At 66.3% G+C, this 45773-nt stretch carries 36 protein-coding genes and 2 pseudogenes; 21 read left to right on the forward strand and 17 right to left on the reverse strand.

Features of this window, described 5'->3' with window-relative positions:
* The first annotated feature begins 4 nt into the window (after positions 1-4).
* Positions 5-748, forward strand: a complete 744-nt coding sequence (locus JOZ00_RS09380) for an SDR family oxidoreductase (protein ID WP_293343005.1) — start codon at positions 5-7, stop codon at positions 746-748.
* Between the two features lie 2 nt (positions 749-750).
* On the opposite strand, the gene JOZ00_RS09385 is transcribed toward JOZ00_RS09380, so the two are convergent.
* Both JOZ00_RS09385 and JOZ00_RS09390 read right to left on the reverse strand, forming a co-directional pair.
* Positions 751-1908: a Zn-dependent alcohol dehydrogenase gene (locus tag JOZ00_RS09385; RefSeq protein ID WP_293342907.1), complete on the reverse strand. Its 1158-nt coding sequence runs from the start codon at positions 1906-1908 to the stop codon at positions 751-753.
* Positions 1905-3140, reverse strand: a complete 1236-nt coding sequence (locus JOZ00_RS09390) for a cytochrome P450 (protein ID WP_293342910.1) — start codon at positions 3138-3140, stop codon at positions 1905-1907. Before JOZ00_RS09390 ends, JOZ00_RS09385 begins: the two co-directional genes overlap by 4 nt.
* Before the next feature lie 128 nt (positions 3141-3268).
* On the opposite strand from JOZ00_RS09390, the gene JOZ00_RS09395 reads away from it, so the two are divergent.
* The 6 genes from JOZ00_RS09395 to JOZ00_RS09420 all read left to right on the forward strand — a co-directional run bounded on the left by JOZ00_RS09395 (position 3269) and on the right by JOZ00_RS09420 (position 9541).
* Positions 3269-3628 carry a Rieske (2Fe-2S) protein gene (locus tag JOZ00_RS09395; protein WP_293343008.1) on the forward strand — a complete coding sequence of 120 codons (360 nt, stop codon included), beginning with the start codon at positions 3269-3271 and terminating at the stop codon, positions 3626-3628.
* Entirely contained in the window at positions 3625-4671 is a 1047-nt protein-coding gene (locus JOZ00_RS09400; RefSeq protein WP_293342913.1) for an amidohydrolase family protein, read from the forward strand. Before JOZ00_RS09395 ends, JOZ00_RS09400 begins: the two co-directional genes overlap by 4 nt.
* Positions 4668-5816 carry an amidohydrolase family protein gene (locus JOZ00_RS09405; RefSeq protein WP_293342915.1) on the forward strand — a complete coding sequence of 383 codons (1149 nt, stop codon included), beginning with the start codon at positions 4668-4670 and terminating at the stop codon, positions 5814-5816. The genes JOZ00_RS09400 and JOZ00_RS09405 overlap by 4 nt, the downstream gene beginning before the upstream one ends.
* 190 nt (positions 5817-6006) lie before the next feature.
* Complete coding sequence (locus tag JOZ00_RS09410) at positions 6007-6978, forward strand: alpha/beta hydrolase (protein ID WP_293342917.1); 972 nt, start codon at positions 6007-6009, stop codon at positions 6976-6978.
* A 179-nt stretch (positions 6979-7157) separates the two neighbouring features.
* The gene (locus tag JOZ00_RS09415; RefSeq protein WP_293342920.1) at positions 7158-8300 is read left to right on the forward strand and encodes an acyl-CoA dehydrogenase family protein; all 1143 of its coding nucleotides are present in this window, start codon (positions 7158-7160) and stop codon (positions 8298-8300) included.
* On the forward strand, positions 8297-9541 hold the full coding sequence (locus JOZ00_RS09420; protein ID WP_293342923.1) for an acyl-CoA dehydrogenase family protein: 1245 nt from the start codon (positions 8297-8299) through the stop codon (positions 9539-9541). The genes JOZ00_RS09415 and JOZ00_RS09420 overlap by 4 nt, the downstream gene beginning before the upstream one ends.
* Here the strand turns inward: JOZ00_RS09420 and JOZ00_RS09425 are convergent.
* From JOZ00_RS09425 to JOZ00_RS09440, 4 genes are all read right to left on the reverse strand, one after another.
* Positions 9538-11502: a SpoIIE family protein phosphatase gene (locus JOZ00_RS09425; protein WP_293342926.1), complete on the reverse strand. Its 1965-nt coding sequence runs from the start codon at positions 11500-11502 to the stop codon at positions 9538-9540. The two genes, JOZ00_RS09420 and JOZ00_RS09425, sit on opposite strands and share 4 nt — an antisense overlap.
* A gap of 381 nt (positions 11503-11883) precedes the next feature.
* Positions 11884-13089, reverse strand: coding sequence for an amidohydrolase family protein (locus JOZ00_RS09430; RefSeq protein WP_293342929.1), 1206 nt, complete (start codon positions 13087-13089; stop codon positions 11884-11886).
* A 91-nt stretch (positions 13090-13180) separates the two neighbouring features.
* Positions 13181-14209, reverse strand: a complete 1029-nt coding sequence (locus tag JOZ00_RS09435) for a hotdog fold thioesterase (RefSeq protein ID WP_293342932.1) — start codon at positions 14207-14209, stop codon at positions 13181-13183.
* Between the two features lie 93 nt (positions 14210-14302).
* Positions 14303-14659 carry a hypothetical protein gene (locus tag JOZ00_RS09440; RefSeq protein ID WP_293342936.1) on the reverse strand — a complete coding sequence of 119 codons (357 nt, stop codon included), beginning with the start codon at positions 14657-14659 and terminating at the stop codon, positions 14303-14305.
* A gap of 284 nt (positions 14660-14943) precedes the next feature.
* Here JOZ00_RS09440 and JOZ00_RS09445 point away from each other — a divergent pair, with 284 nt between their 5' ends.
* Entirely contained in the window at positions 14944-15255 is a 312-nt protein-coding gene (locus tag JOZ00_RS09445; RefSeq protein WP_366022282.1) for a DUF732 domain-containing protein, read from the forward strand.
* A gap of 7 nt (positions 15256-15262) precedes the next feature.
* Here the strand turns inward: JOZ00_RS09445 and JOZ00_RS09450 are convergent, their stop codons facing one another.
* From JOZ00_RS09450 to JOZ00_RS09470, 5 genes are read right to left on the reverse strand one after another with little or no spacing between them, the layout of a single operon-like run.
* Entirely contained in the window at positions 15263-16771 is a 1509-nt protein-coding gene (locus tag JOZ00_RS09450) for an AMP-binding protein (RefSeq protein ID WP_293342941.1), read from the reverse strand.
* A complete protein-coding gene (locus tag JOZ00_RS09455; protein ID WP_293342944.1) occupies positions 16768-17703 on the reverse strand; it encodes an acyl-CoA dehydrogenase family protein in 936 nt (311 codons plus the stop codon). The genes JOZ00_RS09450 and JOZ00_RS09455 overlap by 4 nt, the downstream gene beginning before the upstream one ends.
* Positions 17700-18857, reverse strand: coding sequence for an acyl-CoA dehydrogenase family protein (locus JOZ00_RS09460; protein ID WP_293342947.1), 1158 nt, complete (start codon positions 18855-18857; stop codon positions 17700-17702). The genes JOZ00_RS09455 and JOZ00_RS09460 overlap by 4 nt, the downstream gene beginning before the upstream one ends.
* Complete coding sequence (locus tag JOZ00_RS09465) at positions 18854-19948, reverse strand: acyl-CoA dehydrogenase family protein (RefSeq protein WP_293343010.1); 1095 nt, start codon at positions 19946-19948, stop codon at positions 18854-18856. Before JOZ00_RS09465 ends, JOZ00_RS09460 begins: the two co-directional genes overlap by 4 nt.
* Positions 19945-21036, reverse strand: coding sequence for an acyl-CoA dehydrogenase family protein (locus JOZ00_RS09470; protein ID WP_293342950.1), 1092 nt, complete (start codon positions 21034-21036; stop codon positions 19945-19947). Before JOZ00_RS09470 ends, JOZ00_RS09465 begins: the two co-directional genes overlap by 4 nt.
* Positions 21037-21113: 77 nt before the next feature.
* On the opposite strand from JOZ00_RS09470, the gene JOZ00_RS09475 reads away from it, so the two are divergent.
* Positions 21114-21971 (forward strand): LLM class flavin-dependent oxidoreductase, encoded by an 858-nt coding sequence (locus JOZ00_RS09475; protein WP_293342953.1) that lies wholly within the window; start codon positions 21114-21116, stop codon positions 21969-21971.
* On the opposite strand, the gene JOZ00_RS09480 is transcribed toward JOZ00_RS09475, so the two are convergent.
* The gene (locus tag JOZ00_RS09480) at positions 21949-22677 is read right to left on the reverse strand and encodes an SDR family oxidoreductase (protein WP_293342956.1); all 729 of its coding nucleotides are present in this window, start codon (positions 22675-22677) and stop codon (positions 21949-21951) included. The two genes, JOZ00_RS09475 and JOZ00_RS09480, sit on opposite strands and share 23 nt — an antisense overlap.
* 19 nt (positions 22678-22696) lie before the next feature.
* Positions 22697-23518 (reverse strand): FCD domain-containing protein, encoded by an 822-nt coding sequence (locus JOZ00_RS09485; protein ID WP_293342959.1) that lies wholly within the window; start codon positions 23516-23518, stop codon positions 22697-22699.
* A gap of 94 nt (positions 23519-23612) precedes the next feature.
* On the opposite strand from JOZ00_RS09485, the gene JOZ00_RS09490 reads away from it, so the two are divergent.
* Together JOZ00_RS09490 and JOZ00_RS09495 are read left to right on the forward strand one after the other, a co-directional pair.
* Positions 23613-26015 (forward strand): CoA transferase, encoded by a 2403-nt coding sequence (locus JOZ00_RS09490; RefSeq protein WP_293342962.1) that lies wholly within the window; start codon positions 23613-23615, stop codon positions 26013-26015.
* 19 nt (positions 26016-26034) lie between these two features.
* A complete protein-coding gene (locus JOZ00_RS09495) occupies positions 26035-26226 on the forward strand; it encodes a ferredoxin (protein ID WP_293342965.1) in 192 nt (63 codons plus the stop codon).
* A 1-nt stretch (position 26227) separates the two neighbouring features.
* Here the strand turns inward: JOZ00_RS09495 and JOZ00_RS09500 are convergent, their stop codons facing one another.
* Positions 26228-27478 carry a cytochrome P450 gene (locus JOZ00_RS09500; protein ID WP_293342968.1) on the reverse strand — a complete coding sequence of 417 codons (1251 nt, stop codon included), beginning with the start codon at positions 27476-27478 and terminating at the stop codon, positions 26228-26230.
* A 169-nt stretch (positions 27479-27647) separates the two neighbouring features.
* On the opposite strand from JOZ00_RS09500, the gene JOZ00_RS09505 reads away from it, so the two are divergent.
* From JOZ00_RS09505 to JOZ00_RS09530, 6 genes are all read left to right on the forward strand, one after another.
* The gene (locus JOZ00_RS09505) at positions 27648-28775 is read left to right on the forward strand and encodes a Rieske 2Fe-2S domain-containing protein (protein ID WP_293342971.1); all 1128 of its coding nucleotides are present in this window, start codon (positions 27648-27650) and stop codon (positions 28773-28775) included.
* Between the two features lie 11 nt (positions 28776-28786).
* Positions 28787-30373: an AMP-binding protein gene (locus tag JOZ00_RS09510; RefSeq protein ID WP_293342974.1), complete on the forward strand. Its 1587-nt coding sequence runs from the start codon at positions 28787-28789 to the stop codon at positions 30371-30373.
* A 92-nt stretch (positions 30374-30465) separates the two neighbouring features.
* A complete protein-coding gene (locus tag JOZ00_RS09515; RefSeq protein ID WP_293342977.1) occupies positions 30466-30891 on the forward strand; it encodes a nuclear transport factor 2 family protein in 426 nt (141 codons plus the stop codon).
* Between the two features lie 13 nt (positions 30892-30904).
* Complete coding sequence (locus JOZ00_RS09520; RefSeq protein WP_293342980.1) at positions 30905-31435, forward strand: MaoC family dehydratase N-terminal domain-containing protein; 531 nt, start codon at positions 30905-30907, stop codon at positions 31433-31435.
* The gene (locus JOZ00_RS09525; protein WP_293342983.1) at positions 31432-31887 is read left to right on the forward strand and encodes a MaoC family dehydratase; all 456 of its coding nucleotides are present in this window, start codon (positions 31432-31434) and stop codon (positions 31885-31887) included. Before JOZ00_RS09520 ends, JOZ00_RS09525 begins: the two co-directional genes overlap by 4 nt.
* Complete coding sequence (locus JOZ00_RS09530) at positions 31868-32410, forward strand: maleylpyruvate isomerase family mycothiol-dependent enzyme (protein WP_293342985.1); 543 nt, start codon at positions 31868-31870, stop codon at positions 32408-32410. The genes JOZ00_RS09525 and JOZ00_RS09530 overlap by 20 nt, the downstream gene beginning before the upstream one ends.
* Here JOZ00_RS09530 and JOZ00_RS09535 read toward each other — a convergent pair.
* Positions 32405-33871, reverse strand: a complete 1467-nt coding sequence (locus tag JOZ00_RS09535; protein ID WP_293342988.1) for an aldehyde dehydrogenase — start codon at positions 33869-33871, stop codon at positions 32405-32407. The genes JOZ00_RS09530 and JOZ00_RS09535 overlap by 6 nt on opposite strands.
* Before the next feature lie 125 nt (positions 33872-33996).
* On the opposite strand from JOZ00_RS09535, the gene JOZ00_RS09540 reads away from it, so the two are divergent.
* Entirely contained in the window at positions 33997-35358 is a 1362-nt protein-coding gene (locus tag JOZ00_RS09540; protein ID WP_293342991.1) for a lipocalin-like domain-containing protein, read from the forward strand.
* On the opposite strand, the pseudogene JOZ00_RS27665 reads toward JOZ00_RS09540, so the two are convergent.
* A pseudogene (locus JOZ00_RS27665) lies at positions 35341-36078 on the reverse strand (SRPBCC family protein); the annotation flags it as partial. The gene JOZ00_RS09540 and the pseudogene JOZ00_RS27665 overlap by 18 nt on opposite strands.
* Positions 36079-36195: 117 nt before the next feature.
* Positions 36196-36603: pseudogene (locus JOZ00_RS27670) on the reverse strand (Rieske (2Fe-2S) protein); the annotation flags it as partial.
* A gap of 40 nt (positions 36604-36643) precedes the next feature.
* Here JOZ00_RS27670 and JOZ00_RS09550 point away from each other — a divergent pair.
* From JOZ00_RS09550 to JOZ00_RS09560, 3 genes are all read left to right on the forward strand, one after another.
* Positions 36644-37525, forward strand: coding sequence for a MerR family transcriptional regulator (locus JOZ00_RS09550; protein ID WP_293342997.1), 882 nt, complete (start codon positions 36644-36646; stop codon positions 37523-37525).
* 81 nt (positions 37526-37606) lie between these two features.
* Positions 37607-38329: a DUF1906 domain-containing protein gene (locus JOZ00_RS09555; RefSeq protein ID WP_293343000.1), complete on the forward strand. Its 723-nt coding sequence runs from the start codon at positions 37607-37609 to the stop codon at positions 38327-38329.
* A gap of 521 nt (positions 38330-38850) precedes the next feature.
* Positions 38851-45773: fatty acid synthase subunit beta domain-containing protein (locus JOZ00_RS09560; RefSeq protein WP_293343003.1), on the forward strand; the 6923-nt coding region annotated here is incomplete at its 3' end.

Genomic DNA, 45773 nt, shown 5'->3' on the forward strand with positions numbered 1-45773 from the left:
CCCGGTGACCGCCGGTGCGACCGCGCTGGTGACCGGGGGAGCCTCGGGCATCGGGCTCGAGGTCGTCGGACGGCTGCGCGACGCGGGCCACGACGTCGTGGTGTGGGACCTCAAGGGTGGCGATATCGCTTGTGATGTCAGCGATCCCGGCGCGGTGTCGGTCGCGATAGAGCGAACCGTACGCGAGCACGGTGTGCCGACCCGCGTCGTGACCTGTGCCGGGGTGGGCGCCTCGGGCCTGCTGCTCAAGCAGGAGCACGCGGAGTGGGAACGGGTGCTGGCCGTAAACCTCACAGGCACTTTCCTGACGATTCGCGCTGCCGCGCAAGCGATGGTCGAGGCCGGTGAAGGCGGTTCGATCGTTTCCGTCTCCAGCATCAGCGGCACCGTGGCCGACCGGGATATGGGCGCCTACTGTGTGTCGAAGGCGGGGGTGGACATGCTGGTGAAGGTCGCCGCCGTCGAGTGGGGCAGCTACGGGATCCGGGTGAACGCCGTCGGACCCGGCGTCACGAGAACCCCGATGCTGGCGAAGCCCGAGCAACTCCCCGGCTGGGTCGAGGGCTTGTCCGAACGGACGGCGCTGGGCGGTGTGGGCGTGGCCGCCGACGTCGCCGGGGCCATCGTGGGGGTCCTCGAATTGCCTTGGGTCACCGGACAAATCGTGCACGCCGACGGCGGCCTGGCGCTACACAGCCCGATCGACGCCTACGGTCAGATGCAACGGCTGATGGGCGGCAATCGGTAACCTCAGGCGATTCCGAAATCGACGATGCCCCGCACGATCTTGCCGTTGAGGAGATCGTCGTAGGCGTCGTTGATCTCGTCCAGGCGGTAGCGTCGGGTGATCATCTCTTCGAGCTGCAGCTGCCCGGTCTGATAGAGGCGGGCCAGCCGGTGGATGTCCGCCCTCGGATTGCACGAGCCGAACACGGTGCCCGCCAACGTCTTGTTCATCAGGATGAAGTCCTGCAGGTCGATCTTGACCGACCGAGTCAGCTGCGACGTCATGCCGGTCAGCACGCAGGTCCCACCCTTACGCGTGAGCTGCAGCGCGTCCCGGACGTCCGCAGCTGTGATCAGGGAGGGGGAGACCACCACGGCGTCGGCCATGACCCCGTACGTCAGGCCCCGCAGCAGATCCAGCGCCTCGGCGACGGTCGCGACGCTGTGCGTCGCGCCGAACCGCAACGCCGACTTCTGTTTGAATTCAACCGGATCGACGGCGATGATCTGCGCGGCGCCCCCGATCCGGGCGCCCTGGATGGCGCCCGTGCCGATCCCGCCGACGCCGATTACGGCGACGGTATCGCCGGCGCGCATGCCGGAGCGGTTGGCCACCGACCCATAGCCGGTGGGAATGGCGCAGGACAGCAACGCGCTCGGCACCAATGGCAGGTCCGGCTCGATCTTCACGAGCGAATCCGTCGAGACCACAGTGTGTTCGGCGAACGCGCCGACCTTGGCCAGATGGCCCAGGTTATGGCCGTCGGCGGTGTGATGGCGGAACGTTCCGTCGGTGGGCATCCCGGGGATCATGGTGCCGATGCCGACGTCGCACAGGTACTCCATCCCCGTCGCGCACCAACGGCATTGCCCGCATACCGCGACGAATGACATCACCACGTGGTCGCCCGGCGCGAAATCGGTTACGTCAGGGCCGACTTCGCGCACGATACCGGCTCCCTCATGACCGCCGATGGTGGGGAACATGGTCGGCAACCCCAGCGATCGCATCACCTCGTTGGGTGCCGACATGTCGCCTTTGAGGATGTGGTCGTCCGAGTGGCACAGGCCCGCCGCGGCCATCTGCACCAGGACTTCGCCGGCCTTGGGCGGGTCCAGTTCGAATTCCTCGACGGACCACGGCCCGCCCACGTCGTGCAGGATCGCCGCCTGGCTTTTCATGCGGCCGGGCTGAACGTGACCGGAAGTTTGTTGGGCGACCGGAAGGTGAGCCCGACGATCTTGGACTCCACAGCGGTGCCGTCGTCGGGCACGAAGGCCAAATCCTTCACGCGGTCGAACAGGCTGTTCAAGATGACCCGCGTTTCCAGCCGTGCCAGGTGCATACCGAGGCACATGTGGATACCGCCGGCGAATGCGATGTGAGCTTGCCGCGGTCGGCGGATGTCGAACGTGTTGGGGTCGGTCCAGCGCGTCTCGTCGCGGTTGGCCGAGCCTATGCACATGTCCACCTGCGCCTCGGCCGGGATGGCCTTGCCGCCGATTTCGATTTCTTCGGTCGTGGTCCGCATGACCATCGTCAGTGGCGTCTCGTAGCGCAGCCCCTCTTCGATGGCTATCGGAATCAACGACCGGTCCTGATAGACCGAAGCCAGCTGCTCGGGATGGGTCAGCAGCAGGTACAGCAGATTGCCCGACGAGCGGTAGGTCGTCTCCAGCCCGGCCGGAAGCAGTAGGCGCAGGAACGCGATGATGGCCTCGTCGGTCAGCTTTTCGCCGTCGATCTCGGCGGCGACCAGGTCACCGATGATGTCGTCGGTGGGTTTGCGCCGGCGCTGCTCGACCTGTTCGAGGAAGTAGCCGTGCAGCTCGGTCGCCGCGTTAAGGCCCGCCATGATGTCGGTCGGGATCGAGATGAGGTCCAGCGACAGCCGCCGGAACATGTCGAGGTCCTCCGGCGGCAGTCCGAGCAACGTGGAGATGATTCGCGTCGGGAACTCGAACGTCAGCGCCTTCACCAGATCGGCGTGACCATCGTTCTTGATTTCGTCGACCAGCTGATCGCACACCGGGCCGATGACCGACGGTTCCCAACGTTCCAGGGCGGTCGCCCGGAAAGCCTTGGCCACCAGGTTTCGGTGATCGTGGTGCTCCTTGCCGCCCATCGCCAGGATGGTGTGGCCCATGACCAATCCGATTGTCTTGTCGTAGGCGGCCGACGTGAAGATCCGGTCGTCGCGGAAGCCCTGAAACACGGCGTCGTAACCGAACAGCACCCACTCGTCGGCCGGCCGCAGTTCCTCGGGCATCTGTTCGGAGTCCATGAAGGCGCCGTGCCAGACCGGATCCCTGTGCCGCATGTACTCGAAGAACGGGTACGGGCTCGTCTCGCCGGTGGTGTCGAGGGTGACGGGTTGGCCCCCATAGTCGGGGTGTTCGGTGCGCAGCGCCATTGCCGCTCCTTCGGATATGGGAATATCGCTATCATAGTATAAATAGCAACGAAGCCCAACGACTTGTAGTGGCTACCGTAACGGGCACAGTATTGATACTGCGCGGCATCACGAAGGCGGTGATTCAAGTGCCCCAACGGCGATTCGTATGCTCGGCCGACGAGCTGCCGCCTGGTGCGATGAAACTGGTCGACGTCGGGAAATTCGGTGTGGGCGTGTACAACGTGCGCGGCGAGTTTTACGCCATCGTCAACTATTGCTCGCACGAAGGCGCGCCGCTGTGCCTCGGATTGATCGGCGGTACCAACGAATCCGCGCCGCACGAACCCGGCGGACTGCGGCGGGTCCGCGATGGCCAAATCGTCCGATGCCCTTGGCACAATTGGGAATTCGATATCACAACCGGTCAAAACGTCGCCGATTCGACGCGACGCATCCGGACGTACGAAGTCGACGTCACCGACGGGGAGGTGTATCTCACCGCATGAGCCCGATCGTCGATGCCAACTTGCAGCCGCATTTTCGCTACAACGCCGAAATCCGGCGCTATCTCGCGGCGGCCCACCAGCTGCGGTCGATCCCCGACGTCGAACAGCAGTGGTATCAGGCTCCCGGGGGTGACTATCGCGCGGATCTCTACGGCGAGCACTACCCGGGGTCGGATCCCGAGACCGTCGCCCGGCACCTGTTCGATGAGGCCGGCGTCGCGTACGCCATCCTGAACCCGCTGACGCGCGGCAACATCGCCGATTATCTACTCAACAGCCGAATTTGCGCGGCAGTCAATGACTGGCTGCTCGACCGGTGGCTGGAGCCCGACACCACGAACCGGTTTCTGGGCACCATTCGCGTCAATCCCGAAGACCCCAAGGGCGCGGTCGCGGAAATCGAGCGTCTCGCCGATCATCCGAAGCTGGTCCAGGTCGGTGTCCCGATGCAGTCGCGCGAGCCATACGGCAAGCCGGTGTTCGAGCCGATCTGGGAGGCCGCCGCAGCCCACGGCCTGCCGGTCGCGGTGCACATCAACGGCGGCAACGGCGTCGACTACGCGCCGACCTTCGCCGGCCACGCCCACACCTACCCGGGGTATGCGGCCTTCATGCCGCTGAACTACTTCGTCCACCTGTCCACGCTGATCGTCGAGGGCGTGTTCGGTAGGCACCCGAACCTGAAATTCGTGTTCGCCGACGGCGGCTACGACATCCTCACCCCGTTGATCTGGCGACTGGACACCTTCTGGTTGTCGATGCGCGACCAGACGCCGTGGGTCGACCGCTATCCCAGCGAGTACTTGCCCGGCCATGTCCGGTTCTGCTCGTCGGCCTTCGACGGACCGGTGGAAACCGAGAACACCAAACGCTGGATCGATTTCACCGGCAAGGCCGACTTGCTGATGTACGGGTCGAGTTATCCGCACTGGTCCGCGCTGACGCCCGACGTGGCGACCGCCGGCCTCGACGATGCGCAACGAGACAAGGTGTTGTGGCAGAACGCCAGTGAGCTCTACGGGCTGAAGGAGAGTGTCCTATGACCACGATCGAGCGGGTCGAATCGGCACGCGGTCACTCCGACGAAATAGCGGTCACCATCGTCGACACCGATGTGCACCCCCTGCCGGTATCGGCCGACGTGCTCAAGTCCTACGCACCGGCCGACTGGGTGGACAAGATCTGGCCGTCCGGAAACGCGGTCGCACCTGTGCCGCACTTCTACGACACCCCGGATTCGTACAAGACCATGTCGCTGCGACTCGACGCCGCGCCGCCGGGCGGCGGGGTCGCCGGCAGCGACCCGGACTTCGCCGCCAAACAGTTGCTCGTGGATGCCGGCGTGAGCATCGCGTCGCTAGAGCCGATGTGCGACGCGCAGCTGCCGCAGGCCGAGCACGTGCTGAAGGCGACGTACAACGACTGGCTCGCCGACGTGTGGCTGGACCGATACAACGCGCACGGCCGCTGGCGCGGCTCCATCAGCGTCAGCGCCCAGACACCCGAGCACGCCGCGCGCGAGATCGAACGGTGGGCCGGCCACCCCTACATGGCTCAGGTGCTGATGACACCGCAGACTCGCGGAATCCCGTTCGGCAACCCGCATTTCGATCCCATCTACGAAGCCGCGTCGCGCAACGGGTTCCCGGTCGCCACGCACCTGATGGGTCAGACGCCGTTCGAGTTGATCCCGATCTACCCCGTCGGCAATCCCGCGCACTGGCACGATTTCTTCGCGGCCTGGCCGCTGCTTTACGTCTCGCACCTGATGAGCCTGGTGTTCGACGGCGCCTTCGACCGGCACCCCGATCTCCGGGTGGTCTTCGTTGAGGGCGGCTTCACGTGGGCGATGCCGGTGATGTCACGGATGGACCGGATCTGGGAAGCGCGCCGTGGCGACCTGCCGCAGGTGCGTCGCCGCCCGTCGGACTATGTGCGCGAGCACGTGCGCTTCACCACCCAGCCGCTGGAGGATGTCGACACCGTTGCGTTCCGCCAGTACCTGGAGATGATGGACCTGGGCGACAACCTCATGTTCTCGACGGACTATCCGCACTGGAGCTATGACGCTCCGGCGTACGCGATCAACCGGTTCCCGGCCGAGCACCGCGAGCGGATCATGCGGGGCAATGCGACGGCCCTGTACGGGCTACCGACGACAGTGAAGGCGCTGCCGGGGGAGCGGTGAGCCGGCGGGGCTACGCCGGGCAGGAGTCCGAGGTCACGCACACCGCGGCCGGCTGGATCACCTGACTGTTGGCGCGTGGCAACGACAAGTACCTCATCGTTCACCGTGCGGAAACGCAGGTCTACCTTGAAGGGAACGTCCAGCAAGGTCCCGGCCGGGGCCGGACAATGAGTCCGAGAGATGAGAGGGTATGACGCAGACGAATCTGACGCGCCCACAAGGCCTTAACCGCATCGACCCCGCGCTGCGGGATGCCGCCATCGAACACGGCGCCTTCGAATTCCGCACCGAGACGTTGCCCGCCGAGCGGGAGCAGGCCGACCGGCTCGCGGCCGAGCGCGCCGCAGCGGTGGACACCAGCGGTGTCGCCGTCGAAACGCGATCCATCGCCGGTCCGGGCGGCCACCAGCTGAACCTGCGTTTCTACCGGGGGCCCGACCTGGATCAGGCGCAGTCGGCTCTACCGCTGGTCCTCTATGCGCACGGCGGGGGGTTTGTGACCGGAAATCTGGACACCGACCACGCGCAATGCGTGGAGCTGGCCCGAGCCGGCGGCTGCCTGCTGGTATCGGTCGACTACCGGCTCGCGCCGGAGCACAAGTGCCCCGCGGCGCTGGACGATGTCGAGGCCGGTTTCTACTACGCCATCCGTAATTCCGCCGAGCTCAACGTGGACGTCGGTCGCATCGCCGTGATGGGTCGGGACGCGGGCGCCGCGCTGGTCGCGGGCCTGACGCAGCGGATGTTCGACGACGAGGGGCCACAGATCCTGGTGCAGATCCTGCACCAGCCGATGCTCGACTCCGATGCCACGCCGTCGCGGCGCGAGTTTCAGCGCACCCCGGGTCTCAACGGTCCCGCGGTGAGCCGGGCCTGGAACCACTACCTGGGCCATGCCAGCGCCAGCGGTCAACACGTGCCCGCACACCGCGCCAACCTCGAGGGTCTGCCGCCCACCTTCATCAGCTGCTCGGAGATCGATCCGTGCCGCGACGAAGCCATCGACTACGCCAACCGGCTGCTGCACGCCTACGTACACACCGAATTGCACGTCATCGCAGCGGCTTTCAATGGATTCGACACGTTGGTTCCCGATTGGGATGTCTCTCAAGAGAACCGGGCCCTGCATGCCCGGTCGCTGCGTCGCGTGTTCGCCATGTAGTGGGTGAACGCCATCACTATCGACTGCACTCCGGTATCTCTTACCGTAGGGAGCATTGCTAACATCGGAGTCGCCAGCGAACTCCGACGAGAAGCGATCAGCCGGATGGTCAAACGGCGAAGTAGTTTCCCTTCCCTGCAGCTCAGCACTCGAATGCCACAAAGGATCCCGTCGGCCGCATGACTACACTCGACTCGCCCGAAAAGACGCTTTTCACCTCCACGACCCAAGCCTTCCTGGACAAGGAGGTGCCACTGCGCCGCGTGCGAGAGTTGCATGCCGCGGGGGTCTCGTTCGATTCGGCGTGGTGGCAGCGCGCCACGGAGCTCGGCTGGACGAGCCTGCTGGTCCCGGACGAGCTGGGCGGCGGCAGCGTATCGGACAGTGGCCTGTCGGATCTGGCTACGGTCGCCGAGCAACTCGGCAGGACGGTGGCGCCCGGACCGCTGTATCCGGTCAGCGTCGTGCTGACGGCCCTCGCCGAGTGCGCGGATCGCCAGGCGCACGCCGCCACCATCGAGGCGCTGATGTCGGGTGAACAGGTGGCGTCCTGGGCGGTGTGCGAGCCGGGTCAAGGCTGGGCGCCGCTGAATCCGTCGGTGACGGCCGAGCCGACCGAATCTGGCTATCGCATCGACGGCATCAAGGACCGGGTCGAAGCCGGCGCCCAGAGCGGCGTGCTGTTGGTCGTGGCGCGATGCGGTGGCGACATTCGCCAGTTCCTGGTCCCGACGGACGCGCCGGGCGTCACGGTTGAGCCCCAGCAGTCGGTGGACCTGGTCAAGCAGTACGCCCGAGTGCGTTTCGACGGTGTCGTCGTGCAGGGCTCCGCCGCGGTCGGCACCGCCGCTGAGACCGCCGCGCTGATCGAGCGGCAGAGCCAGATCGCCCAAGTGCTGCAGTGCGCCGAGGTGGTCGGTGTACTGCAGACGGTGTTCGACCTCACCACCCAATGGGCCTTGGACCGCCACACTTTCGGCCGCCCGCTGGCGTCCTACCAAGCCCTCAAACACCGGTTCGCCGATATGAAGCTGTGGCTGGAGGCCTGTCGCGCGACGACCGCGGCCGCGGTCGCCGACATCGCCGGTGGTTCACCCACGGCGGGCTTGTCCGCCAGCATCGCGAAGTCGTATGTGAGCGAGATGGCCGGCCAGATCGTTCAGGCGTGTGTGCAGATGCATGGCGGGATCGGCGTCACGTGGGAGCACGACCTGCACCTGTATCTGCGCCGGGTCACGTTGTACCGGTCCATGTTCGGGACGCCGGAGGAACACAACCTGCGCGTGTACGAGTACGAGAAAGCGGCCCGGTCAGCCACATGACGAAGACCGAATCCGTTGCCGAGTTCGCCGCCCGGGCCAGGGCGTGGTTGGCGGACAACATGCCCGCCATCGACCCCGAGGCCCCGCCGCCCGCGCCGCGCGACGAAGAGCGATCGTGGCTGCGCGCCCGTGAACTGCAAAAGCGTTTGTACGAAGGGGGATTGGCAGGTATCTGCTTTCCCCGCGAGTACGGTGGCCTGGGGCTCGACTACGAGTATCAGAGGGCTTTCGACGTGGAGAGCCTCTCGTATGAGATGCCGTTGATCCTCAACATCCCGACGTTCACCATCTGCTGCGCCACCCTGCTCGACACCGGCACCGAAGACCAGAAGAAGCGGCACATCGCCGCGGCGCTGCGGGGCGATGAGGTGCTGGTGCAGCTACTGAGCGAACCCAGTGGGGGATCGGATCTGGCCGGTGTCCTGACCCGGGCCGAACGACAAGGCGACCGATGGGTTCTCAACGGCGCCAAGACGTGGAGTACCAGCGCGTTCGCGGCCGACTACGGACTGTGCCTGGCGCGCACCAACTGGGCTGTGCCCAAGCACGAGGGCCTGACGATGTTTCTGGTGCCGATCCATCATCCCGGAATCACGTTGCGCCACATCACGATGCTGAGCGGCTCGAAGGAGTTTTGTGAGGAATTCCTCGACGGGGTGGACGTCGGTGACGACGCCGTCGTGGGTGAGGTCAACGGCGGCTGGGCGGTGGCGTCGCGTCAGCTCTATCACGAACGCCGTGCGGTCGGACAAGGCTCGGAATTCGCCAGCGGAAGCGGCAGCGAGGGTGGCAACGCGAATCCCGTTGACTACGTTGCCCTTGCGGAGCAGACGGGCCAGGCCGACAACGAACGCGTGCAGCAGATGGCCGGCCGGGTCCTGGTACACCGCGCCGTCGCGCAGCAACTGATCGCGCACGTGTACACCAGTGTCCGCGACGGGGAGCTGCCGCCTGCCGCCGGAACGCTCATCCGGCTGTTTCACTCCGAGACGGTGACTCTGGATGTGGACACCGCCCTGGCGATCGCGGGAGCCTCCGGTGTGGTCGGGGAACCCGGCGCGGGCCTGCAGACCGGACTACGGTCGCTGGCGCGCCAGACGGTCGCCATCGGCGGCGGGACAACGGAGATGGCGCGCAATGTCATTGGCGAGCGGGTGCTGGGGTTCCCCCGGGAATATGCAGCCGACCGCGGGGTGCCGTTCAACCAAGTGCGGCATGGCAGGCGATCCGACTCGCCCTAACCTTCGGCGACGACATTCTCGGCAAGGCTGCTGACAACCGGAATCTGGACGAGGGACAGGACGTGGTGCGCCGGGCTCGCCGGCGGGGCCACCAATACGTACTCGCTGCCGTGGCGGCGGGCTCGATCGCGTGCCGCCACCAGCGCGCTGACGCCCGCCGATCCCAGGTGGGTGACGGCGCTCAGGTCGATCGTCAACGGGGCTATGCCGGAACGACTTTCGACCGCGATCTGACGATCCAAGGTGGATGCGGTGTCGGAGTCGACGTCGCCGCTGACCATGATGCGACCGGGTTCGATGATGGTGGAGACGAATTCGGAGTTGACCGCCCGCTGCTGGGCCGCGCGGCTGACCAGCGTGTCGGTGACGAAGTTGGCGGGTCGCCAGAGGCGGTGCGTCAGACTGGCCGTCGTCCCGTCGGCTCCGCGGGTGATGTGCGCCCGGGACACCAGGGCTTCGGCCATGGCCAGCCCGCGTCCGCGGCCCTTCTCGCCTTCGCGGTAGTCCTTCCAGCGGCCGTGATCTATGACCGACGCGTGCAGGTTGCCGTCGCCGGAAAGCGAAGCTTCGAGGATGACGGTGCCGGAAGGCTGTTTCGCATAGCCGTGTTCGACCGCGTTCTCGACGAATTCGGAAACGGCGTGTACGACATCGGAGATGTCGTCGGCGTCGGCGCCGATCTCCGCCAGCCACTCGCGCAACCGGGAGCGCACCGCGCGCGCCGCGTGAATGGTGGCATCCAGCGTCATGTTCAGTGGGGGCGGTGGCGTGCGAACCTGCGTCGCGAGCAGTGTGACGTCGTCGTTGTAGCCGGTAGAGCGCAGCAGCAATTCCAGTGTGTCCGAGCAGATTCGGTCGATAGGGCGCATCGACGACTCGATGACGAAGCCGCTCTGGCCGCTGGCGATGTTCGCGGCCAGCTCGGCGAATTCGGCGGTGCTGGCCACCAGCGGCCGGCCGGGGCGCTCGATCAGGCCGTCGGTATAGAGCAGGATGACGTCGCCCACGCCAACGACTTCGGTGCGGACGGGAAAGCCGGTGCCGCTGCCCAACGGTCCGGCGCCGGTTGGTTCCAGGTAACGGGAGTCCGCGTCGGCGCCGACCAGCAGCGGTGGCGGGTGTCCGGCGGTGCAGTACTGGAATTCGCCTGTGGCGAATTCCAGTGCGCCGATGCAGATCGTGGCCGAACTCGAGCCGGGCACGTGCTCGTGGAAGCTGTCGACTGCCGCGAGGGCCTCGGTGATCGCGTGCCCCGCCAGGATCTGCATTCGTAACGCGGTGCGCAACTGCGACATCACCGCGGCGGCTTCGATGCCGTGGCCGACCACATCCCCGACGATGAGGACCAGCCGATCCCCTCGGGGTATCGCATCGAACCAGTCGCCACCGGCCGCGGTGTCCTCCGCCGCGACAAGGTACTCGGCGGTGACGTCGGCGCCGGGAATCACCGGTACGGATGGTGCCAGCAAGGCCTGCTGCATCACGGTGGCCGAATCGCGTACGTTGCGATAGCGCTCGGACAGTTCCTCCATACGCGCCTCGGCGGCCGCCCGTGCCCGCACCCGTTCCGTGACGTCGTCGAAGATGATCTGAACGCCCTCGATGGTTCCGTCTTCGCCCCGGCGCGCAGTCACCAGAAAGTCGAAGAACCGCTCCTGGACACCCGTGCCGTCGTAGTCGGCTTGCAGCCGCCACTCCGCCCCGATCTGTGAATCACCCGTTTGGTAAACCCGGTCGAGCATCTCGAAGATCTGCTGGCTACCGAGTTCGGGGTAGACCTCGCGCGCGAGCAGCCCGATGGGATCGGGCTTCGGACTCAAGGGGCGATAAGCGGCGTTGACCGCGACAAATCGATGATCGGGCCCCTCCAAGCCGATCAGCGCCGCGGGCACGCTTTCGAAGATGCGACGCACATCGTCGGCCGCGCCCACGGCTTTGTCCCAGTGCTTTTCGGCCACCACCCGGCCGCCCTCCTAAAGGTGCCTCCGACCGACCTGCATGCGGGACCGAGTCGGAAACCAGGTCAAATGGGTTGACCAATTCTGCACACGTCGTGGATCAGATTACAACGGGAACCGGTGCTTTGAGCAACGGTTCCCTAACCGTCCGCTTGGTGTCGCCTCGGGCCCATGGGCGAATAGATTCAAAGTAATGGGCGCACAGGCGGCTTCGTCGATCAGCCGGTTCGCAACGAACGGCGACTTTCCAGCGAACCTCAAGCGTCGCAGGCTTACTCGGCAGGGCCGGCAGCGATCTCGTTGCTCGCGTGTGCCAAAGCATTCAGCGCGCCGAATCCCGGTGAGCCATCGGACATCTCACCGGGAAACGGCACTGCTATTCGATCAGGCTGAGACGGGCTTCTTGGCCGGCTTCGAAACCTTCATGAGCTTCATCAGGTTGCCGCCCATGATCTTGGCGATGTCTTCTTCGGAGAAGTCCGTCAGCTCGTCGACGAAGCTGATCGGGTCCTTGAGGCCCTCGGGGTGCGGCCAGTCGGAGCCGAACATCACCCGGTCGGTTCCCACCATGTTCACGATCTCGTTGAACCGGTCCTCCCAGAACGGGGTGATGTAGACGCAGCGCTTGAACGCCTCGATCGGGTCCTCGCTGAACGATTGCGGCATTTTCTTGTAGACACCCTTGAGGCCCTTGAACAGATCGGGCACCCAGTCGGCGCCGTTTTCGATCGACAGAATCCGCAGCTCGGGGTTGCGGGACAGCGCGCCGTGGCACACCAGCGCGCCCATCGCGTCCAGGATCGGCCGATGGCCCATCGCAAAGCTGCGGAAGGCGGTCGGCTTGAACGGCAGGAACTCGTCGCCCGGCTCCCAGACGTTGGCGAACTCGGAGTAGCCGCTGTCGGAGGCGTGCATCGAGACCGGGATCTCGGCCTTGATGCAGGCCTGCCAGAAGGTGTCGAACTCTTCGAGCCCGAACGACCGGCTGCCCTTATAACCGGGGACCGGGGCCGGGCGGACCAGGATGGTGCGGGCCCCGCGCTCCAGACACCACTGCAGCTCCTCGAGGGCGCGATCGACGATTGGCAGGGTGATCACCGGGGTGGCAAAAATCCGGTCCTGGTAGTTGAACGTCCACTGCTCGTGCATCCACTCGTTGAGCGCGTGGATGACGTCGTGGGTCATCTCAGGGTCGTCCTTCAGACGCTCCTCGACCAGGCTGGCCAGGGTCGGGAACATCAGGGCGTAATCGATGCCGAGCTCGTCCATGACCTCGAGGCGCGCACCCGGCTCGCGGAACGCTGGGATGGCCTTCATCGGCTCGCCGAGGATTTCGCGGTAGGTCTTGCCCTGCGCGCCGTTGCGGAAGTAGTCCTCCTGGGCGCCGGGCTTTGCGACCTTCTCGAAGGTCGGGTTGGGGATGTACTCGCTGATGTGGCCGCGCACCACGATCTTGGTGCGGCCGCGGACCTGCACGTAGTCGATGACGTTCTTGCGCTTGTCCGGGAGGAACTTGGTCAGCGCCTCCTGCGGCTCGTACATGTGGTTGTCGGCGTCGAACACGGGGAAGGAAAGCTCGCGAGAGGGCATGGCGATCTCCTTGGGCGAAGTCTTGGGTTCTCTATCTGTGGTAATGACGTTACCACTTTTGTACAACAAGGTGTACCGGCGCTGCGGCCGCTCAGGCCCGCGGCCAGTCGGGGAGCTTCGGCGTCGCTCCATCAATCACCGCGAAGTTCACCGTCGCAGTGGCCAGGAGTTCCTCGTCGTCGCCGTAAATGTCCACCTGCATGACCATCGCCCGGCGGCCTGACCGCAGCATTCGCGGGACGGCGAAGGCCGACCCTTGCCGGATGGGTCGCAGGTAGCGGATGAACAGGTCGGCGGTCGTCATCGTGGTGCCCGGCTGCAGATAGCCCAGCCCGAACTGGCCCCCCGCCACGTCGACGAGCGTGGCGATCAAACCGCCCTGCAGCGCGCCGGACGTATTGACCACCTGCGGGCTCACGGGCATGGTCATCGCGAATTCGCCGTCGCGGGTGCCCGGGCGCATGCCGATCTGGGCGAACAGCTCGCCCAGTGAGGGCGGGGCCGACTCCTCCTCGACGTCGCGGATCCCGAGCGCACGGTTGCAGAAGTCATACAGCTGGCCGGTGTCGACCGGGGTGCCGTTCAATTCGGCTCCCAGCCAATGCAATCGCTGCGCGCCCATCACCGTTTGCATGACGATCGCCGCCGCCGCACCCACGTCCAATCCGGGGTTGAAGACTCCTTCGGTGATGCCCTGCCCGACGATGTCGCGAATCAGCCGATGCAAGGGGGAGAGGACCCGGGCGTATTCGCGAGGACGGGTTTCGGCCAAATGCTGGTTGTAGAGGGTCAATGCCCGATTGAGGCTGTCTTGGGTACTCGATTCGGGTTGTTGGCTGATGCGGTCGATCACCAATTTCAGCGCCGCGGTGCTGTCCAGCCCCGTCGTCTCGGCGCGCCAGGTCTGCACCGATTGAGCAATGGTCCTGTCGAACAGGGCCAGCAGCAATTCGTCTTTACTGCTGAAGTGCTGATAAAAGGCGCGCAGTGACGTCTTGGAGCGCGCCACGACTTCTTGCACGGTGAAATCGGTGCGTCCCGTTTCACCCAATATCTCGACGGCGGTCTTGATGAATCGGTCGCCGCGGGTCACCGCAACGTCGTCGCCGGGGTCGGCCATCAGCGCTTAGCCCCTTCCATCGCGCGGTCCTTGCATTACGAGAATGAGGTTACCGCGCGCTTTGGCCTATTCGCGAAATTGACCTCTTTGAGTTCACGCCTTGGGGCAGAAAATCCCGAGTATCTGCTGGCAGTTGTCCCTGGTGATGAGCGCCGGCGGGGGCTTCGGGGGCGGGTTATCGCCGTCCCAAATCATATTGGAGACATTGCCCATGCCAGGCCAGAGGTAGTAGTAGGTATGGCACACGTTCGTGTCCCAGCCGCGAAAGGGATCGGTGACGTGGTTACCGGTCGCGGGGAGGGGTTCCCCCGGGCACCAATGGTGTGCCGGGCCCCAATCCGGGTTGTCTGCCTGGGCTATCCCTGCGGTAAGCCCGCCACCGGCGAGCGCCAGACCACCCGACAGCACTGCGCCGGCGATGATCTTCTTCAGTGTGCGGATGGCGTCCACGGCGCGATCCCTTCGTTGCTTGTCGGCCGTGGCATGGGCGACGGCTAGCGAAAGATTTTCGTCTTCTGCTGGCTACCGATCCCAAACCTCTATCGGTTCCACAATGGCGCCGAAGTGGGCACGCACACCGCGAGTTATCGGCCACGCAGCCGGGCGCTTTTCGCCATTCCTCGTATCCGCGCAGCTTCGGACCCGCAGACTGTGGTTCATCGTCGATGTCGAAAAGAGAGGAAGCGCAGCAAATGCCCTCACCCCATTGGCTGGCCGGACTGACCATCCCCGTGATGGCCGGTGCCGCCCTGCTGAGCAGTGCCGCGGTCGCGACCGCCACCCCCGCTGATGACGCGTACTTCGCCCAACTGCACGCCGCCGGCTTCACGTGGCCGCCGAAGACCGAAGAGGCGCTCATCGGGGAGGCGCACCTCGTCTGTTACGACCTGACGTGGGGTTGGACACCACAGCAGATCGCCGACGAAATTCACTCCAACCTGGACGCGAAGGGCGTCACGCTGTTGGACGCGGGAACCTTGACGAACGCCGCACACTCGGCGTATTGCCCCGGCAACGTGTGCGACGCGCCAACCCTTTGCACCTGACGGGCGCTCAGCCGCCCCTGGCCGCGATCATCGCCGACCGGTTGACCTTGGTGGCCGCGGTGCGGGGGATGGCGTCGACGAACTCGACGGTCTTGGGCGCCTTATAGGGGGCCAGGCGGCTCTTGGCGTAGTCGATCACCTGCTGTTCGGTCAGCGGGCCGTCGCCATCGGTATGGGCGAGCTGCACCACCGCGTGCACCCTGCGCCCCCACTGTTGGTCGGCGAGTCCGATGACCACGACGTCGGCGATGCCCGGATGACCCGATAGCGCGGATTCGACTTCCGCCGGAAAGACATTGGCGCCACCGGAGACGATCATGTCGACGCGGCGGTCGACGATGTAGAGGTAGCCGTCCTCGTCCAGGTGACCGATGTCGCCGGCGGAGCGGAAGCCGTCGTCGGTCGACGGGAGCGGCGGCGCCCCACCCAGGTAGCGGTATCCCGCACTCATCGCCGCGCGCAGGTACACGTCGCCGTCCTCGCCGGGACCCAGCGGTTGCTTATCGGCGTCGAGGATCCTGATCTCGGTGTCCCGGAATCCGCGGCCGACGCTGCCCGGGTGGGCAAGCCACTCGTCGCCGCGCAAAGCGGTGAGCCCCAGGTTCTCCGTCATGCCGTAGGCCGTCACGATCTGTTCCGGACTGAGCAACTCGAACCAGGTGTGCAGCAGCGACGGCGGCATCACCGCGGCCCCCTGCAGGATGAAGACGACGCTGGACAAGTCTCGCTGCCGGACGTCCGGGCGGGCCGCGATGCGCGCCAGCATGGTGGGCGTGGCCGTGAAGTTGGTGATCCGATAGCGTTCGATGACATCCAAAACCAGTGCTGCATCGAACTTTTCGAGTATCACCAGGTGGTCACCGGCCAGCAGCATGAGGAACGTGGCGAAGCCGTTGGTGTGATACATCGGCGCCGGCACCATAATGGTCTGCGGCTGAGCAACCGGTGTCCAGTTCGACATGAACGGTTCGCCTTGCTGCGGAATCCACAGCGACGGCGCCAAGTTGAGGATCACCTTGGGCACGCCGGTTGAACCGCTGCTGCAGATGCCGTTAGCCGTCGGGGAAACGGCCACGGGCAGTGCGTCATCGGACTCGCCGGCCGCGCGTGCGTCGAGATCCCAACGGCTCTTTTCGTCGACGACGACGTCAGGGTTGATCACCTCGCGAACCCGGTCCCGCTCCCATTCGGGTAGGTCCCAGTGCATCGGTATGGGTACGGCGCCGATCTTCCAGCACCCGAGCACGGCCAGCACCAGGTGGACGGAGTTCGGGATCGCAAGTGCGACAAGAGAACCCGTCTGAGCGCCGGTGGCGGTGAAGGCACGCCCCCACTGGTTGGCGCGGGCATCGAGTTCACCGAAGGTCAGCGAGGTTGCGGAGCCGTCCAGTGCGACCACCGTGACACCCGCGTCGTCGCGGCGCTCTTCAGCGAGCTCTCGAAGCTTGGTGCAGAAAGGAATTCCGTCCGCGAAGGGGTTGGGGGACGCCCCCTCCGTGACGGGTTGGGTGCTCACGCCGATACCGGCCTGCTGAACAACGTTTCGAGGGAGCCGTCGGGGACGGCGGGTACGAGGCGCAGCGCAAGCTCCTCGGCGCCGAGCGGCAACCGGATCAGCGGTTGGGTGTGCCGGTCGAGCACGCTGACATCGGACTCGTCGCAGAAACCGAGGGCGCCGAGAAGTTGGTGCGAGCTGCGCAGCACCTGCCGCGCGGTGTCGGCCGCCTTGAGCCGAAGCACGAGTGCGTCGGACGAACGCACTTGCCAGGGCACCGATTCGGGACGCGAGATGGTGAATTTGGCGAGTTCGTGCAGCCCGCGCACCGCTACGGCGGCGTCCGCGATGGCGAACCTGACGGCCTGGAAGTCGGCCAGTGGCTTGCCGAATTGAATGCGGGCGCGCACATGGTCGCTGACGATCTGCAGCGATTGCTGCATCGCCCCCAGAATCCGCCATGATCCCAGCACGAGATGAAGGTTAACGTCCGCGGCAGGCACGGTTCCATCGGGTGCGCTCAGGGTGGCGGGGACCAGAAACGGCCCCAGCTTCGCGTTCGTCCGGGACGCGAGCTCCGCGCGGTAGCGGTTGCCGTCCAGGTCCGCCGCGATCCAGTCGCCGGGCAGGTCGCCGTGGTCGATGCGTGGCCCCTCGGGATTGACCAGGGCCAGTCGCGCGCCGTCGATCGCCAGCAGCTCTTCGACGAGGGGGTAGGGCAGCGCCGTCGCGCCGGCGGCCTGACAGAGCACCGCGGCGGCCAACACGTCGTCGCCCCCGGCCCGGACGTCGAGTTCGAACGCACCCACATCGTTCAGGGCCGCCCGGGCGGACTGCCGGATCGTGTCGTCGGCCTCGGCGCGCAGTGCGGCAGGCGGGCCGCCCAGCCGGGTGAGCCGCTTGGTGGCGACGGCTGCGAAGTCGCTGATGTCTTGTGGTAGATCGGTTTTCACCGGTGCTCTCCCAATACGTCTCTGGCCACCAGCATGCGCTGCACCTCGATGGTGCCCGATGCCACGGTGGCTGCCTGTGCGTAACGCCAATGGTCTTCGATCGCGCCGTGCAGCGCCGCGGACGTGCCGCTGTCCAGTGCGGTCGGGCCCAGCACGTCGAACAGCAGCTCGGCGACGAGCTGATCGCACGTCGTGGTGATGATGCGCGCCGCACTGGCGGCCGCGCCCGCTGCCGCGGCGTCCTGCAGGGACACGGCCCGGTAGGCCAGCAGTCGCGCCACCCGCAGGTCGACCAGCGCCCGTACCCAACGGGTGCGAATCGTTTCGGGCAACTCGTCCCACTCGTCCCCGAGTTGGGTGCGCATCCGTTCCAGCAGCGACTCGCACCGGGCGTACCGCGCGATGCCCACCCGTTCGAAAGCCAGCGCCTCGCGCATCACCCGCCACCCGTCGCCGACCTCGCCGAGGACGTCGCCGGGGAACGCCTGCACATCATCTAAGAACATCTCGTTGAGATGATGCGGTCCCAGCATCGACGGGATCGGCCGGACGGTGAAGCCGGCCCGGTCCATCGGAATCAGAAACAGCGTGAGCCGCTTGTTCTTTGGGGCCTCGGGCTCGGTGCACGCGGCCAGCACGCACCACGATGCCATCAGCGCGTACGACGTCCACACCTTCTGGCCGTTGATCCGCCAACCGTCGCTGTCGGGCACCGCGCGGGTGCGTAACGACACGAGATCCGTCCCGGCCTCCGGCTCGGAGAATCCCTGGCACCAGATCACATCCCCGGCCGCGATCGCGGCCAGGTGCTTGGACTTCTGCTCGTCCGTCCCGTAGCGCATGAGCGCCGGACCGACCCAGTTGATCCCCATGTACTGCGGCCCGCGGGGCTCGTGCTGTGCCCACATCTCCTCGCGCAGCACCGTCTGCTGCCAGACCGAACCACCGCCGCCGCCATGCTCTTTCGGCCACGCCAGCGCCAGCAGGCCCTCGGTGGCGAGCAGTTTGCAGAACGTCTCGGTGGTGGCCAGGTCCTGCGGGTTCTCGGTACAGGCACCGAGGAAGTCGGCGGGGATATGGTTGGCAACCAGCTCGCGCAAGTGGTTTCGCAGTTGTCCGGCGTCGTCGCCGAGGTCGTAGTCCATATTCGTCATCCCTTCGGCAACCCGAGCAGCCGCTCGGCGATGATATTGCGCTGCACCTCTGACGTACCGCCGTAGATGGTCGCGGCCAACGCGTCCTGACGTTCGAACAGCAGATCCGGGTCGCCGGCCGAATGTGGGCCCGCGGCGGCGGCGCTCAGCTCCCAAACCCGTTGCAAGGTAACCGATCCGAGCAGCTTCATGATGTCGGCCTCCGGGCTGGGGCGACCGGCAAGCTCGTTGTTCAGGGCGCGGTATCCGGTGGCGCGCAGCGCTTCAGCATCGGCGAGCAGCGAGCCGTATTCCGTGTAGAGGTCCGAATCTTGATTGCCCTGTACCGAGTCCAGCCCGCGCTTGATCTCGACCCAGTTCATAATCCAGATCATCTGGCGTTCGTGGTGCAGCGACGACATCGCGACGTTCCACCCGGCGTTGAGCGGCCCCAGCAAGTTCTCCGCCGGAATTTCGACGTCGTCGAGGAAGACCTCGCAGAAGGTTTCGTCGGAGATCGAGGACATCCGGATGGGTTCGATCCTGACCCCGGGCGATTGCAGGTCCAGGATGAGGCAGGAGATGCCGCGGTGTTTGCGTGCCTCCGGATCGGTGCGGACATAGAGTGTGCACCAACGCGATTCGTGGGCCTGGGTGGTCCAGATCTTGTGGCCGTTGACCCGGAATGCGTCCCCGTCGAGTTCGGCCCTCGTGCGCAGACCGGCGAAGTCCGATCCGGCCTCCGGCTCGGACATGCCCAGCGCCCACCACTCGTCGCCGCGAAGAAGCGGGACGAGCAGACGCTCGATCTGTTCGGGCGTGCCGAACTGGCGGATGCCGGGGGCCGCGACACCCGGGCCCGCGATGTTGGGCAGCTTGGGCGCGGACCGCGTCGCCGCCTCGATCCGGACTTCCATCGCGTCGCGCAAGCCAAGCGAGCGGCCGCCGTGCTCGCGCGGCCAGGTCGGCTGTAACCAGCCGGCCTCGAAGGCAGCGCGTTGGTAGTCGCGCCGCAACGGAATATCCCAGCGGTACTCGCGATACTTCTCGTAGTAATCATCGGGCAGGAATTCGACCAACCACGAGCCGAATTCCTCGACGATGGCGCTCATGGGCACCGCTGACACGATCGGCGGCCCACCTCGTGATAGAGGGCGCGGCTGTCCCCGAGCATCGCGGTGCCCTGCCAGGCGCGCCGCACAAAGAGGTGGGCGTCGTGCTCCCACGTCTGCCCCAGGGCGCCGTGCACCTGGACCGCGGTGCGCGCGCAGTTCGTTGCCGCGTCGCCGGCCGCGGCCTTGGCCAGCGCGGCGGCCGTCCACAGATCGGCGGGTGGCGTGGCCGGATCGGCCAGCCGTGCGGCCGCAGCGTAGGTGAGGCTGCGGGCGCGTTCCAGGCTCACGTAGTTGTCGGCCAGCGCATGCTTGATGCCCTGGAACGCGCCGATCGGCTTGCCGAATTGGTGTCGCGCCTTCGCGTGCTCGACCGAGCGATTCAGCGCGGCACCCGCCACGCCGACCAGGTCGGCCGCCGCCGCCAGCAGCGGCGCGGTCAACGCCGATTCAAGTTCCACTTTCGCGGTCGCCAGCGGCTCGACGTCGACCTCGACGTCCGACACCGGTTGGGCGGGATCGATGGACTCGGCCACGGGCAGCACGGTCACTCCACTGCCACAGCTTGCGACCGCGGCCACGGTGTCGCCGTCGTCGGAACGTGCCAGCGTGACGATCAGCTCCGCGCGCGACAGATTGGGCACCGCGACCGCCCGGCCGCGCAAGCGGCCCGAACTCAGCGCCATCGGTGCCCCGGGCAGTCGCGACCCCGCACCGTGGACGGCCAGGGTGGCGACGACGCCGCTCGCGATGTCGGTGAGAACCGCGTCAAGCCCGGTGCCGCGCAACGCTCCGGCGGCCAAACCGACGCTGCTCAGCAACGGAATTGGCGCGATGGCGGCACCGCATTCCTCGAGGACCAAAGCCAGCTCGACCGGCCCGTACTCATCGGCCCCTTCCTCTGAAGGGGCGGCAAGCTCCGTCCAGCCGAGATCGACGACGGTCTTCCACAGCGTGCGCCAGCGGTCGGGGTCGGCGCCCGCTTCGTCGAGGGCCTGCCGCGCAACATCGGGCGGGCACTCGGTGCGTAAGATGTCGCGCACGGTGGCGCGCAGCGACAGCTGCTCAGAGTTCAGTCCGACATCCATAAGACCCCTAACATAATAAAGATAGTAAACTAGGGCACCTCGTGCAATTGCAGGAGAGCTGACGCATAGGTGGGCGCATGGTCGAGTGGTATCTGTTCCTGCCGCAGGTGCGGTTGTCGGCGGCCGACATCGCGGAGCGCGCATCGCACGCCGAGGCCAGTGGTTTCGACGGAATGGCGTTCATCGATCACCTCGAGGCGCCCGGGCTTCCCGACCAAAGTATTTGGGAGGCAATGGGCATCGCCACCTGGGTGGCGGCCAAGACCGAGCGGTTACGGATCGGGCACCTCGTCCTGTGCGACGCGTTCCGGCATCCCGCAGTGCTCGCCAAGCAAGCCGTCACCCTGTCCGACGCGTCGGGCGGCCGATTCGACCTGGGCGTCGGCGCAGGATCGTGGCCCGCGGAGTTCACCAGATTCGATGTCGGCCAGCAAGATCCGGTGGCCAGGGTGGAACAGCTCGACCGGCACCTGGCGCTGATGAGGCAGTACTGGGGCGACGATGCGCAGGCCGAGTCGGCCGCGCAAGCCCCGCGACGGTCTTATCCGATACCGCTGGTTCTGGGTGGCACCGGCCGCCGGATGATGGAACTCGTTCGCAGATACGCGGATTGGTGGAATCTGCCGGCGAACCACCTCGACAAATTGCCGAAGCTCGGCCCGGCGGCGGGGTCGGCCCGGCTATCGGTTCAACAGATGATCGGCTTCGTCCGCTCGGGCAGCGATCCCGCCGCGGTGCGCGAGGTGAGCACGCGGCGATTCGGCAATCTGGGATCGGGCCTGGTCTGCGGCGACGCCGGCGAACTGGTCAGCCACTTCAAAGGTTTGGCCGAGCAACGGGTCGAGCGGTTCTACGTGTGGTTCGCCGATTTCGCCGTGCCGGATTCACTGCACGAATTCGGTGAAACGGTGATCAAGGCGTTCCCCGCGTCGTAGCCGCGCGCCGCCGGGCTTCCGTGGGGACGATCGGAGGCCGGGCGTAAGGACCCCGTTGCACCGCGGACAGCCGGATCTCCGGCAGGTCGACGGACGGCTGCACGGTGTCCAGCCAGGCCACCGCCTCCGCGACATCGGACACCTGTATCGCGTACATCTCGAAGGGAACGTCTTGCAGCATCTCGGTTTCCACCGGGCCCGGCGTGACGATGTGCACGTTGATGCCGTCGCGGTCGACCTCGAGCGCCAGGGCACGCGCGAACGCGTTCATGCCGGCCTTCGATGCGGAGTAGGCGGTTCTGGCCGGCATCGGCTCGTGCGCCGCCGACGACGAGATGAAGATCAGCCGTGAGCCCGGCCGCATCCGCGGCAGCACGGCCGCGGTCACCACGAAGCACGAATCCAGGTTGGCCGACATGATGGCTTGCCACTGCTCGAAGGTCTGCTTGCGCGCGTACGTTCCGCCCAGCGTGCCGGCGGCGTGCACGACGAGGTCGACCGTCTCCAATGTGCTTATCGCAGCTGAGAATCCGTCGGGATCCGACGCATCGGCCACGATGTAGCGCGCCCCGATCTCTTGCGCAGCCGCCCGCAGCTGGCCTTCGCGGCGAGCCGACAGCACCACGTCGTAACCCAGCTCGGCCAGCTTGCGGCCGCAGCCCTTTCCGATACCGCCACTGCCGCCCGTGACCAATGCGGTTCGCATGACCGTTGCAGACCGCCCGTCAGGAGCGCCGGATGTCGCGCGAACGCGACAACGCCTGCGGCGACAGCGCATAAATCCGTTGGTCATGCTGACCAGAGAGCACGTAGGTTTGCGTGTCCGCCAGATGGCGTCCGGCGATGCGCCGAGCACGGTCGACGTCCCCCTCGGCGATGGTCTCGGTCAGCTTCATGTGTGTGCTGAGCACCGCACGCCGCTGCGTCAACGAGGGATAGGTGCCGCGCGCCGCGCTCTCGTCGGCCCACTGTCGTTCATGGCTGGTCCACAGCGTCTCGAGGCTGCCGACGACCGCGATGATGGTGTGGTTGCCGCAGCCGTGGACGATGAGATCGTGGAATTGGCGGCCGATTTCGGTGAACAGCCGACCGTCTTCGAGGTTCTCGGCCATGGAATCGTTGATCTGCTTGAGTTCGGGAACCAACGTGTCCGCCCGATCCGGTCGCCGCGCGGCCAGCGCCGCACAGGCCGGCTCGAGTTCCTGCAACGCCATGCCGAGGTCGGCGACTTCAACGGATTCGCTCTGCAGTAACAGGCCCAGCATGTAGGCGGCGCTGGTCTTCGCCGGAGCGTGCACGACGGCGCCACCCCGGTTGCCGCGCCGCACCGAAACCAGCCCTTCGGTTTCCAGAATCCGCAGCGCTTCCCGCAGGGAGACCAGGCTGACGTTGAACTGCTCGACGAGCACCTCTTGGCGCGGTAGCAGATCGCCGTCGGCGAGCTCGCCGTCGATGATCTGACGGCGCAACTCGTCGGCTACGATCTCGGCGATCCGCGGCGCCGACAATCGGCGACGGGCGTCGGGGCCAATTCCCAAGGCGGTCATCCGATCCTCGAAGCAACGGCAACTGACTGGCTTAGCTATTTTAGCAGTAATGATATAAATAGCTTCTCTGATCGCGTGTCGATCGGGAGGGCGGGTGCAATTGAGCGAGCGGTCCGAAAGTCGGCCGACGCCGCTGCATGACTTGCGTGTCGTCGAGATCAGTGACCGGATAGCCGGCAGCTACTGCGGGAAGCTGTTGGTCGATGCTGGGGCGCAGGTGCACAAAATCGAACCACCGCAAGGTGATTGGCTGCGCCGATACTCCGCCACCGGTTCGCCGATCGCCGACGGGGCCGATGCACCGTTCTTCAGCTTCCTCAATGCCGGCAAGCGCAGCCTGACGTGCCCCCCGGGTTCGGATCGCTATGAGGCCGAACTCGCCGCCGCCGACGTGGTGATCGTCACGGCGGGGAGGTCGCGGGCCGCGGCCCTGGGCATCGATCCGCAGGGCCTGCTGACAGTCTCCCCGTGCGCGGTCATCGTCTCGATCTCCGACTTCGGCTGGGACGGGCCGTACGCGGACCGCGCCGCCAGCGAATTCACCTTGCAGGCCTGGGCGGGTTCCCCGGGCTTTCGCGGCGATCCGGCCGGGCCCCCGATCGCGATCGGTGGCGACCTGGGGGAGTACATGGGCGGGGTGTACGCCGCGTTCGGTGCACTGGCCGTGCGCCGCCGCGTCGAGCGCCGCGGCTCCGGTGAGCACCTCGATCTGTCCATGCTGGAAGCGATGACCGCGATGCAGAGCAGCGAATGGCTGCACTCGCAACTGCTGCGGGTCCCGCCGATCAGCCGCACCACCGAGGTGCCGTCGATCGAACCCGCCAAGGACGGCTACGTCGGGATCACGATGGTCACCGGGCAGCAGTGGCTCGACTTCGTCGCAATGGTCGAGTGCCCGCAGCTGGAGGAAATCGAACAGCTGCGGTTCCAGATCGGCCGCTGGGCTTATCGCGACCTAATCCGCGAACAGATACACCCCTGGCTGGCCGAACGGACGGTCGGAGAGGTCGTCGAGCTCGGCCAGTTGTTCCGGCTGCCGATCGCTGCGCTGGGCAATGGCTCCACGATCCGGGACATGGAGTACGTGCGGCAGCGTGACGCGTTCGCCCATAACCCCGCCGGTTTTCACCAGCCCCGCCCGCCGTGGCTGATGTCGGCGTGCGCGCCCGCGCCGGTGTCGGATACCGCCGCGGTCGGTGAGGCCGACGCCGAATCACCCTGGCGTAAAGATGAATTCGCGGGTTCACCCGCGTCGCATGAGTTGCCGCTGGCGGGTGTCCGCATCGTCGACCTGACCGCTTTCTGGGCCGGTCCGGCCGCCACCCACCTGTTGGCCGCCTTCGGTGCCGACGTCGTGAAGGTCGAGTCCATTCAGCGACCCGACGGGATCCGATACTCGGGCGGAATGCGCACCGACGTGGACGACTGGTGGGAGTACGGCTGGGTGTTCCAGGCCATGAACACCAACAAGCGTTCGGTCACACTGGATTTGGGTTCCGAGGACGGTCGCCGCCTCTGCACCGAGTTGGTCGCGGGCGCCGACGTCGTAATCGAGAATTTCTCTCCGCGGGTGATGGAGCAGTTCGGGCTCACCGCCGATGTGCTGTTGAAGGTCAACCCGAAACTGGTTTTCGCCCGGATGCCCGCATTCGGTCTGGACGGTCCCTGGCGCGACCGGGTCGGGTTCGCCCCGACCATGGAGCAGATCGCGGGTCTGGCCTGGGTGACCGGGCTGCCCGAGGCCCCGCCGGTGACGCCACGTGGAGCCTGCGACCCGCTGGCCGGCGTGCACGCGGCGTTCGCCGTCCTGGCCGCGCTGATTTTCGCCGAGCACACCGGATCGGGTCAACTGGTCGAACTGCCGATGCTGGAAACGGTGCTCAACGCGACCGCTGTCCAGGCGATCGAATCCGAGGTCTTCGGGATCACGTTGGACCGCCGGGGCAACCGCGGTCACTGCGATTCGATCCAGAACATCTACCGGTGTGCGGATGCCGGTGAGCAGCAAGACAACTGGATCGCGGTCACCGTCCGGGACGACCAGCAATGGGAGGCGCTGGTCGACCTGATGGGCCGGCCGGCGTGGTGCGACGAGGGCCTGTCCACAATTGCGGGACGGCGGGAGCGAGCCGACGACGTCGACGGGCGGCTGCAGGACTGGTTCGGCGGGCAGCCGCGGGACGCGACGGTGGAGCGGCTGGCGGACGCGGGCATTCCTGCCGCGCCCGTGCTGTCCCCGTCGCTGGTGACCGAAAATCCGCAATTGCGCGCCCGTGGCTTTTTCGAAGCGCTGCACCATGCGAGCACGGGGGACGGGCTTTACCCGTGCCCGCCGTTCGCGCTGCTCACCGGACAGAAAGGCTGGCTGCTGCGGCCACCGCCGAGGTTGGGCGAGCACAATGAAGAGATCCTGCGGGATCGGTGCGGGCTCAGCGACGAAGAACTGACGCGCCTCGCGACCAGCGGGGTGATCGGAACCCGACCCAAGGGACTATGAGAGAAGTGGAGGGCAGCGAATGCGTGTGACAGTTGACGAAAACTTGTGCGAGGCCAACGGCTTCTGCGAATCGCTCGCACCCGACGTGTTCGAGTTGGGCGACGAAGACGTGGTGCAGATAGCGGACGGCCCGGTGCCGCCGCGGCTGGAGATCGATGTGCGCGCCGCGGTGGACCAGTGCCCGAAAGCGGCGCTGCGGCTGCAGGATTGATTTACCGGCGCTCGGTCAGCGAAATCGCCATCTCGTCATAGATGGACATGTTGGTGAGCAGGTTCGGGTAGGCCGCCTTGGCCGGACCGAGCGTGATGTCGTTGCAGCGCAACAGCAACTCGTCGAAGACCGCACGAAGCTCGGCGCGCGCGAGCATGGCGCCCAGGCAGTGATGCGGACCGCCCCCGCCGAAGGCCACCTGCGGGTTGGGCTGACGGCCGATATCGAAGGTGAACGGCGACGAGAACACCTCCTCGTCGCGGTTGGCCGAGCGCAGCATCGACACCACCCGCTGGCCCGCCGGGATATGGTGGCCGTCCATCTCGACGTCGATCTTCGCGGTACGCGTCCAGTACGCCACCGGTGACGCCCAGCGCAGCACCTCCTCGACCGCGCCTGCTCGTACCGCTTCCTCGTCGCGATACCGTTCGATCTGCTCGGGATTCGCGACGAACGCCTGCAGTCCGGCCGCGAGTGCGTTCTTGGTGGTGTCGCTGCCGGCGAACCCCAGCACGAAGAAAAAGAACTCGAGTTCGTTGGCGGGCAGACTGAACTCCTCGCCGTCGTCTCCGGTGATCACGGCGGTCGCCAGCGTGCTCCAGATGTCGTCGGTGGGGTCGCGCCGCTTTTGCGCCGTCAGTTCCATCGCGTAGCCGAAGATCGTGGCGTACAGGTCTACTTCTTCTTGCCAGCTCCGCTGCGAATCCGGCGAGTGCGCTTGCAGGATGCGGTCGAAACTCTCGAAGATCCTGGGGCGATCCTCTTCCGGTATGCCGATGATGTCGCCGATGACCGTCATCGGCAGGGTGTCGGCGACGTCCTCGATCCAGTCGCCGCCGCCCGCAAAGAGCAGGCCGTCGATCATTCGCGCGGCGCGAGCCCGGATCCCTTCCTCGAGCTTGGCGATCGCGCGGGGATTGAACGCATTCGAGATGAGTTTGCGCCGCTTGTTGAGCGCCGGTGGATCCATGTTGATTATCGTCGGATACGACGAGAACATGCCCACCGGTTGGATGAGCGGCCCGTCGACGGCGGTGAACGACTCGGCGTCACGATGCAGCCGGACCGCGTGCCGGTGCTTGGTGGCCACCCAGAACTCACGCTGGATGCCGCCGGAAAACAATTGGGCGACCCCGGGCGTCTGATCGTGCTGGAAAAGCGGTGCGGTGCGCCGCAATTCGGCGAACAAGTCGTCGGGAAAGCCGTTGCGCCACAACGACAAGTCGGAGAGATCGACCGTCGCAGCCGGCATAGCAACCTCGCTCTACGAACACCACCGCATCGCGACGGCGGGACGTCGCGTTGACGTTCTATCCTTAAAATAGTAAAAATAGGCTTAGTCGTCGACCTCGGTCGTCCAAACCGCGGTGAGAAAACGGGCGTCCCGGCTCACCTTGGTCCAGGCGGGATACGGAGTACTAGTGACGCATACAATTTCGGACTCGGCCTCTCATTCGGCCGAAGATCCCTCGGAACGTGAGTTCGGGCAGACCGGCATCGCGCTGTCGACCTATCGGTTCCCGACGGGCTGGTTCATCGTCGCCTTCGCATCGGAATTGGAGCCCGGTCAGGTCAAGCGGGCGCACTACTTCGGCGAGGAGATGGTGATCTTCCGGACCGAGTCCGGCGAGGTCCACGTGATGGACGCGTACTGCCAGCACCTGGGCGCCAACATGGGCGTCGGCGGCACCGTGGAGGGCGAGAACATCGTCTGCCCCTGGCATGGCTGGCAGTGGCGCGGCGACGGGTCCAACGCGCTGATCCCGTACAGCAAGATCGGCTGCAAAAACAATGTCCGTGTCCGGACCTACCACAGCACCGAGTGGTACGGCTTCATCTTGGTCTGGCACGAACGCCACGGCCGGGCGCCGTACTGGCAGCCGCCCGTGCTGCCCGAGCTGGAAACCGACGAGTACTACCCGCTGCACCCGCACAGCCGCATGCTCAACAGGGTGAAGGTGCACGCGCAGATGATCATCGAGAACGCCGCCGACCCGTACCACGTGCAATACGTGCACAAGGCGGCGAACCCGGCGAACACCACCTCGTTCGAGGTCTCGGGCTATCACCTGCACGCCACCGTCAGCGCCCACTTCGGCGGCGGCCGCGGGTCGACGTGGCTGACCCCGAACGGTCCGGTCGACGCGAAGATCATCTACGACAACTACTCGCTGGGCCTGGGCATCGTCCGCTTCCCCAGCGAGCTGGTGGCCACCATCGAGGTGACCGGTCAGACGCCGGTCGACGAGGACTACACCGACTACTTCTACACGCAGGCGTCCATCCGCGAGCCCGGCGACAGCGGGGACGCGCCCACCGGCCGCGCGGCCAAGTTCCTTGCGCTGCAGCAAGAGGTCATCAAGCAGGACTTCTTCACGTGGGAGAACATGAAGTATTTGGAGAAGCCGAATCTGGCTCCCGAGGAAGCGCGCGACTACGCGGCGCTACGCCGGTGGGCGCACCGCTTCTATCCCGGAGAGCAACCGTCTACCACCGACTTCGGGTACACCGCCGACGGCGAGCCCGACCCGGCGGCCGCCCCGGCCTGACGGGAAATCTGATGCAGCCCGAGCGGAGCGCACCCTTGGGGCCCTCCGATTTCGGAGTCGACAGTTTCACGGTGCCGGCCGTGCTGGATCGGCGGGCAGAGCAGTACCCGGATCGCGTGATGATGGCGATCGCCGGAGTCGACATCACCTTCGAGCAGATGCGGCTGCGTTCCTGTGCCGCGGCAAAGATGTTGTCCGACTTGGGCGTCGGACGCGGCGATTGTGTGGCGCTGTTCACCGGCACCTGCCCCGAGTGGGTCTACTTCTGGTTGGGTGCGGCGCGCATCGGTGCGGTGAGCGCGGCGGTCAACGCCGCCAACAAGGGCGACTTCCTCACGCACACGCTGCGGTTGTCGCAGGCGAAGGTGATCCTGACCGACACCGAGCGCCGCCCGCGCGTCGACGAGATCGCCGAGGCGTTGGACACCGTGACTGACATTGTGATGCAGGATGATTCGTTGGCCGCCGTCTTGGACAGAGCGACCGACGCTCCCTTCGTCGACAGCCCCGCCGAGGCGACCGAGGTTGGCTGTCTGTTCTACACCTCGGGGACGACCGGACCGTCGAAGGCGGTCGCCACGACATGGCACTACCTGTTCTCGGTTGCCGCGACCGTCACATCGGCGTGGGAATTCGGTGCGGGGGAGGCGCTTTGGACGGCGATGCCGCTGTTTCACCTGAGCGCGGCGCCCAGCGTGCTGGCGCCGATGCTGATCGGTGCGACGACGGTGCTGGCGGGTGCATTTCACCCGGGCCAGGTTTGGGACGACATCCGTGCCTGCGGCGCCGTCGGATTCGCCGGTGCCGGCGCAATGGTTTCGATGCTGGCGAATCTGCCGCCGGATCCACGCGACGCGCAGTTGCCGCTGCGGTTCATCTCCGCCGCGCCCATCGACGCCAAGTCGTACCCCGAGATCGAAAAGCGTTACGGCTGCCGCATTGTCACGATGTACGGAATGACCGAGGCGTTTCCGATCGCCGTCAAGCCCCTGTCCGAGGACGGCGTTCCCGGAACGTCGGGACGGCCGAATCCCAATTTCGACGTGCGCATCCTCGACGATGACGGCCAGCAAGTGCCCAACGGTACCGTCGGGGAAGTCGCGTGCCGACCCAGACACCCGCACGTGATGAGCGAAGGCTATGTGAGCCAGGGCGGGCAGGTTCAGGCGCACCAAGAATGGTTCCGCACGGGCGATCTGGGCCGCCTCGACGCCAACCACAACCTGACTTATCTGGACCGGATAAAGGATTCGCTGCGCAGGCGCGGTGAAAACGTCTCTTCGGTCGAAGTGGAAGCTGTGGTGATGGCCTATCCCGCCGTGGCCGAAGCGGCCGCGGTCGGCGTGCCCAGCGACTTGGGCGAGGACGACATCCTGGTGGTGGTGACGCTGCGGCCCGGTGCCACGTTGGATTGCGCGGGGTTGCTCGATTTCTGCGCCGCCCGGATGCCGTACTTTTGCGTGCCGCGATTCGTCGAGAGAGTCGATGAACTTCCGAAGAATGTCATTGGCCGGGTGCGCAAAGACTTGTTGCGCAATCGAGGATTGAGTTCGGACGCATGGGATCGCGAAAGTCGAGGTTATACCGTTAGCCGCTAAGTTACGCCAATGTTACGTAATCGTCGGAAAGTTACGTTATCGTTACGGCAGTTCCATATTGGCTGTCATGTCCGAGAGGCTGGAGTGCAGAGATGACCATGACCTATCAGGAACAGCAGATGCTCCAGGCCGCCACGGGGCGCGCTGCCATCCTGGATTTGAGCGCGCGACACAACCGGGCGTATTCAGACGGCGATCGCGACCGTTGGATCGCGACCTTCCGCCACGCCGGCGCCAGCTACTCGCGTGACGGCGAGCGGTTCGACGATCTGCGCATGGCGTTCGACGGTGGCGACGGGCAGCGCTTGATCACGGTCGACCACGAGATTCACGTCGACGGAGTCAACGCGAGCCAGCGTTGCGTCGCAGTGCTTTTCGCCGCCATGTACGGTGACACCAACTTGCGGGCCACCGGGGTGTTTCACGACACGCTGACCTACGAGCGCGGCGGTTGGTACTTCACTTCCCGTGCCCTGCGATGGGATTCGGTGCCGAGCCGGCACCCGCTCGTCATGTGAGTTGCACCGCTACGTGGAGCAAGAGCTCAGTTACCAACTGACTTTCGGTACTTACGCGGACGCGCTGCGGATGGTCGGCGCGAAGAATGAGCCGCGCACCGCGGCGACGCCCGTCAATGGTGCGCGCATCCAGTTGTTCGCCTCGATGGTTCACGACGGCAACCGTTCGTATTGGGACACCGAGTTCGCCCGTCAGAGGTGGGGCGGGCTGCTGGCTCCGCCGGCACTGTTGATGGGCTGGCTGGTGCCGCCGCCCTGGCAACCCGGTGGCCGCCCGCCGGCCGCATCGCTTGCCCTGCGAGTCCCGCTGCCGGGCACCACATTCATCAACGCGGCCAACGACGTCGAGTTCTTCGAGCCCGTCGTCGAGGGCGATGTGCTGACCGCCGTCGAGGAACTGGTGTCGGTGTCACCGGAGAAGCAAACGCGGCTGGGCGTCGGCCATTTCGTCGAGACGCTCGATACCTACAGCCGCCAGGACGGGACCGTGGTGGCCACTAGTCGAAACACTCTGTTCCGCTTCACCCCTGGAGCACCGTCTTGACCGGTGAGGATCTGGACTGGAATGAGATCACCGTTCCGGTCGACCTGCCCGAGGTGATCGACCCCATCAGCTATCAGCGGGTCGTGGAGAACTCCGGTGCGACATGGGACTACTTCCCGGGCCATTTCGATCCGGAATACGCTCGGGGCCAAGGTAATCCGACGATCTACGTTAACACGATGCATCTGGCCGGTTTCGCCGACCGGGTCGCGACCGATTGGGCGGGCCCGGGCAGTCGCGTGGTGCGGCGTTCCATGCGACTGGCCGGCTCGATCTACGCCGGCGACACGATGATCGGCCGGGCCCGCGCGGTGGGCAAGCGGTGCGACACCTCGAAGGACCCGCCCCGCTACCTGATCGACATCGAGATCCAGGTCGTCAATCAGCATGGCGCACTGTGCTGCCCGGTCGAGTTGACATTGCAGATGCCGAATGTCGCACCCGACCGATGATGCGGTAATCGCACTGCACCTCGCGGTCTGTCGACGTTTCGGTGAGGCCGTGCGGTCGGCGCACGGCAAGTGGGATCGGCAGTCACCGTGCGACGAGTGGGACGCCCGCGCGGTACTCGAGCACGTGATCGGTTTTCACGACGTACTGGTGCTGCGTCCACTCGGCTTGAAACCAGACCGGCCACGGGAGGATCCGCAGCTGCGTTGGCAACTGACCTACGCTGCGCTGTCCGAGGCCCTGGTACCCGGTTCGCAGTTGGATACGGCCGGGCTGATACCGAAACTGACCCGCGACGTTCTGGTGCACACCTGGGACCTCGCCCGCGCGGTGGGGGCCGACGATCGGCTCGATCCGCAATGGTGCGAGCTGTGCTGCGCCGACTTGCCCGCCGATTCAGCGGGTTTGGTCGCGTCCGGGATGTTCAAGGCTCCGGTTCTAGTGGATGACGCCGAAAGTGACTACCAGACAAGGCTTCTCGCGCGGGTCGGTCGCGATCCCTCCTGGCGGCCGCGAGCTTTATAGCGGCGGTAACGTCCCCTTGGCGATCACCGTCTGGAGCTCGACGTATTCGTCCAACCCCTCGGGCCCGAACTCGCGGCCGATGCCCGAGTGCTTGAAACCACCGAACGGGCTGCCGATGTCGAGCGTGTACATGTTGATCCCGTAAGTGCCGGCACGCACCCTGGCGGCCACTTCGAGGCCGTGGGCGACGTCCGCCGTCCACACCGAACCGGCCAGGCCGTAATCGCTTTCGTTGGCGATGCGCAGCGCGTCTTCTTCGTCGCGGTAGCGCAGCACGGTCAGCACCGGGCCGAAGATCTCCTCGCGGGCGATGCGCATGTCGTTGGTGGCGTCGGTGAAAAGCGTGGGCCGCACGTACCAGCCCGTCTCTTTGTCGGTATCGAGGCCGCCGAGCACGATGCGGGCGCCCTCGCTCTGGCCGGACCGGATGTACTCCTGGACCGTGTGTTGGTGGCGCTTCGCGAACATCGGTCCGATGTCGGTTTCCTCGTCTGCGGGATCGCCGACCTGCAGGCCGGACATCATTTCGGCGAGTGCGTCGACGACTTCGTCATGGCGCTGTTCGCTGACCAGGATTCGGGTCTGCGCGACGCAGGCCTGCCCGTTGTTCATCAGGCTGGCCGATTTCAGCGACGCGACGGTTTTGCCGATATCGGCGTCGTCGAGGATGATCGCCGCGGATTTACCGCCGAGTTCGAGGCTCACCCGCTTGAGCTGCTCGCCGCAGAGCGTGGCGATTCGGCGCCCGACGGCACTGGAACCGGTGAATGAGACCTTGTCCACGCCGGGATGGCGCACCAGAGCTTCGCCGACATCTGTCCCACCGGGCAGCACGGACACCACCCCGTCGGGAAGGCCGATCTGCTCAATCATTTCGGCCAACCACAAAGCGTCCAACGGTGTTTCGGGTGCGGGCTTGATGATTACCGTGCAGCCGGCGATCAGGGCCGGAATCAGCTTGGGCATGATCAGGAACTGCGGCACGTTCCACGGCACGATCGCCGCGACCACCCCGACCGGCGCGCGGCGCAGGTGCACTTCGCCGAGCACACCGTGGCGGCGTTCGGCCCACGGGAAGTCACAGGCGGCGGCCAGCGTGAGGTGAATCATCGCGGCCGCGGCCGCCCCTTGACCCATCCGGCTGAAGCTGCGCGGGGACCCCATTTCGTCGGTGATCAGGTCGGCCATCTCGTCGACATTCCCGGCATAGATCGCCGCGAGCTCTTCGACTTTGGCCATCCGCTCGGCATGGGTCAGTCGTGGCCACGGGCCGTGGTCGAATGCCTGTCGTGCGGCGGCGACGGCGGCATCGACATCCTCGGGACCGGCCACTTGGACGTGACCGATCGGCTCTTCGGAATGTGGCGAGATGACGGCGAGCTGCTGCGGATTGGCGGCCTTGCGCCACTGCCCCCCGATGAACAGTTCGTTATAGGAACGATGGCCGGAATTCTCTGTCATCGGGGCACTTCCTTGCGGCAGGGGCGGTGCGGGATGAGACCGTGACCGTAATTTCGCTATTGACGCTAACATAGCGAAAAAAGCAGGATTGCGCCGTAGGCAACGAAGCCCGGGCGGAGGCGACATTGAACAACGACTGGCGCAGTTACCCATTTCGGCTGGTGCCCGGCGACAGCCAGCTGGACTTTCCGGAAGCCGAAGGCGAGCACCCGGACCAGGAATCGGACACCTGGTTCATTGCCGGTCAGCTGGATGCCGTCGACAGCGGCCGCTCGTTCGCCTTCCTGACGATCTTCAACAAGAACCGGCCCGGGGGAACGGTCGTCGCCGACTTCTACACGTTGGCACTGTTCGATCTGGATTCCGGGGATTACGGCACCTACACCGATTACGACATGCCGCCGGCCAACATGAAACCGGGGGCGCAGCGCAAGCTCGACATGGCGACGGGTCATCTCGACATCAGCTACCACTGCAGCGCAGGCACCGCGTCGTGGAGCGCGTCGCGTGACGGCGACGGCGAATTGCTGCCCTATACCTACCGCGTCAGCCTCGTCGGTGAAGACCACTCGGGCCGCCCCATGAGGCTGGACCTGGCCGTAACACCCACGCGCTCACCGACTCCGCTGGGCGCGTCGACCTACAACGGCAAGATCGCCTGCTTCGGCCAGACCGACACGTACTCCTATTTCCAAACCGGAATGGCGATGACGGGCACTCTGCGCTGGGGCGACGTCATCGAGGAGGTCTCGGGCAGCAGCGGCCACATCGACCGGCAGTGGTTTCCCAAATACGCCGGCGGCGGGGGAAGCGGGGGAGACCCTCGAGCCAGGTCGCACGAATGGCGCACGATCAACTTCGACAATGGCGTCGACCTGAGCATCTGGCGGCAGTTCGACCGGATCAACGGCAATGCGCTGCAGCCGTTTACCGGAATCACGGCGAGCTATCCCGATCCGGCCGCGCCGCCCGAGTGCGCTGAGGACGTGGACGTCACGATCAGCAGCTATGTCCGCTGGCCGGAAACCATGCGACCGCTGGTGCGACCGCCGGCCAGGGCCCGGTACATGCCTGACTGTCACCGGATCACGTGCGCCACAATGCAACTGGACCTCATCGGTGAGCCGCTGGTGGCGGCCCCGGCGCACGGCCTGCCGATCGAGTATATGGAAGGCCCATACCGCTATCGCGGCACGCTGTGGGGAAAACCAGTGACCGGCTTCGCGTTCAACGAGCGGTCGCTGGCGATGTACCGCGACTGGGAGCTGGTCGAGGTGCTCGCCACCACCGTCGCGAATACCGAACACCCGGGCCCGGACCTGCAGGCAACGGTGGAAGAGGTGGTGTCGTTGGTGGCCGCCGGCCGTCGTAGCGCGGCGGTCGAGGTGCTCTCCGGAATTGCGGCCAGTCAAAACGACACGCTGGCAACGCTTCTCGACGACCTGATCGCCGTGTTGTCCCAGACGGAGTCAACCGACAGCGCCTGACCGTGCCAGCTCCTCCGCCCAGGTGATGTGGCGGTGTTGCAGTCCGGGTTCGTTTCGCCCGAACAACAGGTGATCGCGAGCGCCGGACTCCAGGTTGGCCTGCAGCCCAGCGACCAATCGGTAGTCTTCGTCGCGCACAGTGGCGTGGGCGTATTCGAAGACGGCCTGTGCGCCGGCGGCCACGGATTCGTCGGAGAGGTCCTGCGGCGTCGCATTCTGATGAACCGTGATGGATCTGCCCGGCCGGTCGGCGGGGTAGACGCGGAACAGCTCGCCGTTGGCGATCGTCACCGACAGCACGATATTGGGGAACAGCGCGTAGATCACCACCATGTTGTGGAACGGGTTCCACTCCTCCTCGGGCGCGTTGTCGAGATCGAGAATCGTGTTGAGCGGGAAGATCAATCGGTGATGTGGCCCGAAGGAGTCGAACACCGTGCAATTGCTGCGGGCGATGGTGGCGAAGGTCTGCTGGTGGACGGTGGCGAAATGGTAGTTCTCCGCGAAGGTATCGATCGCCAGCTTCCAGTTGATCGGGGAGTCGAGCACCTTCTCACCCAGCGGTGACCATCGTCCGATGCCCCACGAGTCGAGTTCGTCGGCCAGCGGCCCCAGGTGCGCGGCGACGTCGAGCGTCGCGCCGGAATCCAGCGCCACCCACAGGAATCCGGCGAACTCGTTCGCCGGGAGTTCGGTCAAGCCGTCGGACCTGGGGGTGACGCGGGTTTCGCGGCGACCCGCTTCGCCCGGCTTCGCCGCGCTCGCGATCGCCGCGTAGTCGGTTTCGCGGCGACCCGCTTCGCCCGGCTTCGCCGCGCTCGCGATCGCCGCGTCCGAAAACCCCTCGCGTCCCGGCAGTCCGACCAAGCGCCCGGTGTTGTCGTAGGTCCACGCGTGGTACGGGCAGGTGAACCGTTTGGCCGTACCGCATCCCGTCGCCACCTGTGACTGCCGGTGCAGGCAGACGTTGTCGAACGCCTTGACCGATCCGTCGGACGTTCTGGTCAGCAGGATGGATCGCCCCATCACCGTCTTGGTGCAGTACGCGCCGGGGGCGGGGAGTTCCGAGACGTAGCCGACCAACTGGGGGCTGGACAGCAACATCGCCCTGTCGCGGTCGTGCCGCTCGACCGAGGTGTATTCGGCGGCGTCGACCGTGTGCTCGGCGGGCGCGAGGTCGGTCGTCTTGTCGCGCGCCAACTTCAGCGCGCGCCGAGTCAGATCGATGAGTTGGTCGCGGTCCATCTGCTCAGTAGAGACCTTGCGACAGTTGTAAGGTCAAGGCGTGGCTGAGCAGTTGCTGATCGGCGACGTCACGGCCCTGACCGGAATCGCCTCGGGCCGTATCCGCCACTACGACAAAATCGGCCTGCTGCGCGCGGAACACCTGTCCAACGGCTACCGGGTATTCGACGTCGACCAGGTCCTCGATCTGTTGCGCATCGACCTGATGCGCAGCCTCGGCGTCAGCATCAACGACATTGCGCGGTTGATCGAAGGCGGACACACCACACTGGCCAACCTGCTGGACGAGCACCGGACGTTGCTGGTCCGCCAGCGGGACCGGCTCGACCAGCTGATCGGGGCGATCGACGAATCGCGCGCGGCAATCGAAAGCCGCGCCAGCGACGTCAACGACCACATCCTGCGCAGGCTGGCGACCACGCACCGCGACAGCATCGGCGTCATCGGGCGACTCAGCGCGCCGCTGTCCGCACCGGTGGCCGCGATGTATGCCGACCTTTTCAACGAGTGGGACCTGCCGGTTCCGGCGCTGTTCGGCCAGATGGTCCTGCCCCCCGCGGCCAGCACCCTGCTGGCCCAACTGGCCGAGACGCCCGGGCACCTGGTGCTGTTCGACCGGTTGCGCAAGCTGGCCGGCGATGTGATCGCACTGGATGAAAACAGTTCGGCGGCAACAGAACTCGCGCGCAGCTGGATCGACGAGCAGCTGGCCGAGCCATTGCCCGACGACGTGGTCGGCGTGCTGCGCGGTGTGCAACCGCTGTTGGAGCACGACCCGGTGATCGTGCAGGGGTTCCGCGCGTGGGCGGCATCGATCAGCCCGGCCGCCGCCGACTTCATCGACGAGATCGCCCGCCAGACATCCCAGCGCGGGCTGGACGCCGTAAGCGTCATCGTGCTGCCCGCAGCCGCGCAGGCCTAAACGAACGATGTAGCTCTGTGATGCACATGTGACCAGTGTGTTCGATGTGTTGGGTGATATTTCTGTCGTACTCTGTGGCCTGTGTCATCGGTTTCGCGACGCGATCTCCTCAAGTTCGCGGCGGCAACCCCAGCATTACTAGGTCTGGGGATCGCGGCTGCGTCGGCGAGCGCCGCGCCGGCTACGGCGTCGCTCGGCACCCTTTTGGACTATGCGGCGGGAGTCATCCCGGCCGGCCAGATCAGGGCGGCCGGCGCCGTGGGATCGATCAGATATGTGTCGGATCGGCGGCCCGGCGGCAACTGGATGCTGGGCAAGCCGATCGAGCTCACGGAAGCGCGTGACCTCAGCAGTAACGGCCTGAAGATCGTCTCCTGTTACCAATTCGGCAAGGCCGACAGCGCCGACTGGCTCGGCGGCGCGGGCGCCGGCACCAAGCACGCCGAGCGCGGCATGCAGCTGCACGCCGCCGCCGGCGGCCCCGCTACCGCCCCCATCTACGCCTCGATCGACGACGACCCGTCGTATGACCAGTACAAACAGCTGATCGCGCCGTACCTGCGTTCCTGGGAGTCGGTGATCGGACATCAGCGCACAGGCGTGTACGCCAACTCGAAGACGATCGACTGGGCACTGCACGACGGCTTGGGTTCGTACTTCTGGCAGCACAACTGGGGCTCACCCAAGGGCTTCGCCCACCCGGCGGCCAGTTTGCACCAGGTGGAGATCGACAAACGCAGTGTCGGCGGGGTCGGGGTGGACATCAACGAGATTCTGAAACCCCAATTCGGCCAGTGGGCCTAGCTTCCCAACATCCGTCCGGGTCCCGATTCTTAAACTCCAGCAAACACTCGTTCGCTCATTTTTTGTCGATGCGGTGTTTGCGGACTATCACACAACGCGCTTGACGCGGACTTTGCGCGGCTCGAAGGCTCGAAATTTTTACATAACGATTACATAACAAAACTGCTTTGATCTGCGCAGTTATAGCTACTCGACCGTAACCACCTGCATGCAGCACGTTTGTTCGCGGCGCTTAGGCCGCGGCTTAAACGTGGTGTTACCCACGACACGGTTACCCGTGCGTAGAACTCACCAGTAACCAATCAGCACGCAAAACGGGGGTCCATCCTTATGACACTCTTAGTACAGCCGATGGAGTCCGAAGCGCCGCTCAACTCACCCGGAGCGGCCCGCCCGACACCACACCGGCCAGCCGTTTCCCGGCTGTGATTCGACGCGGAATCGACGGACATCCCGCCTGCCGGCGATGGTGACCGCCAGACGTACCGAGAAATAAAGACGCATACAGGGGAGACATAAAGGTGACGATCCACGAGCACGACCGGGTATCCGCTGATCGCGACGGTAAGGGCCAGCACCCACCGGCCGGGGACTCCCATGCTCTGGTCGACCGCCTCACGACCGGTGAACCGTATGGCGTCGCATTCGGCGGCCAGGGCAGTGCCTGGCTGGAGACCCTCGAGGAGCTGGTGTCGTCGGCCGGGATCGAATCCGAGCTGGCGACGCTGGTCGGCGAAGTGCAGCTGCTGCTCGAGCCCGTGGCAAAAGAGCTGGTGGTGGTGCGTCCGATCGGTTTCGAACCGCTGAACTGGGTGCGTGCGCTGGCGGCCGAGGACCCGATTCCCTCCGCAAAGCACCTCACGTCGGCGGCGGTGTCGATCCCGGGCGTGCTGCTTACCCAGATTGCGGCCGTGCGTGCGCTGGGGCGCCAGGGCATGGATCTGACCGAGACCCCGCCGGTCGCCGTGGTCGGACACTCGCAAGGCGTGCTGGCCGTCGAGGCGCTCAAAGGCGCGGGCGCGCGCGACGTTGAACTGCTGGCGATGGCCCAGCTGATCGGTGCCGCCGGGACGCTGGTGGCCCGACGCCGTGGCATCTCCGTGCTCGGCGACCGCCCGCCGATGGTGTCGGTCACCAACGCCGACCCCGAGCGCATCGGCCGCCTTCTCGAAGAGTTCGCGCAGGACGTCCGCACCGTGCTGCCTCCGGTGCTGTCCATCCGTAACGGCCGTCGTTCGGTCGTCATCACCGGCACCCCCGAGCAACTCTCCCGCTTCGAGCTGTACTGCCGGCAGATCTCGGAGAAGGAAGAGGCAGACCGGAAGAACAAGCTGCGCGGCGGCGACGTCTTCTCGCCGATCTTCGACCCGGTGCAGGTGGAGGTCGGCTTCCACACGCCGCGGCTGACCGACGGCATCGACATCGTCGGCGCCTGGGCGGAAAAGGCCGGCCTCGACGTCGCGCTGGCGCGGGAACTGACCGAGTCGATCCTGGTGCGTCGAGTCGACTGGGTCGAGGAGATCACCCGCGTCCACAAGTCGGGGGCGCGCTGGATTCTCGACCTGGGCCCCGGCGACATCCTCACCCGGCTGACCGCGCCGGTGATCCGCGGCCTGGGCGTGGGCATCGTGCCCGCGGCCACGCGCGGGGGTCAGCGCAACCTCTTTACCGTCGGGGCCGTGCCCGAGGTGGCGCGGGCCTGGGCAAGCTACGCACCCACGGTGGTCAGCCTGCCGGACGGCCGGGTCAAGCTCTCGACGAAGTTCACCCGACTGACCGGACGCTCGCCGATTCTGCTCGCGGGCATGACCCCGACCACCGTCGACGCCAAGATCGTTGCCGCGGCGGCCAACGCCGGGCACTGGGCCGAGTTGGCCGGTGGCGGGCAGGTCACCGAGGAGATCTTCGCCGCCCGCATCGACGAGCTGTCCAACCTGCTCGACCCGGGTCGCACCTATCAGTTCAACGCGCTATTCCTCGACCCGTACCTGTGGAAGCTGCAGGTGGGCGGCAAGCGGTTGGTGCAGAAGGCGCGTCAGTCCGGCGCGGCGATCGACGGTCTGGTGATCAGCGCCGGCATCCCTGATCTCGAGGATGCGGTCGATCTGATCGAAGAGCTTAACGAGGTGGGCATCAGCCACGTCGTGTTCAAGCCGGGGACGGTCGAGCAGATCCGCTCGGTGATCCGGATCGCGACCGAGGTGTCCACCAAGCCGGTGATCGTGCACATCGAGGGCGGGCGCGCCGGAGGCCACCATTCGTGGGAAGACCTCGACGACCTGCTGCTGGCGACCTACTCGGAGCTGCGGTCACGTCGCAACATCACCGTCTGCGTGGGCGGCGGCATCGGCACGCCCGAGCGGGCAGCCGAATACCTGTCAGGGCGCTGGGCCGAGTCGTACGGCTTCCCGTTGATGCCGATCGACGGCATCCTCGTCGGCACCGCCGCGATGGCGACCAAGGAAGCCACCACATCGCCGTCGGTGAAGCGGATGCTGGTCGAAACGCAAGGCACCGAACACTGGATCGGCGCCGGAAAAGCCGTGGGCGGCATGGCTTCCAGCCGCAGCCAACTCGGTGCGGACATTCACGAGATCGACAACAGCGCCTCGCGTTGCGGCCGGCTGCTCGACGAGGTCGCCGGCGACGCGGAGGCGGTCGCCGAGCGCCGCGACGAGATCATCGCCGCGATGGCCAACACCGCCAAGCCGTACTTCGGCGACGTCGCGGAGATGACTTACCTGCAGTGGCTGCAGCGCTACGTCGAACTGGCGATCGGTGAGGGCAACTCCACCGCCGACACCGCCGCGCCGGGCAGCCCGTGGCTGGCCGACACCTGGCGCGACCGTTTCGAGGAGATGCTGAAGCGGACCGAAGCGCGTTTGCACGCAAAGGATTCCGGGCCGATCCACACGCTGTTCGACGACACGGCCCTCCTGGAAAGCCCCCAGCAGGCCATCGCCACGCTGATCGCCGAGTACCCGGACGCCGAGTCGGTGCAACTGCACCCGGCCGACGTTCCGTTCTTCGTCACGCTGTGCAAGACGTTGGGTAAGCCGGTCAATTTCGTGCCGGTCATCGACAAGGACGTCCGGCGCTGGTGGCGCAGTGACTCGCTGTGGCAGGCCCACGACGCCCGCTACGACGCCGACCAAGTGTGCATCATCCCGGGTACCGAGGCGGTCGCCGGCATCACCCGGATGGACGAGCCCGTAGGCGAATTGCTGGACCGCTTCGAGCAGGCCGCGATCGACGAGGTCGTCGCATCCAACGGGCAACCGCGGGCGGTCACGTCGCGGCGGCTGGGCCGGCTGGACGTGACCGGACCGTTGGCCGTCGTGCTCGACGCCCCCGACGTGCAGTGGGCCGGCCGCACCGCGACCAACCCGGTTCACCGCATCGCCGACCCCAGCGACTGGCTGGTGCACGACGGACCCGAAAGCCGGCGCGCCACACACTCATCCACAGGTGCGCGGCTGCACGCCGAGGGCAACCGGGTCATTCTCAGTGTGCCGCTGTCCGGTACCTGGGTCGACATTCCATTCACCTTGCCCGCCAACACCGTTGACGGCGGCACCCCAGCGGTCTCCACCGAGGACGCCGCCACGGCCATGCGCGCCGTGCTGGCGATCGCCGCCGGCGTGGACGGGCCGGACATGCTGCCCGCCGTCACCGACGGAACGGCCACCGTCACCGTGGCCTGGGACCCTGAGCGCGTCGCCGACCACACGGGCGTCACGGCCACTTTCGGAGAGCCGCTGGCGCCCAGCCTCACCACCGTGCCCGACGCGCTCGTCGGTCCTTGCTGGCCCGCGGTTTTCGCGGCGATCGGCTCGGCGGTCACCGAGTCCGGCGTCCCTGTGGTCGAGGGCCTCCTCAGCCTGGTGCACCTCGACCACGGTGCCCACATGGTCGGCAAGCTACCGAGCGACCCGGCCGAATTGACCATCAGCGCAACGGCTTCGCCGGCCTCCGACACGGACATGGGACGAGTCGTCCGCGTCGCGGTGACCATCACCGGCGCCGACGGCGCGGTGATCGCCACCCTCGATGAGCGTTTCGCCATCCTCGGGCGCACCGGTGCCGCGGAGCTCACCGAGCCGCAGCGCGCGGGCGGTGCCATCTCTGAGAACGCCACCGACACCCCGCGTCGTCGCCGCCGCGACGTCATGCTGACCGCACCGGTGAACATGCATCCGTTCGCGGAGGTCTCCGGTGACCACAACCCCATCCACACCGACCGGGCGGCGGCATTGCTGGCCGGCCTGGAAACGCCCATCGTGCACGGCATGTGGCTGTCGGCCGCCGCGCAGCACGCGGTGACCGCCACCGACGGTCAGACGCGGCCACCGGCCCGGCTGGTCGGTTGGACCGCCCGGTTCATGGGCATGGTGCGTCCCGGCGATGAGGTCGACTTCCGGGTCGACCGGGTCGGAATCGACCAGGGTGCAGAGGTTTTGGAGGTGGCTGCGCGCGTCGGGTCGGACCTGGTGATGTCGGCCACGGCGCGGCTCGCCTCTCCCAAGACGGTGTATGCCTTCCCCGGCCAGGGTATCCAGCACAAGGGCATGGGCATGGAGGTCCGGGCCCGGTCCAAGGCGGCCCGCAAGGTGTGGGACACCGCCGACAAGTTCACCCGCGAGACGTTGGGCTTCTCGGTGCTGCACGTGGTGCGCGACAACCCGACCAGCATCATCGCCAGCGGCGTGCACTACAACCACCCCGAAGGGGTGCTGTACCTGACGCAGTTCACCCAGGTCGCGATGGCGACCGTGGCCGCCGCGCAGGTCGCCGAGATGCGCGAGCAAGGCGCCTTCGTCGAAGACGCCATCGCGTGCGGTCACTCCGTGGGCGAATACACGGCGCTGGCCTGTGTTACGGGTATCTACGAGCTGGATGCGTTGCTGGAGATGGTGTTTCACCGCGGCTCGAAGATGCACGACATCGTGCCGCGCGACGAGCTGGGCCGCTCCAACTACCGGCTGGCAGCGATCCGCCCCTCGCAAATTGACCTGCCCGACGACGAAGTCACCGCCTTCGTAGCCGAAATCGCCGAACGCACCGGTGAATTCCTGGAGATCGTGAACTTCAACCTGCGCGGCTCGCAGTACGCGATCGCCGGCACGGTGCGCGGCCTCGAGGCGCTCGAAGAAGAGGTGGAGCGGCGGCGCGAAATCTCCGGCGGCAAGCGGTCGTTCATCCTGGTGCCCGGGATCGACGTGCCGTTCCATTCGCGGGTGCTGCGGGTCGGTGTCGCCGACTTCCGTCGCTCGCTGGAGCGGGTCATGCCGCGCGACAAGGACCCCGACATCATCATCGGGCGCTACATCCCCAACCTGGTGCCGCGGCCGTTCACGCTGGACCGCGACTTCGTCCAGGAGATAAGGGATCTGGTGCCCGCCGAGCCACTGGACGAGATCCTCGCGGACTACGACACCTGGCGTAATGAGAAGCCCCGCGAACTCGCCCGCAAGGTGTTGATCGAGCTGCTGGCGTGGCAGTTCGCCAGCCCGGTGCGCTGGATCGAGACCCAGGACCTGCTCTTCATCGAGGAGGCCGCGGGCGGTCTGGGTGTGGAGCGGTTCGTCGAGATCGGCGTGAAGTCCGCGCCGACCGTCGCCGGGCTCGCCGGCAACACCCTCAAGCTTCCCGAATATGCCCACAGCACAGTGGAAGTGCTCAACGCCGAGCGCGATGCCGCGGTGCTGTTCGCGACGGACACCGACCCCGAGCCGGAAGAGGAGGCGGCCGAGCCGGCCGCCGACTCGGCCGCGCCGGAAGGCGTGGCCGCCGTCGAGGCCGCACCGGCCCCCGCCGCGGCTCCGTCGGGTGGTCCGCGCCCGGACGACATCACGTTCGACGCGGCCGACGCCATCCTGGCGCTGATCGCGCTCTCGGCCAAGATGCGGATCGACCAGATCGAGCAGTTGGACTCCATCGAGTCCATCACCGACGGCGCGTCGTCGCGGCGCAACCAGCTGCTGGTCGACCTGGGCTCGGAGTTGAACTTGGGCGCCATCGACGGTGCCGCCGAGGCGGACCTGACCGGCCTGCGGTCGCAGGTCACCAAGCTGGCGCGCACCTACAAGCCTTACGGCCCAGTGCTTTCCGATGCGATCAACGACCAGCTGCGTACCGTGCTCGGGCCTTCCGGTAAGCGGCCGGCCGCCATCGCCGAGCGCGTCAAGAAGACCTGGGAGCTCGGGGAGGGATGGGCCAAGCACGTCACGGTCGAGGTCGCACTGGGAACCCGCGAAGGGACCAGCGTGCGCGGGGGCGCCATGGGCCACCTGCACGAGGGCGCCCTGGCCGACGCCGCCTCGGTCGACAAGGTCATCGACGGCGCGGTCGCGGCCGTTGCCGCGCGCCAGGGCATCTCGGTGACGCTGCCGTCGTCGGGCGGTGGTGGCGGCGGCGCGACCGTCGACGCGGCCGCGCTGAGCGAATTCACCGACCAGATCACCGGTCGGGACGGCGTCCTGGCCTCGGCGGCTCGTTTGGTGCTGAACCAGCTGGGCCTCGACGACGCGACGAGCGCGGCGCCGACGGCCACCGATGCCGAGCTCATCGACCTGGTGACCCTCGAATTGGGCGCTGACTGGCCACGTTTGGTGGCGCCGGTGTTCGACGCCAAGAAGGCCGTCTTGTTCGACGACCGCTGGGCCAGCGCCCGTGAGGACTTGGTCAAGCTGTGGCTGGCCGACGAGGGCGACATCGACGCCGACTGGGTGCGGCTCTCGGAGCGGTTCGAGGGCGCCGGCCACGTCGTCGCCACCCAGGCCACCTGGTGGCAGGGCAAGTCCCTGGCCGCCGGCCGGCAAATCCACGCATCGCTGTACGGCCGGATCGCCGCGGGTGCCGAGAACCCGGACTCCGGCCCCTACAACAACGAAGTCGCCGTGGTGACAGGCGCTTCCAAGGGGTCGATCGCCTCGTCGGTCGTCGCGCGACTGCTCGCCGGCGGCGCGACGGTCATCGCGACGACGTCGAAGCTTGACGAGGAGCGACTCGCGTTCTACCGCGGGCTGTATCGCGACCACGCCCGGTACGGCGCGGCGCTGTGGGTGGTCGCCGCCAACATGGCGTCCTACTCCGACATCGACGCGCTGGTCGAGTGGGTCGGCACCGAGCAGTCCGAAAGCCTTGGGCCGCAGTCGATCCACATCAAGGACGCGCAAACCCCGACACTACTGTTCCCGTTCGCGGCACCTCGGGTCGTGGGGGATCTCTCCGAGGCCGGTTCGCGCTCCGAGATGGAGATGAAGGTCCTGCTGTGGGCCGTGCAACGACTGATCGGCGGCCTGTCGAGGATCGGCGCCGAGCGCGACATCGCGTCGCGTCTGCACGTAGTGCTGCCCGGCTCCCCGAACCGCGGAATGTTCGGTGGTGACGGCGCTTACGGCGAGGCCAAGTCGGCGCTGGACGCCCTCGTGAGCCGTTGGCA

The organism is Mycobacterium sp., from assembly GCF_019243155.1.
In the GTDB taxonomy this organism is placed as follows: Bacteria; Actinomycetota; Actinomycetes; order Mycobacteriales; family Mycobacteriaceae; genus Mycobacterium.

Coding starts and splice junctions, on each gene's coding strand:
- JOZ00_RS09385 (WP_293342907.1), bottom strand. CDS start 1,908: ATGAAAAGCCAGGCGGCGATCCTGCACGACGTGGGCGGGCCGTGGTCC.
- JOZ00_RS09390 (WP_293342910.1), bottom strand. CDS start 3,140: ATGGCGCTGCGCACCGAACACCCCGACTATGGGGGCCAACCCGTCACC.
- JOZ00_RS09400 (WP_293342913.1), top strand. CDS start 3,625: ATGAGCCCGATCGTCGATGCCAACTTGCAGCCGCATTTTCGCTACAAC.
- JOZ00_RS09405 (WP_293342915.1), top strand. CDS start 4,668: ATGACCACGATCGAGCGGGTCGAATCGGCACGCGGTCACTCCGACGAA.
- JOZ00_RS09410 (WP_293342917.1), top strand. CDS start 6,007: ATGACGCAGACGAATCTGACGCGCCCACAAGGCCTTAACCGCATCGAC.
- JOZ00_RS09415 (WP_293342920.1), top strand. CDS start 7,158: ATGACTACACTCGACTCGCCCGAAAAGACGCTTTTCACCTCCACGACC.
- JOZ00_RS09420 (WP_293342923.1), top strand. CDS start 8,297: ATGACGAAGACCGAATCCGTTGCCGAGTTCGCCGCCCGGGCCAGGGCG.
- JOZ00_RS09430 (WP_293342929.1), bottom strand. CDS start 13,089: ATGCCCTCTCGCGAGCTTTCCTTCCCCGTGTTCGACGCCGACAACCAC.
- JOZ00_RS09435 (WP_293342932.1), bottom strand. CDS start 14,209: ATGGCCGACCCCGGCGACGACGTTGCGGTGACCCGCGGCGACCGATTC.
- JOZ00_RS09445 (WP_366022282.1), top strand. CDS start 14,944: ATGGCCGGTGCCGCCCTGCTGAGCAGTGCCGCGGTCGCGACCGCCACC.
- JOZ00_RS09460 (WP_293342947.1), bottom strand. CDS start 18,857: ATGACGAATATGGACTACGACCTCGGCGACGACGCCGGACAACTGCGA.
- JOZ00_RS09465 (WP_293343010.1), bottom strand. CDS start 19,948: ATGAGCGCCATCGTCGAGGAATTCGGCTCGTGGTTGGTCGAATTCCTG.
- JOZ00_RS09470 (WP_293342950.1), bottom strand. CDS start 21,036: ATGGATGTCGGACTGAACTCTGAGCAGCTGTCGCTGCGCGCCACCGTG.
- JOZ00_RS09475 (WP_293342953.1), top strand. CDS start 21,114: ATGGTCGAGTGGTATCTGTTCCTGCCGCAGGTGCGGTTGTCGGCGGCC.
- JOZ00_RS09480 (WP_293342956.1), bottom strand. CDS start 22,677: ATGCGAACCGCATTGGTCACGGGCGGCAGTGGCGGTATCGGAAAGGGC.
- JOZ00_RS09485 (WP_293342959.1), bottom strand. CDS start 23,518: ATGACCGCCTTGGGAATTGGCCCCGACGCCCGTCGCCGATTGTCGGCG.
- JOZ00_RS09495 (WP_293342965.1), top strand. CDS start 26,035: ATGCGTGTGACAGTTGACGAAAACTTGTGCGAGGCCAACGGCTTCTGC.
- JOZ00_RS09500 (WP_293342968.1), bottom strand. CDS start 27,478: ATGCCGGCTGCGACGGTCGATCTCTCCGACTTGTCGTTGTGGCGCAAC.
- JOZ00_RS09510 (WP_293342974.1), top strand. CDS start 28,787: ATGCAGCCCGAGCGGAGCGCACCCTTGGGGCCCTCCGATTTCGGAGTC.
- JOZ00_RS09515 (WP_293342977.1), top strand. CDS start 30,466: ATGACCATGACCTATCAGGAACAGCAGATGCTCCAGGCCGCCACGGGG.
- JOZ00_RS09530 (WP_293342985.1), top strand. CDS start 31,868: ATGTCGCACCCGACCGATGATGCGGTAATCGCACTGCACCTCGCGGTC.
- JOZ00_RS09535 (WP_293342988.1), bottom strand. CDS start 33,871: ATGACAGAGAATTCCGGCCATCGTTCCTATAACGAACTGTTCATCGGG.